The 57,041-nt window shown below is 70.5% G+C and carries 51 protein-coding genes, 1 tRNA gene and 1 riboswitch (1 of these 53 running past the window's edge); of the genes, 38 read left to right on the top strand and 14 right to left on the bottom strand.

What is annotated here, in order from left to right:
* On the top strand, window positions 1-763 hold the 3' portion of the coding sequence (locus tag C503_RS0119315; RefSeq protein ID WP_018683867.1) for a DNA polymerase III subunit delta'. It extends 428 nt beyond the left edge of the window; only the last 763 of its 1,191 coding nucleotides appear in the window; its start codon lies off the left edge, out of view; it ends in the stop codon at window positions 761-763.
* A 106-nt stretch (window positions 764-869) separates the two neighbouring features.
* Here the strand turns inward: C503_RS0119315 and C503_RS0119310 are convergent, their stop codons facing one another.
* Window positions 870-2,453 carry a hypothetical protein gene (locus C503_RS0119310; RefSeq protein ID WP_245572526.1) on the bottom strand — a complete coding sequence of 528 codons (1,584 nt, stop codon included), beginning with the start codon at window positions 2,451-2,453 and terminating at the stop codon, window positions 870-872.
* A 105-nt stretch (window positions 2,454-2,558) separates the two neighbouring features.
* Between C503_RS0119310 and C503_RS0119305 the strand changes: the two genes are divergently transcribed.
* A tRNA-Thr gene (locus C503_RS0119305) sits at window positions 2,559-2,632 on the top strand.
* A gap of 156 nt (window positions 2,633-2,788) precedes the next feature.
* Here C503_RS0119305 and C503_RS46080 read toward each other — a convergent pair.
* Both C503_RS46080 and C503_RS46075 read right to left on the bottom strand, forming a co-directional pair.
* A complete protein-coding gene (locus tag C503_RS46080; protein WP_018683865.1) occupies window positions 2,789-3,445 on the bottom strand; it encodes a phosphonatase-like hydrolase in 657 nt (218 codons plus the stop codon).
* The gene (locus tag C503_RS46075; RefSeq protein WP_156893333.1) at window positions 3,442-4,188 is read right to left on the bottom strand and encodes a GntR family transcriptional regulator; all 747 of its coding nucleotides are present in this window, start codon (window positions 4,186-4,188) and stop codon (window positions 3,442-3,444) included. The genes C503_RS46080 and C503_RS46075 overlap by 4 nt, the downstream gene beginning before the upstream one ends.
* 144 nt (window positions 4,189-4,332) lie before the next feature.
* Here C503_RS46075 and C503_RS0119290 point away from each other — a divergent pair, with 144 nt between their 5' ends.
* The 5 genes from C503_RS0119290 (at window position 4,333) to C503_RS47960 (ending at window position 8,854) form a co-directional block, all read left to right on the top strand.
* A complete protein-coding gene (locus C503_RS0119290) occupies window positions 4,333-5,445 on the top strand; it encodes a TIGR03364 family FAD-dependent oxidoreductase (RefSeq protein WP_018683863.1) in 1,113 nt (370 codons plus the stop codon).
* A gap of 22 nt (window positions 5,446-5,467) precedes the next feature.
* Window positions 5,468-6,367 (top strand): phosphate/phosphite/phosphonate ABC transporter substrate-binding protein, encoded by a 900-nt coding sequence (locus C503_RS0119285; protein WP_018683862.1) that lies wholly within the window; start codon window positions 5,468-5,470, stop codon window positions 6,365-6,367.
* 59 nt (window positions 6,368-6,426) lie between these two features.
* Window positions 6,427-7,191: a phosphonate ABC transporter ATP-binding protein gene (locus tag C503_RS0119280; protein WP_018683861.1), complete on the top strand. Its 765-nt coding sequence runs from the start codon at window positions 6,427-6,429 to the stop codon at window positions 7,189-7,191.
* Window positions 7,188-8,003 (top strand): phosphonate ABC transporter, permease protein PhnE, encoded by an 816-nt coding sequence (gene phnE, locus C503_RS0119275; protein WP_018683860.1) that lies wholly within the window; start codon window positions 7,188-7,190, stop codon window positions 8,001-8,003. The genes C503_RS0119280 and phnE overlap by 4 nt, the downstream gene beginning before the upstream one ends.
* A gap of 101 nt (window positions 8,004-8,104) precedes the next feature.
* Window positions 8,105-8,854 (top strand): thermonuclease family protein, encoded by a 750-nt coding sequence (locus C503_RS47960; RefSeq protein WP_018683859.1) that lies wholly within the window; start codon window positions 8,105-8,107, stop codon window positions 8,852-8,854.
* Here C503_RS47960 and C503_RS0119265 read toward each other — a convergent pair whose 3' ends face one another.
* The 3 genes from C503_RS0119265 to C503_RS40005 are packed head-to-tail and all read right to left on the bottom strand — an operon-like array spanning window position 8,855 to window position 12,143.
* Window positions 8,855-9,484, bottom strand: coding sequence for an MSMEG_1061 family FMN-dependent PPOX-type flavoprotein (locus tag C503_RS0119265; protein WP_018683858.1), 630 nt, complete (start codon window positions 9,482-9,484; stop codon window positions 8,855-8,857). It abuts the gene before it with no gap.
* Between the two features lie 50 nt (window positions 9,485-9,534).
* Window positions 9,535-11,262: a serine/threonine-protein kinase gene (locus C503_RS0119260; protein ID WP_026316470.1), complete on the bottom strand. Its 1,728-nt coding sequence runs from the start codon at window positions 11,260-11,262 to the stop codon at window positions 9,535-9,537.
* Entirely contained in the window at window positions 11,259-12,143 is an 885-nt protein-coding gene (locus C503_RS40005) for a hypothetical protein (RefSeq protein ID WP_018683857.1), read from the bottom strand. The genes C503_RS0119260 and C503_RS40005 overlap by 4 nt, the downstream gene beginning before the upstream one ends.
* 142 nt (window positions 12,144-12,285) lie before the next feature.
* Here C503_RS40005 and C503_RS47955 point away from each other — a divergent pair, with 142 nt between their 5' ends.
* Window positions 12,286-13,242, top strand: a complete 957-nt coding sequence (locus C503_RS47955; RefSeq protein WP_245572525.1) for a hypothetical protein — start codon at window positions 12,286-12,288, stop codon at window positions 13,240-13,242.
* On the opposite strand, the gene C503_RS0119245 is transcribed toward C503_RS47955, so the two are convergent.
* A complete protein-coding gene (locus C503_RS0119245; RefSeq protein ID WP_156893332.1) occupies window positions 13,225-14,211 on the bottom strand; it encodes an LLM class F420-dependent oxidoreductase in 987 nt (328 codons plus the stop codon). The genes C503_RS47955 and C503_RS0119245 overlap by 18 nt on opposite strands.
* A gap of 249 nt (window positions 14,212-14,460) precedes the next feature.
* Between C503_RS0119245 and C503_RS0119240 the strand changes: the two genes are divergently transcribed.
* Window positions 14,461-15,462: a LysR family transcriptional regulator gene (locus tag C503_RS0119240; RefSeq protein ID WP_018683855.1), complete on the top strand. Its 1,002-nt coding sequence runs from the start codon at window positions 14,461-14,463 to the stop codon at window positions 15,460-15,462.
* Window positions 15,463-15,494: 32 nt separating this feature from the next.
* Here C503_RS0119240 and C503_RS0119235 read toward each other — a convergent pair whose 3' ends face one another.
* Complete coding sequence (locus C503_RS0119235; protein WP_018683854.1) at window positions 15,495-15,953, bottom strand: DUF4442 domain-containing protein; 459 nt, start codon at window positions 15,951-15,953, stop codon at window positions 15,495-15,497.
* 49 nt (window positions 15,954-16,002) lie between these two features.
* Window positions 16,003-16,092: riboswitch (ZMP/ZTP riboswitch) on the top strand.
* 33 nt (window positions 16,093-16,125) lie between these two features.
* Between C503_RS0119235 and C503_RS0119230 the strand changes: the two genes are divergently transcribed.
* The 4 genes from C503_RS0119230 (at window position 16,126) to C503_RS43440 (ending at window position 20,617) form a co-directional block, all read left to right on the top strand.
* Window positions 16,126-17,379 (top strand): serine hydroxymethyltransferase, encoded by a 1,254-nt coding sequence (locus C503_RS0119230; protein ID WP_018683853.1) that lies wholly within the window; start codon window positions 16,126-16,128, stop codon window positions 17,377-17,379.
* Window positions 17,380-17,540: 161 nt separating this feature from the next.
* Entirely contained in the window at window positions 17,541-18,071 is a 531-nt protein-coding gene (locus C503_RS39995; RefSeq protein WP_018683852.1) for a MarR family winged helix-turn-helix transcriptional regulator, read from the top strand.
* Entirely contained in the window at window positions 18,071-19,735 is a 1,665-nt protein-coding gene (locus C503_RS0119220; protein ID WP_018683851.1) for an MDR family MFS transporter, read from the top strand. Before C503_RS39995 ends, C503_RS0119220 begins: the two co-directional genes overlap by 1 nt.
* A 213-nt stretch (window positions 19,736-19,948) precedes the next feature.
* Complete coding sequence (locus C503_RS43440) at window positions 19,949-20,617, top strand: SMI1/KNR4 family protein (protein WP_156893331.1); 669 nt, start codon at window positions 19,949-19,951, stop codon at window positions 20,615-20,617.
* 57 nt (window positions 20,618-20,674) lie between these two features.
* Here the strand turns inward: C503_RS43440 and C503_RS0119205 are convergent, their stop codons facing one another.
* Window positions 20,675-21,187, bottom strand: a complete 513-nt coding sequence (locus C503_RS0119205) for an inorganic diphosphatase (RefSeq protein ID WP_018683849.1) — start codon at window positions 21,185-21,187, stop codon at window positions 20,675-20,677.
* Window positions 21,188-22,543: 1,356 nt separating this feature from the next.
* Window positions 22,544-22,672, bottom strand: a complete 129-nt coding sequence (locus tag C503_RS48570) for a hypothetical protein (RefSeq protein WP_018683848.1) — start codon at window positions 22,670-22,672, stop codon at window positions 22,544-22,546.
* A gap of 646 nt (window positions 22,673-23,318) precedes the next feature.
* On the opposite strand from C503_RS48570, the gene dacB reads away from it, so the two are divergent.
* From dacB to C503_RS0119100, 20 genes are all read left to right on the top strand, one after another.
* Complete coding sequence (dacB, locus tag C503_RS46830) at window positions 23,319-24,863, top strand: D-alanyl-D-alanine carboxypeptidase/D-alanyl-D-alanine endopeptidase (protein WP_018683847.1); 1,545 nt, start codon at window positions 23,319-23,321, stop codon at window positions 24,861-24,863.
* Between the two features lie 41 nt (window positions 24,864-24,904).
* Entirely contained in the window at window positions 24,905-25,978 is a 1,074-nt protein-coding gene (locus tag C503_RS0119190; RefSeq protein WP_018683846.1) for a zinc-dependent metalloprotease, read from the top strand.
* A complete protein-coding gene (gene tilS / locus C503_RS0119185) occupies window positions 25,975-26,931 on the top strand; it encodes a tRNA lysidine(34) synthetase TilS (protein ID WP_018683845.1) in 957 nt (318 codons plus the stop codon). The genes C503_RS0119190 and tilS overlap by 4 nt, the downstream gene beginning before the upstream one ends.
* A gap of 10 nt (window positions 26,932-26,941) precedes the next feature.
* The gene (gene hpt, locus C503_RS0119180) at window positions 26,942-27,490 is read left to right on the top strand and encodes a hypoxanthine phosphoribosyltransferase (RefSeq protein ID WP_018683844.1); all 549 of its coding nucleotides are present in this window, start codon (window positions 26,942-26,944) and stop codon (window positions 27,488-27,490) included.
* 110 nt (window positions 27,491-27,600) lie between these two features.
* Window positions 27,601-27,975 (top strand): hypothetical protein, encoded by a 375-nt coding sequence (locus C503_RS0119175; RefSeq protein WP_018683843.1) that lies wholly within the window; start codon window positions 27,601-27,603, stop codon window positions 27,973-27,975.
* Complete coding sequence (locus C503_RS39980) at window positions 27,976-28,569, top strand: DUF3558 family protein (RefSeq protein ID WP_084477213.1); 594 nt, start codon at window positions 27,976-27,978, stop codon at window positions 28,567-28,569.
* Window positions 28,570-28,662: 93 nt separating this feature from the next.
* Window positions 28,663-30,033, top strand: a complete 1,371-nt coding sequence (locus C503_RS48565) for a hypothetical protein (protein WP_018683841.1) — start codon at window positions 28,663-28,665, stop codon at window positions 30,031-30,033.
* Window positions 30,034-30,087: 54 nt separating this feature from the next.
* A complete protein-coding gene (locus tag C503_RS0119160) occupies window positions 30,088-30,831 on the top strand; it encodes an ESX secretion-associated protein EspG (RefSeq protein ID WP_018683840.1) in 744 nt (247 codons plus the stop codon).
* A 200-nt stretch (window positions 30,832-31,031) separates the two neighbouring features.
* Window positions 31,032-33,359, top strand: a complete 2,328-nt coding sequence (gene ftsH, locus C503_RS0119155) for an ATP-dependent zinc metalloprotease FtsH (protein ID WP_018683839.1) — start codon at window positions 31,032-31,034, stop codon at window positions 33,357-33,359.
* Between the two features lie 45 nt (window positions 33,360-33,404).
* Window positions 33,405-34,025, top strand: coding sequence for a GTP cyclohydrolase I FolE (folE, locus tag C503_RS0119150; RefSeq protein ID WP_018683838.1), 621 nt, complete (start codon window positions 33,405-33,407; stop codon window positions 34,023-34,025).
* Window positions 34,022-34,855: a dihydropteroate synthase gene (gene folP / locus C503_RS0119145; protein WP_018683837.1), complete on the top strand. Its 834-nt coding sequence runs from the start codon at window positions 34,022-34,024 to the stop codon at window positions 34,853-34,855. The genes folE and folP overlap by 4 nt, the downstream gene beginning before the upstream one ends.
* Window positions 34,852-35,217, top strand: a complete 366-nt coding sequence (gene folB / locus C503_RS0119140) for a dihydroneopterin aldolase (RefSeq protein ID WP_018683836.1) — start codon at window positions 34,852-34,854, stop codon at window positions 35,215-35,217. The genes folP and folB overlap by 4 nt, the downstream gene beginning before the upstream one ends.
* On the top strand, window positions 35,214-35,699 hold the full coding sequence (gene folK / locus C503_RS0119135; protein WP_018683835.1) for a 2-amino-4-hydroxy-6-hydroxymethyldihydropteridine diphosphokinase: 486 nt from the start codon (window positions 35,214-35,216) through the stop codon (window positions 35,697-35,699). Before folB ends, folK begins: the two co-directional genes overlap by 4 nt.
* Window positions 35,696-36,163 (top strand): DUF3180 domain-containing protein, encoded by a 468-nt coding sequence (locus tag C503_RS0119130; RefSeq protein WP_018683834.1) that lies wholly within the window; start codon window positions 35,696-35,698, stop codon window positions 36,161-36,163. The genes folK and C503_RS0119130 overlap by 4 nt, the downstream gene beginning before the upstream one ends.
* A gap of 55 nt (window positions 36,164-36,218) precedes the next feature.
* Window positions 36,219-37,991 (top strand): DUF6779 domain-containing protein, encoded by a 1,773-nt coding sequence (locus tag C503_RS46060; protein WP_018683833.1) that lies wholly within the window; start codon window positions 36,219-36,221, stop codon window positions 37,989-37,991.
* A 399-nt stretch (window positions 37,992-38,390) separates the two neighbouring features.
* On the top strand, window positions 38,391-39,509 hold the full coding sequence (locus C503_RS0119120) for a PrsW family intramembrane metalloprotease (protein WP_018683832.1): 1,119 nt from the start codon (window positions 38,391-38,393) through the stop codon (window positions 39,507-39,509).
* Between the two features lie 145 nt (window positions 39,510-39,654).
* Complete coding sequence (locus C503_RS0119115) at window positions 39,655-40,575, top strand: Rossmann-like and DUF2520 domain-containing protein (protein WP_018683831.1); 921 nt, start codon at window positions 39,655-39,657, stop codon at window positions 40,573-40,575.
* The gene (gene panC, locus C503_RS0119110) at window positions 40,572-41,459 is read left to right on the top strand and encodes a pantoate--beta-alanine ligase (protein ID WP_018683830.1); all 888 of its coding nucleotides are present in this window, start codon (window positions 40,572-40,574) and stop codon (window positions 41,457-41,459) included. Before C503_RS0119115 ends, panC begins: the two co-directional genes overlap by 4 nt.
* Before the next feature lie 15 nt (window positions 41,460-41,474).
* Window positions 41,475-41,948 carry an aspartate 1-decarboxylase gene (gene panD, locus C503_RS0119105; RefSeq protein ID WP_018683829.1) on the top strand — a complete coding sequence of 158 codons (474 nt, stop codon included), beginning with the start codon at window positions 41,475-41,477 and terminating at the stop codon, window positions 41,946-41,948.
* A gap of 2 nt (window positions 41,949-41,950) precedes the next feature.
* Window positions 41,951-42,727, top strand: a complete 777-nt coding sequence (locus tag C503_RS0119100) for a type III pantothenate kinase (protein ID WP_018683828.1) — start codon at window positions 41,951-41,953, stop codon at window positions 42,725-42,727.
* An 811-nt stretch (window positions 42,728-43,538) separates the two neighbouring features.
* On the opposite strand, the gene C503_RS0119095 is transcribed toward C503_RS0119100, so the two are convergent.
* The gene (locus tag C503_RS0119095; RefSeq protein ID WP_018683827.1) at window positions 43,539-44,276 is read right to left on the bottom strand and encodes a class I SAM-dependent methyltransferase; all 738 of its coding nucleotides are present in this window, start codon (window positions 44,274-44,276) and stop codon (window positions 43,539-43,541) included.
* A 72-nt stretch (window positions 44,277-44,348) separates the two neighbouring features.
* Between C503_RS0119095 and lysS the strand changes: the two genes are divergently transcribed.
* Both lysS and C503_RS0119085 read left to right on the top strand, forming a co-directional pair.
* Complete coding sequence (gene lysS, locus C503_RS0119090) at window positions 44,349-45,857, top strand: lysine--tRNA ligase (protein ID WP_018683826.1); 1,509 nt, start codon at window positions 44,349-44,351, stop codon at window positions 45,855-45,857.
* Between the two features lie 166 nt (window positions 45,858-46,023).
* Window positions 46,024-46,368 (top strand): histone-like nucleoid-structuring protein Lsr2, encoded by a 345-nt coding sequence (locus C503_RS0119085; protein ID WP_018683825.1) that lies wholly within the window; start codon window positions 46,024-46,026, stop codon window positions 46,366-46,368.
* A gap of 320 nt (window positions 46,369-46,688) precedes the next feature.
* Here the strand turns inward: C503_RS0119085 and C503_RS0119080 are convergent, their stop codons facing one another.
* On the bottom strand, window positions 46,689-47,534 hold the full coding sequence (locus C503_RS0119080; RefSeq protein ID WP_018683824.1) for a (2Fe-2S)-binding protein: 846 nt from the start codon (window positions 47,532-47,534) through the stop codon (window positions 46,689-46,691).
* Window positions 47,535-48,027: 493 nt separating this feature from the next.
* Between C503_RS0119080 and C503_RS0119075 the strand changes: the two genes are divergently transcribed.
* Both C503_RS0119075 and C503_RS39975 read left to right on the top strand, forming a co-directional pair.
* Window positions 48,028-50,592, top strand: coding sequence for an ATP-dependent Clp protease ATP-binding subunit (locus C503_RS0119075; RefSeq protein ID WP_018683823.1), 2,565 nt, complete (start codon window positions 48,028-48,030; stop codon window positions 50,590-50,592).
* A 127-nt stretch (window positions 50,593-50,719) separates the two neighbouring features.
* Window positions 50,720-53,983 carry an AfsR/SARP family transcriptional regulator gene (locus C503_RS39975; protein ID WP_156893330.1) on the top strand — a complete coding sequence of 1,088 codons (3,264 nt, stop codon included), beginning with the start codon at window positions 50,720-50,722 and terminating at the stop codon, window positions 53,981-53,983.
* A gap of 22 nt (window positions 53,984-54,005) precedes the next feature.
* On the opposite strand, the gene C503_RS0119065 is transcribed toward C503_RS39975, so the two are convergent.
* Window positions 54,006-54,800 carry an ABC transporter permease gene (locus C503_RS0119065; RefSeq protein ID WP_018683821.1) on the bottom strand — a complete coding sequence of 265 codons (795 nt, stop codon included), beginning with the start codon at window positions 54,798-54,800 and terminating at the stop codon, window positions 54,006-54,008.
* A complete protein-coding gene (locus C503_RS0119060) occupies window positions 54,797-55,756 on the bottom strand; it encodes a daunorubicin resistance protein DrrA family ABC transporter ATP-binding protein (RefSeq protein ID WP_018683820.1) in 960 nt (319 codons plus the stop codon). Before C503_RS0119060 ends, C503_RS0119065 begins: the two co-directional genes overlap by 4 nt.
* Window positions 55,757-55,900: 144 nt before the next feature.
* Between C503_RS0119060 and C503_RS0119055 the strand changes: the two genes are divergently transcribed.
* Window positions 55,901-56,935 carry an endonuclease/exonuclease/phosphatase family protein gene (locus C503_RS0119055; protein WP_018683819.1) on the top strand — a complete coding sequence of 345 codons (1,035 nt, stop codon included), beginning with the start codon at window positions 55,901-55,903 and terminating at the stop codon, window positions 56,933-56,935.
* The last annotated feature ends 106 nt before the right edge of the window (window positions 56,936-57,041 follow it).

The raw sequence follows: 57,041 nt of genomic DNA, 5'->3' as shown, positions 1-57,041 counted from the left end.
CGAGGAACCGCCGGAGCGGACGGTGTTCCTGCTCTGCGCCCCCTCCGACCACCCGGACGACGTGTCGGTCACCATCCGCTCCCGCTGCCGCGTGGTCGCCTTGCGCACCCCCGGCCCGGCCGCGATCGCCGAGGTTCTCCGGCTGCGTGACCGCGTGGATCTCGACACGGCGACGTGGGCGGCGTCGGTGTGCGGCGGCCACGTCGGCCGCGCCCGGCGGCTGGCCACCGATCCCGCCGCCCGCGAGCGCCGGGACAAGGTCCTCCGCATCCCGATCAACCTGCGCAGGCTGTCCGACGTGTTCGCCGCCTCGGACGACCTGGTCACCGCCGCCGAGACGGACGCGAGCGAGCTGAGCGGAACCCGCGACGAGGCCGAGAAGGACGCCCTGCGCACGGCGATGGGCGCGGGCGGCACCGGCAAGGGCACCGCGTCGGCGACCCGGGGCAGCGCGGGCGCGATCAAGGAACTGGAACGCAGGCAGAAGTCCCGCGCGACCCGGACCCAGCGGGACGCGCTCGACCTGGCGCTGGTCGACCTGGCCGGGTTCTACCGGGACGTACTGGTCACCACGGCCGGTTCGACGGCCGCGCTCAACCACCCCGACCACGCGCAGAGCTCCGGCCAGGCCGCCCAGCGGTGGACCCCGGAGTCGACCCTGCGGCGGTTGGAGGCGGTGTTGGGGTGTCGCGAGGCGATCGAGCAGAACGTCAAACCGCGCATCGCCATCGAGGCAATGGTTACGCAGCTCTACATGGGTTAACGCTGTGCCTTCTCTCTCCCGCCGCCCACCCCCTCTTCCCCACCCGGCATCGTCCCCGACCTGGCAGGTCAGCGCTGCTGCAGGCTGACAATGCTTAGCGAACGACCTAGCGTTGCTGTCGGCGGCGGGTAGGCAGCGCGGCCACTATCACTACTCCGAGCAGGAGCATTGCCGTGCCAGACCAGAACAACGGCACGGAGTGGTAGGCGGCGTTGGTGTAAGCGAGGGGAGGCGTACTCCCCTGCTGCTTCGGCGGATTCGGCGTTTGCGTTGCCGTGCCACACACCACGCCCCCGGCGGGTGCGTACGCGCGCGCTACCTGTTCACCCAGTGACACCTGCGCCAACGCGGACGGCAGGTTCGGCAGGCCGAGAGCGTCGGTGGGCAGGACTTGGAGATCCAGCATCCGAGCGGTCGCGCCGAGCTGGAAACCCCTGAACGGCTGGGTGGACTCCTCGGACTTCTGGTTCAACCCGGCCACGGTCAGCCGCAACACGCCCAGGTCCAGCTTCTTGAGCCCCTTCGCCACCGAGTCCTGAAGCCCTTGCCCGCCCGCGAGGAGCCCGCCGACGATCGGCAGCTTGTCCAGACCAGGCACGGCCGCGCCGGTGGGTAGCGGTATCGCGATCGGCACATCCAACGTGGGGTTGGCGGCGTCGAGCCGTCCCAGGCTCTTGCCGCCCTGCACGACCTCGATGACCGGGGCGGTGTACTGGACGGTCGAGGTGGCTTTGTCGCCGGTGGACGTGACCACGAGCGTGGGCTGGCTGACCACGTTGACCGAGATCTCGAAGGGCGTACCTGCCAGGAGCTTGACCGACGCGGCCTGGAAGGTGGAGGTGGACTGGACGGCTTTGTTGGGGGAGCCGGGGATGTCGACCAGCTTGACCACGGAGCGGGCGGAGAGAGTGTTGGGGAGGCTGATCAGTGAGCCGGTGCTGCCCGCGCCGCCGAGGATGCCGCCCAGGGTGTTAAGGCCGCCGGTGAGGGACTTCAGACCGTCGATGACGGCTTGGTCGGCTTGGGGATCGAGGTTCGGTGCGTCGAACACACCGGTCAGATCGGGAGTGCTGGGGAGCGTGGGGATCGCGTTGAGCGCGGAGAAGCTGGCCAGTTCAGTGGAAGCGTCCGCGATGGTGTCGACACACGGCCCCAACGACTCACTCCACTGCGCGTGCACCTGCCCGTTGAGTAAGCCCGCCTTGACCAACGTGTCCAGAGGAGTGGACGGCGGATTCACACCCCCACTTCTCGGCTGCGGATTGTCCGGCGGCGCTGTCTGCGCCAACGCCCCCGGCGTCTGCGGACTCGCCCCTTGCACGGCAACCCCGCCCGGCGAGGCTTGCGCTATCGCCTTCTCGAAGTTCAGGTACGCCTCGGAGTTCGCCTGCGCACTGGCCAACCCGAACCCGACCTCCACCGCGGACTGCTTGGGCAGCTTGTCCTCAGCCCCGGGAATGATCGACCTGGTGGGCGCGGAGTTCGGTAACAGCCGCACCACCGCCAACCCTGTCCCCGCATCCCCCACTGCATGTCCCAACGGCTGCGGCCCACTCGGTGCGGAAGCAGGCGGTGCACTCGGATCAGCTGGTGGCGGCACGGGAGTGGTAGGTACCTGCGCCCCAGCCACCCCACCGCTGAGCACCACCAACGCCCCCACCACACCCACCACCGGGAGCCGACGCCGCATCACCCAACTCCTTCCCGCCGCTCCACCACCATCCCTACTACCCAGTAAACGACGCATCCCCCTGCGAGTCACGCCCCAAGACCCGCTATAGTTGGCGACGGTCACGCCGCCTTAGCTCAGTCGGCCAGAGCGGTTCACTCGTAATGAACAGGTCAAGGGTTCGATTCCCTTAGGCGGCTCGCAGGTCAGAGCCCCGGTGGCTCCCATCAGTTCCTCAAGCGGGGAGCTACATGTGGAGCCACCGGGGCTTTGTCGTATCCGAGGTGGCCTTGAGCAAGCGGGAAGCCCGGTATGGCGCCGAGTTCGGTGCCATACCGGGCTTCTTGGTATCGAGGTCAGCTGAGCAACAGTGGGATGTCGGCGACTGACGGGACGATGTGGGTGTGGCGTTCGCGGCCTAATGTTGCCGCGTCCTGGGAGCCGGACAGGACACCGAGTACGTACCGGGCTCCGGCGTTGGTGCCTGCTCGGAGATCGAGAACCGTGTCCCCGGCCGTCAGGACGGCTGAGGGGGAGTGGACGCCAGTGGCCTCCATCGCTCGGAAGATCATGTACGGGGCGGGGCGGCCCGCGGCGACCTCGTCGGCGGTGATCAGGGCGTCGATGGTTTCGCCGGTCTGCCAGCCGAGGACGGTGAGGATGCCGTCGGCGACGTCGCGGGAGAAGCCGGTGGTCAGGGCTACCTTGATGCCTCTGGAGCGGAGTTCGGCGAGGGCCTCGGGCACGCCGGGGAGGGCTACCGGGGGCTGGGCCGAGTAGGCCGCCGCCAAGCGGGTGCGGAAGTCGTTGAAGACGGTGTCCACCTCGGCGGGGGAGGCGGCCAGCAGTGCGGCGATGGCTTCGCGTTTGTCGGCGCCCATCCAGCGGTGGATGTCGGCGGGCGGGACCGGGGTGCCGGAGGCGGCGGTGACGGCGTCGGCGAGGGCTCGGTAGACGGCGCCGCCTTCCTGGACCGTGGTGCCTGCCATGTCGAGGGCCACTAGGTCGATCACGGGGTCTCCTTGAGCACGTGCGGGCTGACCCGGCCCGCCTGGACGTTGTCGATGGTGAAGGTGACCAGGTCTGGTCGGTAGCGGTCGTCGCCGTATTCGACCCGGGTGCCGGTGGCGTCGATGGCTCGGCGGCGTTCGCGGAGGAGGGGGGCGCCCGCGGTGATGGTCAACAGGTCGGCGTCGATCTCGTTGGCGGCGATGGCGTCGATGGTGTGCCGGGCGGCGCGCAGGTCGACGCCCCGCTCCTGCAGGTGTTCGTAGATCGAGCCTGCGTCGAGGTCGAAGTCGAACAGCAGGCGGCCGACCGGCTCGATGAAGCTGCTGCGTTCCAGCATCGTCGGGATGCCGTCGAGCAGGCGCAGCCGCAGGACCTCGACGACCGGGGTGCCCTCGTCGATGCCGAGCGCGTCGGCGGCGATCGGGCCCGCGCCGCGGCGGGCGATCTCGACGGTCCGCTGGCCGGGTTCGCGGCCCATCTGCCTGGCCCAGCGGGTGAACGACAGGAAGGTCTCGAACGGCTGGGCCACCGCCGCCTGCCGCACGACCGGGGGTTTGCCCTGGCCGCCGCCGATCAGGCCCTCGTTGCGCAGCGCGGCCAGCGCCTGCCGTACCGTGCCCCGCGAGGCCGCGAACTCCTCGCACAGCTGGGCCTCGGACGGCAGGGCGGCGCCGACCGGGAGCTGGCCGCGGCTGATCCGGCCGCGCAGCTCGTCGGCCACCCGCAGGTGCAGCGGTGGGGTCACCACTTGACCATACGAGTTGCCTCCCACCCGCTGTCAAGTTCCCCGCGCAATCCCTTTGAACTGGGTGAACAACGCGGAAACTTGTCTGAACAAGTGCTTCGAGAGGCTTGTGATCACCGGTCATGACGCCGCACCGTCTGCACCATGACATCTCGACACGCGGACCTGGTCGTTGTCGGCGCGGGCATCGTCGGCCTGGCGCACGCGGTGGCGGCCGTCGAACGCGGCCTGGACGTCGTGGTCCTCGACCGGGACGAGCGGGCGGTCGGCGCCTCGGTCCGCAACTTCGGCCACATCTGCCTGACCGCCCAGCATGGCGTCGCGCTGGGCTACGGGCTGGCCGCGCGCGAGCGCTGGCTGATGATGGCGGCCAAGGCCGGGTTTTGGGTGTCCGAGGCGGGCACCGTGGTCGTGGCCAGGTCGGCCGACGAACGTGCCGTGCTCGCCGAGTTCGCCGCCCAGCGCGGTATCGAGCACGTACGCCTGCTCGATCCCGCTGGTGTCCGCGACCGACTGTCGCTGGTGTCCGATGACGTGGTCGGTGGCGCGCTGCTGCCCCTCGATCTGCGGGTGGACCCACGGGAAGCGGTGCCCGCGCTGGCCACCTGGCTCGCCGAGCACGGGGTCGACTTCCGGTGGCGTACCAACGTGACCGGCGTCGACACCGGCGTGGTCCACACCACCCGGGGCCCGGTCACCGCCGACCGGGTCGTGGTCGCCGTCGGACATGACGTCGACCGTCTGCTGCCCGATGTGGCCGACGCCATCGGCCTGCGCCGCTGCGTGCTGCGCATGCTCCAAGTGTCCACACCGGACAATAAGACCATCGACCCGGCTGTCCTATCCGGACTGTCCATGCTCCGTTACGCCGGGCTGCGCGCCTGCCCGTCGGCCGACGCGGTGCACGAGCGGATCGCCCGGGAGAACCCGGAGCTGCTCGCGGTCGCCATGAACCTCATGCTCACCCAGCGCCCCGACGGCGACCTGGTCATCGGGGACACCCACCACTACGCCCGCACCCACCTCCCGTTCGAGGACGAGGAGACCACCGACCTCGTCCTGCGGGAGACCGAGCGCCTGCTCGGCGTCGACCGACTCACCGTGCGCAAGCGTTGGCGCGGCGTCTACGCCGACTCCGAGCAGACGGACTTCCTTGTCGCTCAACCATTTCCCGGCGTCCATGTTGTCTCCGTGACATCCGGGATCGGGATGACCACAGCCTTCGGACTGGCCCCCACAGTCTTGGATTCCTTTTAGTACGCAGCTAGGAGCCTCCCCTATGAAGCGCATCGCCGCCGTTCTCGTCGCCGCGGGCCTCGCCCTCACCGCGTGCGGCAACGACAAGCCCGCCGACACCGCCGCCAGTGCCTCCTGCCCCAACGGCGAGGTCAAGTTCGGCATCGAACCCTACGAGGACCCTGGCAAGCTCACCCCCGCCTACCAGGTGCTCACCGGCGCCCTGCAGCGCGAGCTGAAGTGCCCGGTCAAGCTGCAGATCGTGCAGGACTACTCGGCCGAGGTGCTGGCCATGCAGAACGGCAAGCTGGAGCTGGCCGAGTTCGGCCCGCTCGGTTTCGTGTTCGCCAGCCGCCGCGCCAACGCCGAGCCGCTGGTGTCCTTCGGGGACGCGCAGGGCAAGCTGACCAGCTACAAGGGCGGCATCTGGGTGCCGAAGGACTCGCCGATCCAGTCCATCAAGGACCTACAGGGCAAGACCCTGGCGCTGTCCGAGCCCGGCTCCACCTCTGGTGACGCGCTGCCCAGGGCCGCGCTGGCGAAGGTGAACCTGGACAAGAACTCGGTCAAGCTGGACTACGCGGGCGGTCACCCGGAGGCGCTGCTGGCGCTGACCAACGGCAAGGTCGACGCGGCCGAGATCAACACCCAGCAGCAGGCGTCCGCCGCCGCCGAGGGCAAGTTCGACGCGTCGAAGTTCCGTCAGATCTGGGCGTCCGACCCGGTCCCGAACGACCCGATCACCGTGTTCGGCGGTGCCGACCCGGCGTTCAAGGACGCGGTGCGCAAGGCCCTGCTGAACCTCAAGCCGGAGGAGGTCGCCCAGGTCGGCAAGTTCCTGGACGTCGACCCGGCGGGCCCGATGGTGGCCGTGGACAAGTCCACCTACCAGCCCCTGTTCGACCTCGCGGACACGCTCGGCCTGACCGAGGGCGACGTTTAGTAGCTCGGCCGGGCGGGCCCAGGACCCCGCCCGGCCGGTCCGGTATTCGAGAGGAAACCATGAACACGCTGCTGGACACCGGGCTCGCGGTCCGCGGGCTGCGGAAGTCCTATGGCGGTAGGGAAGTGCTCAAGGGTGTCGACCTCACCGTCGCGCCCGGCGAGCTGGTCGCCCTGCTCGGCGCGAACGGGTCGGGCAAGTCGACGGCGCTGCGCTGCGTCGTCGGGCTGGCCGAGGCGGACGCGGGCGAGATCCGGGTGGCGGGCACGAGCCTGCGCGGGTTGAGCGGCGCCGAACTGACGAGGGCGCGGCGCGCGGCAGCCATGGTGTTCCAGCAGATTCACCTGGTGCGCAGGCGAAGCGCGCTGGACAACGTGTGTGCGGGCGGCATCGCCGGGCTGCCGCTGTCCCGGTCGCTGTCGCCGGTGCTGTTCCCGCGCGAGTTGCGTGAACACGCGATGGCCTGTCTGGACAGGGTCGGGCTGGCCGATCGCGCACACGACCGGGCAGGCAGCCTGTCCGGCGGCCAGCAGCAGCGCGTGGCGGTCGCTCGGGCACTATGCCAGGGCGCGCGGGTGTTGCTCGCCGATGAGCCTGTGTCCGCATTGGACCCGGCGGCGGCGACCCAGGTGATGGCACTACTGGCCGAGCTGGCGCATGAGGACGGTCTGGCTGTCGCCGTCGTGCTGCACCAGCCCGAACTGGCGCGGTTGCACGCGGACCGGTTGATCGGCTTGATCGACGGCGAGATCCGATTGTCCACACCGGCTGCGCTACTGTCCGAAGAGGACATCGCAGCGCTGTATCGGGGTGAGCGCGGATGACCGCCCAGCGAACCCGGCCCGGCCTTTCGGTGCCGAGACGCAACCGCAAACCGTTCTACCTCGGTGTGGTCGTGGTCGTCTGTCTGCTCGGTGCGGCACACGTGCTGGCAGGCCGGGCGACCGACTTCTCGCCCGGCGCGCTGGTCGACGGCTGGCATGGCATGGCCGACTTCCTCGCCGAGGCGTTCCCGCCCAAACTGGACTGGGACAAGGTCGTTCAGCCCGCCCTGGAAGCCTGCCTGGTCACGTTGGCCATCGGCCTGCTCGGCACCACGCTGTCCGTCCCGGGCGCGCTGCTGCTCGCCGTGCTCGGCATGCGCGGCCGCAACCCGGTGGTCTACCAGGTGTCGCGGTCGATCATGTCGTTCCTGCGCGCGGTGCCGGACGTGGTGTTCGCGCTGATTTTCGTGACCGCGGTGGGCCTCGGGCCGTTCGCGGGCGTGCTGGCGTTGATCTGCCACAACATGGGCGTGATGGGCAAGCTGTGGTCCGAGGCCATGGAGGAGATCGACAGCGGCCCGGCGGACGCGCTGCGGGTCGCGGGCGCGCGCGAGGCGCAGGTGATCGCGAACGCGGTGCTGCCCGCGGTGGTGCCGTCGTTGGTCGGATTGTTGCTCTACCGGTTCGACGTGAACGTGCGCGCGTCGCTGGTGCTCGGCCTGGTCGGCGCGGGCGGGATCGGGTTCCTGATCAACCAGTCGATCAAACTGTTCCAGTTCGACGTGCTGGCCACGTACATCCTGCTGGTGCTGGTGCTCATCATCGCGGTCGACCTGCTTAGTGCCCTGGTGCGTCGCCGTCTCAACGACTGAGGGCACGGGTCCGCCGAACGGGTGAGTCCTGAATGTTCAAGTAACGCCACGTGATCAAACCCGATGGACCCTCCACACCGTCCGGTCACGAGGGAGTCACCATGGGCAAGCGCACAGCCTGGGCAGCGACGGCACTCGCGGCAACGGCACTGCTCGCCGGGTGCGGCGATGGCCGGACCGACGCCGGGGTGGCGGGCAGCGCACCGCGCACCACCCCGACGGCGGCGGAGCCGGTCACCACGAGTGCCACCACTACGACATCCCCCGCGCAGGCGACAGCCACGGTGTCCGATGTGGTCGATGCCCGAACCGTCCTGACCTCGGCGGGCAGGCAGGTCGTGGTGGCCGGCCTCGCGGCCCCGGGCGAGTGCTGGTCCGGTGCCGCGTTCGACTTCGCCAGGAAAACCCTGGGCGGCCAACAGATCCAGGTGTCCGACCTCGGCGCGGTGCTGCTGGCCGACGGCCGCGACTTCGCGCAGCTGGCGGTCAGCCAGGGCATGGCCAAGGTCGTCGACGGGACCGCGGTGTTGACCGATGCCCAGAACGCAGCCAAGAACGCGACCCTCGGCCTGTGGGGCGCGCCCTGCGGCGGCCTGGACGTCCTGCCCGCGCCGCCTGCGCCAGCCGCCCCGCCCGCGCCCAAGGCCCCGGCCACCACGGTGAAGGCCGCCCCGCACACCACGCAGGCACCCGCGCCCAAGCCCGCCACGACCGAGCCTGCCCCCGCACCTGCCGCGTACTACAAGAACTGCGACGCGGCACGAGCCGCGGGTGCGGCGCCGCTGTACCGAGGCGAACCGGGCTACCGCTCCGCCCTGGACCGCGATAACGACGGCGTGGCCTGCGAATAGCTACTCCAGGCGGTCGCGCAGGGACTCGATCTGGCTCTGCTGCACCATTTCCAGCGTTACCGTCGGGTCGCCGATGTGCGCGTGCGTGAGCTCCGCCGGATCCGGCTGGGCCTTCGGGTCCGGCCAGGTCGTCGGCTGCCACAGCCCGGAGCGGACGAAAGCCTTGGGGCAGTGGCCGAACACCTCGTCCGGCTCCACCACCAACGCCACCCGCGGCGGCTTGCCCACCGGCGTCAACCGGGCCAACAACTCCGGTCGCGCCGACACGCAGGCCCGCCCGTTGACACGGAGGGTCTGCCCGCGCCCGGGAATGAGGAAGATCAGCCCGACCCGGCCGGTCGCCACGACGTTGCGGTAGGTGTCGATCCGCCGGTTCCCGGTGGCGTCCGGCACCACGACCTCCCCGCCCGCCAACACCGACACGAACCCGGCCTGCCCGCCACGCGGCGTGACATCGCACCGCCCCTCAAGATCGACACTGGCCACGAACACGATCGGTGAACACGCCACGAACCGGCGGGCCATGTCGTCCATCGAGGAGATCTCCTTGGCCCGCGAACTGCTCTTGGGCTCCTCGTAGATCTCGCGCAGACCGGCCTCGGACGTGATGGCATCAGCGAAGAGGTTCACGTCCCGACGTTAGCGACGATCACCTACCCGGCGCTCCCCGTTTTGCCATGTCAGCCCCTGGCTCGACGCACCGCCCAAGCGGTGGCGAGCACGAAGCCCGACGCGGCCAGGGCGCCTGCGAGCGCGGTCACGATGCCGATGACGCGGGAGGGTTCGTGCGCGGTGAGGGCACCGAGGAACAGCCACATGGTCGCCCCGAACAGTGCACCCAAGGGGAGAGCGGAGATCGGGGCGGCCGGGCGGCGGTGGCCACGGCGCAGGGTGCGCATCAGGGACTCGATGTAGGCCAGGGCGAACAGGGCCAGCAGCAGGCTGCCGGAGCCCATCACGGTGGCCATCGGGTGCAGCGGCGACAGCAGGGTGAACTGGTACACCTGGCCTGCCACCTTGATCTCGCCGGTGGCCGCGCCGCCGACCAGCCAGCGCATCAGCGGGTCGGGTTCGATCCTGGTCTCGAAGGTGCCGTCGGGCTTGCGGGCGATCGTCTTGGCGATCGTCGGGCCGAGCGGGATGCCCGCCGCGTTCACCGAGAAGCGCAGCTGGACGTCGTCCGGGGCGCGGCCCGCGATGGTGATCGGGCTGCTCAGGTCCACCACGACCGGTTTCAGCAGCTGCTGGCCGTCGACCGCCAGCGTGCTCCCGGGGTGCCCGAGGTGCTTGGCGGACACCAGCGGCAGCACGATCACCGCGATCAACGCGACGGCCGCGACCAGCGCGGGCCACAGCGGCGACGGACCGGTCCGGCGGATGATCTCGCTCGCCGGGCGCAGCTGCTTGCCGCGGAAGTCCGCCGGGTCCAGCGTGCGGGTGCCGTCCGGGGCGGTCGCACGCACCGGCGGGGTGACGATCGTGGGCGAGTCCGGCTGCCGGGTCAGCTGCTGCGAGATCGCGCCGGTCACCCGGGGGGCCAGGTGGACCGGGACGCCGGAGCGCTCCAGCCAGTCCGGGCCGTACACCGCGGTCGCGGCCGCGCTCAGGTCGATGGCGAACGCCTCGGCGTCGCGGTAGCGGTGCAGCGGGTCGCGGGCCAGGCTGCGCATGACCACGGCGGACAGCGGCATGGGCACCCGGGGCAGCGGCCGCGGGTCGTTGAAGATGCGCTGCCGCATCATGCTCACCGCGCCGCGGCTGCGGTCGTAGGGCAGCTCGCCGCACAGCAGCTCGTACAGCACAGTTCCGGCCGAGTAGATGTCGGCGGCGGGCGCGAGAGCGTTCCCCATCGCCTGCTCGGGCGCGATGTACGCGGGGGTGCCGAGCACCTCGCCCGCGTGCGTGACCAGGGTCGCGCCCTCGCTGACCACCTGGGCGATGCCGAAGTCCGCGACCTTCATCACCCCGGCGGAGGTGAACAGCAGGTTCTTCGGCTTGATGTCCAGGTGCAGCACGCCCGCCACGTGCGCCGCGTGCAGCCCGCCCAGCATCGCCAGGGCGATCGCGCAGGACTGCTCGCCGGTGAGGCCGGGTCCGCGGAACCGGTCGTAGACCGTGCCGCCGTCCAGCTTCTCCATCACCAGCAGGTTGTCCTGCCCGGTCTGCACGTAGTCGTACACCGGCACGATGTGCGGGTGGTCCAGGCTGGCCAGCACCCGCGCCTCGCGGTCGAACCGGGCGTTGACCGCCGGGTCGCCGACCAGGTCCGCGGGCAGCTGCTTGATCGCCACGTGCCTGCCGAGGGAGCGGTGCACGCCCTCGAAGACGACCCCCATGCCACCGGAGCCGATCTTCTGGCCGACGGTGTACTGGGGGAGTGCGGCGACGAGCCCGGTGGGCGCGGTCATCCAGGCCACCTCGGCGTTTCCGGGTCTTCCAGCGTGTTGGCGACGGTCGGCTGGGGCAGGACGTGGGTGTTCATGTCGGTGGGGATCGGCATGGCCGTGGTGGGACCGTCCGGCCGCGGCGCGAACAGCTCGGTCAGGCCGACGGTCGTCCCCTCGGGTGCGGGCTCCGGCTCGGCGGGCGGCGGCGGCGCGACCGGGTGCGGGGTCAGGAAGCCCAGCACCATCGCGATCACCGCAGCCCCCAGCACGACCGGGATCTCCACCGCGGGCACCGGGGCCACCCACCGCAGCACCGAGAGCGTGACCACGGCGACGAAGCCCGTGCCGATACCCGCGGGCAGGAACCGCAGCGCCCGCCGAAAACGGTTGGCGGACAAGCGGTGGCGAGCGAGCGCGATCAACACGCTGGCCCAGATCAACGCCGTCAGCACGAACATCACGAACCCGAACACGCCGTACACCGACCACACCGAGCCGCGCACGTCCGCGACGGTCTCGCTGCCGCCGAGCACGCCCCGGTCCTCGTCGAGCAGCTCCACCGAGGTCGGCAGCAGCCCGATGGCCTGGCCTTCGAGGTCGCGCACGTCCAGCGGAAAGGTGCGCACGACGCGCTGACCGGCCGGGACCTCGAACGGCAGGTTGGTGTCGTAGGCGTAGAAGGTGAGCGCCAGCGCGACCCCGGAGACCCTGATCAACCGCACTTTGCGGGTGGTCCGGCCATGGTTCTCGGCGGTCACCGAGATCTCCGCGGGCCGCGTCGGGTCGAGCTGGACGGTACGGCCGGTGATGTCCTGACCGTCCAGAGTGACCGTCACTCTGAGCGGGTCGTCCGACTCCTGTGCGACAGTGGGAGTGGCGCCGAGCACCAACACGGCGGTCACGAACGCAACCGTCGTGGCGATAAGACGTCCCATGGGACAAACTCCCGGTTCAGGCGGGCCCGATCGGAGCGGAATGCTACAGCGCGCCCGCCCTGGGTCGGGCCGTTCCGGCAGATCGGGAAACGGACAAGGGGAAGCGGTCGTGCGCACTGTTGGACGCTTGGTGGGGCTCGCCGTTGCGGCGGCCACCCTGTTCCTGGTCGTGTTACCGGTCGCCCCGGCGGCTGCCCAGACGCAGACGCTCGTGCTCAGCCTGTCGATCAAACCGACCTCGGGACCAGCGGGTTCGTCGTTCACCATCGGCGTCACGGTCGTCCCGGCAGGCGGGTGCAGTGTCGTGTCGTTCAGCTCGAAGCTGACCACGATCCCGAACGCGACGCTCAGCAGGCTCGGCACGGGTTCGGTCTCCGCCACCGTGCCGACCTCGGCCGCGCCCGCGACCTACCCGATCACCGGGAGCTGCGACAAGAACACCAGCGGCGGCACCCGGTTCACCGTGACCAAGTCGACCCCCACGACGACGACCACGCCACCGGTCGTCACCACGACACCGCCGGTCACCACGACGAATCCACCCACGACCGTCCCACCCGGCACGACCACGACCGGTCCGGGCGCAACCACAACGACCACCAGGCCGGGAATCACCACCACGACCACGCCGGGGACGACAACCACCACCGACACCACCGCACCGACCACAACGGACACTCCGCCGCCCGGCACGACCGACCTGGGCACCCCGGTGGTCGACGAGCCAAGCCAGGACGGCGGCCTTGAGCTGGACCGCAAGTCCATCCAGCCCGGCGACTCACTGTCCGCCAAGGGATCCGGCTGCGAACCGAACCACACCGTCCTGCTCACCTCGGACGGCGAGTCCGTCGGCTCGACCACCGCGGACAACTCCGGCGCGTTCACCACCCCGGTCGAGTTCGACAAGATCGAGCCGGGCAGGCACGTGGTGACCGCGGACTGCGGCGTCACCCTCACCGGCGCGGTGGATCAGCTGGTCACCAGCTCGACCGGCGGCAGTTCGAGCACCCTCGTCGTGCTGGTGTTCTTCGTGCTCGCCGGGGCCGCGCTAATCCGCGTCTCGTAGCACGGGGACCAGCGCGGCGGGCACCGACATCCGGGTGACCACATCGCCGTAGCGGCGCTTGATCTCCGCGGCCGCCACGGCAGGTTCGCCGACCACGGCGAACGTGTTGAGCACCTCGTCGTCGATCAGCTCGTCCATCTCGGCCCACTTGCCGCGCTTGGACAACGCGTTCAGGTCGTCCTGCAGGCCGCCCCAGCCGTGCAGGTCGAGCACGGCCCGGTAGGACGGGGTCGAGCCGTAGAAGGCGATCTGCTTGCGGACCGCGGCGATCGAGGCGACCAGCTTCTCCTCGGTCGCCCCGGTGGCCACGAACGACGGCCCGCTGATGTCGAAACCGGCCAGGGTCCTGCCCGCCTTGGCCCGGCCGCGCTCCAGTGCGGGCAGCGTGACCTCGCGCAGGTAGCGCTCGGTGGAGAAGCCGTGGCACAGCATGCCGTCGGCCACCTCCCCGGCGACCTCGGTCATCCGCTCGCCCACGGCGGCCAGGTAGACCTTGGGGTTGCCGTGCGGGTTGGGGCCGGGATCGAAGAACGGGGTCATCAGCGTGTGCGTGTAGAACTCGCCGGTGAACCGCAGCCGCTCGCCGGTCGCGAACGCCGCCCAGATCGCCCGCACGGCAAGCACGAACTCGCGCATCCGCGCCGCCGGAGCCGACCACGGCATCCCGAACCGCTTGGTGATGTGCGGCTTGACCTGGGAGCCGAGCCCGAGCACGAACCGCCCGCCGGAGAGCAGCTGCAGGTCGTTGGCCTGCACCGCGACCGTCATCGGGCTGCGCGCGAAGGCGACCGCGATCCCGGTCATCAGCTCGATCCGGCTGGTCCGCTCGGCGGCCACGGCCAACCCGATGAACGGGTCGATCTTGGTCTCCGGCACCCACCCCGCGTCATACCCGCGCTGCTCGGCCGCGACCAGCGTCTCGGCCGCCTCGACTACCGTGCCCGCGTAGTTCGCGGCGTCCAGCCTCATGTCCCGGGACCCTACCGAGGACGACGGTGTGCACAAGACGCCGTGCAACCGGCCACGCGCGGCAAGTGCGGAGTTGAAGCCGGTGCCCGGCACGGTGTGGGTGGACAGTGCCGGGCACCGGAAGTTCTGGCCGACCCGGGGGTTGTGCCCCCGGCGGCGGCGCGACACGGGGCCGCGCAAGAACCGGTATCAGAAATATGCCGCCTCCCCCTAGCCTTATCTCATCCGAACGGGGTATCAAGTTCTGTTATGGCCGAACTCGAACTCCGCCACCTGCGGGCCATCTGCGCCATCGCGGAAGAAGGCAGCGTGTCCAAGGCGGCCATCCGGCTGGGCGTCACCCAACCAGCCCTCACCGCCCAACTCCGCTCCATCGAACGCCTGGTCGGCGGCGAGCTCTTCCGCCGCTCCTCCAACGGCAGCGTCCCCACCGAACTCGGCCGCAGCGTCGTCCGCTCGGCACGGGTCGTGCTGGAGGACATGTCCGCGCTGCTCGCCTCGGCCCGCACGCACAACCACAACCCGGCAGAGGCCCCGCTGGTGCTGGCATCGAGCCCGATGCTGTTCACCAGTGCGCTGATCAAGGAGCTGCGAGCGTGGATCCGGTGCACGGAGCTGCGCACGGAGATCGATACGTCCGGGCCCGCACTGCTGGATCTGATCTCGTCGAAGCAGGCGGATCTGGCGGTGTTCGAGCGGTTCGAGGGCATGGAACACCGGATGCTGCGTGATGTGGAAGTCCGAACGATCGTGGAGGAACCACAGTTCGTCGCGTTGAGCTCCGATAGCCCGTTGGCCGAGCAGGAGGAGATCGACCTAGCGGACCTGGCGGATTTGGATTGGGTGGTGCCGCCGCCGGACCAGGACACCATGCGGCTCGGGTTTCGGGAGGCTTGCGAGAAGGTCGGGTTCACGCCGCGAATCACGCACCATGTGACCGAGGGGCGGGCGGCGATGGCCCTTGCGGCGGCGGGGGCGGTCTGTTTGGCGCAGCCTGCTTCGTTGAGCGGCCCGGGGTTTGTGATCCGGCCGTTGCGGGGGGATGCTCTGCGGTTGCCGGTGGTGTTGGTGGTTCGCCTTGATGGGGTGTTGGGCGGGCGCAAGCACGAGATCTTCGCGTGTGTGGCGCATGCCTATCGGTCTATTGTGGACAGGAATCCTACTTATGCGCGGTGGTGGGATGAACATCCTGAAGCGCATGTTGATGTGGACGCGGCACTAGCACTTCCTCGGCCGACTCGGCCAAGCTGACTCGGCAGAGACAAAATAGAAGCTGGTTGCTTCTATTTTGCCTTGTTGGGGCGAAGTGTCCACACCACGGTCATCTCTGCCGTCACCACGTCATTGGCATCCCGGATGACGCACTCCACCGCGAACTCCGGCCGCACCCCGGAATCCAGTTCCGCGATCACCTCATCAACCCCCCGCCCCAACACCGCCTCCGCGGTCAGCTCCCCCAAAGCAACCTTCCGATACCGAATCTCCGACCGCACCACCAAAGGCGTCGCCCGCCCCATCTCCCCGGAGAACGCCGCCAACCCGACCGCTCCGGAAGCCGTCTCCGCCAACCCGAACATCACCGCGGCGTGCGGTCCACCCACGTGATTCCGCTGCCCCTCCACATCCGGCAGCCCGCACACCACCCGCGTAGCCGTCACCTCGTGGAATGTGATGCCAGCCGAGGACACCCACGGCACCGTCTGCCGCATCGCGTCCGCCACCCAGGACAGATCTGTGCTCATGGCGACAGGTTACTCATCAGTAATAAGCACCCGTCAAGGTGTAGGGTGCGAACCGGATCGTGACTGGCGTGTTTGGGTGGAATCGACCACCGGGAAGCGATCGCAGCGGAGCGTGGCACCGAACGCCTGGGTGTCCCCGGGACGTCATCGTGCGCACTGGAAGGACTGCCGCATGCACCAGCCTGCCATCTCGCAGCTCGCTGCCGCCGACGCCGAAGTGGCGGCGTTGGTGGAGGGGGAAGCTCGGAGGCAGTACGAGAAGATCCGGCTCATCGCCTCCGAGAACTACGTTTCCACCGCCGTACTCGAAGCGACCGGCACCGTGCTGACCAACAAGTACTCCGAGGGGTACGCCGGGAAGCGCTACTACGAGGGTCAGCAGTACATCGACCTGGTCGAGAAGCTGGCCATCGAGCGGGCGAAGGCCGTGTTCGGGGTCGAGCACGCCAACGTGCAGCCCTACTCCGGGTCGCCCGCGAACCTGGCCGTCTACATGGCCCTGGTCAACCCGGGCGACAAGGTCATGGGCATGGCCCTGCCCGCCGGTGGCCACCTCACCCACGGGTGGGGTGTGTCCGCGACCGGCAAGTGGTTCGACGCCGTGCAGTACGGCGTGCGCAAGGACACCGGCCGGGTCGACCTGGACGAGGTGCGTGGGCTGGCGCTGGCGGAGCGGCCCAAGCTGATCTTCTGTGGGGGTACCGCGATCCCGCGCACGATCGACTTCGCCGCGTTCGCCGAGATCGCCAAGGAGGTCGACGCGGTTCTGGTGGCGGATATCGCGCACATCGCCGGGCTGGTCGCGGGTGGGGCGCACCCGTCGCCGGTCGGGCACGCGCAGATCATCTCCACCACGACGCACAAGACCCTGCGCGGGCCGCGCGGGGCGATGTTGATGTCCACTGCCGAGCACGCGAAGGCGCTGGACAAGGCCGTGTTCCCCGGGCTTCAGGGTGGTCCGCACAACCACACCACCGCCGCCATCGCGGTCGCGCTGGGCGAGGCCGCGAGGCCGGGGTTCCGCGACTACGCGGCCGGGATCGTGGCGAATGCCAAGGCGCTCGCGGAGGCGTTGGTCGAGCGTGGGTTCGACCTGGTCTCCGGGGGCACGGACAACCACCTGATCCTGATCGACCTGTCCAACAAGGCCGTCGCGGGCAAGCCTGCCGCGCGCGCCCTGGACCGGGCGGGGATCGAGTTGAACTACAACTCCGTGCCGTTCGACAGCCGCAAGCCGTTCGACCCGTCGGGCATCCGGCTCGGGACGGCGGCGATCACCACGCGTGGTCTCGGGGTCGAGCAGATGCCCCGGTTGGCGGAATGGATCGAGCGGGCGATCTCGGCGAGTGACGACGCCGAGCTGGACAAGGTGGCCGCCGAGGTGCGCGAGCTGCTCTCCGCCTACCCCATGCCCGGCTGGGTCTAGACCTTTCTGACCTGCGTAAACGCCCCGGTGTCGGCTGTCCGACACCGGGGCGTCGCGGTGTGAGCGGGGTCTCCGGTTATTGAGTTGCGTTCGGTCACCCGAAAAGCGCATGCTTGTATCGACCAACTACTTGGATGATGCAAGCAACTCAGGGAGGTACCGTGGTAGCGCCCGACGTCGACGCGGCTGCCGAGGGCCTCACGCCGGAGGAGATCGAGCAGGGGCGACGGCTCGCGTCCGTCCTGTTCGCCTTCGGCAAACAGCAGGCGACGGTGGCCGCCAAGATGAGCAAGGCCGGGGTCGACCGGTCCGCTGTCATCCTGCTCAAGAACCTGATGGTGCTGGGTCCCAGCCGCTCCAGCGTGCTGGCCGACGCCGTGCACTCCGACCCGTCCACGGTCAGCCGCCAGGTCGCGGCGCTGGTCAAGGACGGCCTGCTGGAGCGCAGGGCCGATCCCGAGGACGGGCGCGCCAGCCTGCTCGCGGTCACCGAGGCGGGCATCGCCGTACTTCAGGGCCAGCGCGAGCGGATGGCGCTGTCGCTGGCCCGCATGGTGGCCCACTGGGACCCCGCCGACCTCGACACCTTCGTCGCGTTGTTCGAGCGCTTCCTCGCCGACCACGCCACCTACCTACCTACGTTGATCACCGAATGCGTGGCCTACGCGCGTTCCGAAGGGGGAAAGAAGTAATGTCAGCTCCGGTTTCGGATGCCGCTCCCGGGCAGCTGAGCCACCGGCAGATCCTGACCGTGCTCTCCGGGCTCATGCTGGGCATGCTGCTCGCCGCGCTCGACCAGACGATCATGGCCTCGGCCATGAAGACGATCGCCGACCAGCTCCACGGGCAGACCATCCAGGCGTGGGCCACCACCGCCTACCTGATCACCGCCACCATCTCCACCCCGCTCTACGGCAAGCTGTCCGACATCTTCGGGCGCAAGCCGATGTACCTGACCGCGATCACGTTCTTCCTGGTCGGTTCGGTGCTCTCCGGCATCTCCAACTCGATGTACGAGCTGGCCGCCTTCCGCGCCGTGCAGGGCCTTGGCGCCGGTGGTCTGATGTCGCTCGCGCTGGCGATCATCGCCGACATGGTGCCGCCGCGGGAACGCAGCAAGTACCAGGGCTACTTCATGGCCGTCTGGGGTCTGTCCAGCGTGGCAGGCCCGGTCGTGGGCGGCGCCTTCGCAGGCGTCGGCACCTTCGCGGGCATCACCGGCTGGCGCTGGGTGTTCCTGCTCAACGTGCCGATCGGCATCGTCGCGCTGATCGTGGTCGCCCGGTTCCTCAACGTCCCGCACCGCCGCGTCGCGCAGCGGGTGGACTACTGGGGCGCCATCGCGCTCACCGTCGGCCTGGTGCCGCTGCTGATCGTGGCCGAGCAGGGCCGCGAGTGGGGCTGGGACTCCGGCCGCTCGCTGCTGATGTACGCCATCGGCGTGATCGGCCTGGTCGCCTTCGTGTTCGTGGAGAAGGCGATGGGCGACGCGGCGCTGCTGCCGCTGCGGCTGTTCCGCCGCCAGACCTTCTCGCTGACCAACGTGGTCAACTTCGTCATGGGCGTCGGCATGTTCGGCCTGATGATGTCGCTGCCGCTGTACCTGCAGATCGTCAAGGGCGCCTCGCCGACCGAGTCCGGCCTGATGACCCTGCCGATGACCTTCGGCATCCTGGTCGCCGCCACCACCAGCGGCCGGGCGATCGCCAAGAGCGGCCGGTACCGCAAGTTCCCGATCTTCGGCCTGGCCGCCACGGTGGCCGCGCTGTTCCTGTTCGCGCAGATCACCGTGGACACCCCGGTGTGGGCGACCATGCTGATCATGGTGCTGGCGGGCGCCGGTCTCGGCCTCTGCATGCAGACGCTGATCCTGGCGATCCAGAACGACGTGCCGGTGAAGGACATGGGCGTGGCCACCTCCTCGGCCACCTTCTTCCGGTCCATCGGCGGCACCGTCGGTACCGCGGTGTTCCTGTCCATCCTGTTCAGCGTGGTCGGCGGGCGCATCAGCGACGCGTTCGCGGCCGTCAAGAACGACCCGGCCTTCCTGTCCGCGCTGCAGTCCAACCCGCAGTTCGCCCACGGCATGACCGGCGGCACCGGGATCGACCTGAACAACACGTCGTTCCTGAGCACCCTGGACCCGACGCTGGCCCGGCCGATCCTGTCCGGGTTCGCCAGCTCGCTCGACACGGTGTTCCTGGTCGGCGGGTGCGTCACCCTGGTGGCGTTCGGACTGATCTGGTTCCTGAAGGAGAAGCCGCTGTCGAACAAGTCCGGCCTGCAGCGGGCCGCCGACGAGCGGGCCGCGGCCGAGGCCACCGACGCCGAGCCCGCCCCGGTCGCCCTGCACTGAGGTCCGGCACCCGGGTCCGACACCGAGCGGATCCGACCATGCGCCGAACGGAACCGGCACCGCGCCGACCGGCAACCGACCGCGGCCCCGCACCCACCCGGGTGCGGGGCCGCGGTCGTCTCGTCGTTGCCCGGCAACCGATCACCGCCGCGACCTGACGGTCCCTGTCCGCGCTCTGCCATGCTGGGGCCCGGCAGAGGTCGGGGGTGGTGGGTGCGCGTCATAGCGGTGATCTTCACCGTGGGTGGTCTGGTGATCGCCTTGGCCTTCGCACTCGGAGTGGCCCGGGACGCCGCGCCGCAACCAGAGCAGGCCCCGCACGCGGTGCAGACCGCGCCCGACTGCCTGCCGCGCGAGGGCTCGGTGACCCTGGTGGACCCGGACGAGGTCACCGCGATACGCCTCGACGCCGCGCTGGACCGGGTCGACTCCTGGCTGGACGGCCACGCCCCGGCCACCGCGAACGCCTGGAACCGGCCTGCCAGCCGGGCCGAACTGGTCACCCTCCAGCGGGACCTCGGCGTGCCCCTGCCGTCCGAACTCGTGATCGCCCTGACCAGGCACAACGGCGCGCGGGCGGACGGGTTCACGCTGCCGCCCGCCTACCGGCCGCTCTCCGCCCGCGACATCCTGACCACCGCCATCGAGATGTGCGAACGCGGCGCGGGCAGGCGCGACGGCGACGTGCCCTTCGCCAAGGGCGACGCGGGCGTCCTCTACCTGGCCGAGGGCGGCGTCTACCGCTACCCGGGCGGCCAACTGCACGCGGCGAGCCTCACCGACCTGCTGGAACGCACCGCCGACCGGCTCGACGGCGGCGGCAGCGCCGAGTACCGCCCGGACGTGGACGCCATCGGCACCCTCCGGTGGGTCAGCGAGTAACCCCGGGTACGACAAGACGCCCCACACCGGTGCGGTGCGGGGCGTCCAGGGTGTGACTCAGTGCTCGGCGTGCTCCGGGTGCTCCGCCTCGTGCTCCTTGGCCCGCTCGTAGGACCGCTTGATCTCGGCCTCGGCCTCGGTGCGGCCGACCCAGCTCGCGCCCTCGACACTCTTGCCCGGCTCCAGGTCCTTGTAGACCTCGAAGAAGTGCTGGATCTCCAGCCGGTGGAACTCGGCCAGGTGGTGGATGTCGCGCAGGTGCTCGGTGCGCGGGTCGTGCGACGGCACGCACAGCACCTTGTCGTCGCCACCCTTTTCATCGGTCATGCGGAACATGCCGATCGCGCGAGCGCGGATGAGACAGCCGGGGAACGTCGGCTCCTGCACGAGCACCAGGGCGTCCAGCGGGTCGCCGTCCTCACCCAGGGTGTCGTCGATGAAGCCGTAGTCGGCCGGGTACTGCGTCGCGGTGAAGAGGGTGCGGTCCAGCCGGATGCGCCCGGACTTGTGGTCAACCTCGTACTTGTTCCGATTCCCCTTGGGGATCTCGATCGTGACGTCGAACTCCACGCCGTTCCTCGCTCCTCTTCGCCTTCTTCGCTACGCCACTAGTGTGGACCAGGCGCCCCCCTGTCCCGCACCCGATACCGCGTGTGAGGGGTGCGACATTCGGCTGAACCAGGGGGAGGGGAGCGGCGTGCCCGAGCAGCGGCCGGTATCCGGTGAAGATCGGGAAAGATCCCAGCCGCAACCTGGTGACCAGCACAAACGTCTTACGGATGTGCCTGAGGAGACCCCTGCCTGGCCCGCTGACGACGACACCATGTGGCCCGCGGACGACGGTGACGACACCCCCCGCCCGGAACCCGGCGCGCCGACCGCCGCCGATGACCCGGTGTTACGTGACGAGACCCACGTCGAATCCGAGCCCGACACGCCCGAGACCAGCACAACCCCATCGGGTGAACCTGGTGACACCGCGGTGGAATCCGCCGGTTCGGACGATGCCTGCTCCGGGGTTGACGAGGCGGTGCCGGGGGCAACGACGACGCCGTTGGCCGTGCCGTCGACCGGCGAATCGGACACGGGGCGTGACGACGAGGCGGGCCTGTCCGGCAAGGTGACCCGGCCGGTGGTGCCGCCGCGTGCCGAGGGGGAGTCGGCTGGGGAGGTCGACTCGGCGGTGCGGGAGGACCCTGCCGACCAGGCGGAACAGCCGGATGATCTGGTGGCGGAGTCCGTTGAGCGGGCGGAATCCGAGCGACTGGAAGAGTCCGCCACCACGCCGGTGAATCCATCGGCGGCAGTCGCTGGCCCGACGTCGCCCACTGAACCTGAGCCTGCCTGCGAGTCCGAGCAGGCTGCGGAGGCTGTCGCGCCAGGCGAGTCGCCGACCGTTTCCACCGGTTCGGGTGACGGGGGCGGGTCTGCCAGCCGAGTCGAGGGAGGGTCGGCGACTGCGTCGGTGAATCCGTCGGCGGTGACTGGTCGCACGACGGTGCCGCGTGACGAGACTGCCGGGCAGGCAGAGCAGGGGGCGGATGAGCCTGTCGAGTCGGTTGATTCGCCGACTACGTCGGTTGGCTCGCTTGTTGTTGACGGGTCCGGCGGGGTGGAGCAGGCGCGTGACCGGCTGGAGGAGTCCGCTACCGCGTCGGTGAACCCGTCGGTGGTGACCTCGCGTACGACGGTGTCTCGTGCCGAGACCGCTGGTCAGGACCTGATCGGCTCGTCGACCGAGCCGCGTGGTGACGATCGGGGCGAGGGGTCCACCACGGCGCGGGTCGAACCGCCGTCGGAGGCAGGGCCGCCGGTTGATTCGTCGACCGCCGCCACTGCTCCGCGCGGCGATGGTGCGCCCGGTCGGGCGGCTGGCGACTCGCCGACGACCTTCAGTCGTCCGGTCTCGCCGCAGGCCGTGTCCGGTCAGGTGGAGAAGTCGGCGGCGGTCGAACCGTCGACCAGGGTCACCCGTCCGGTGACACCGCCCGTCGACTCGCCGACCAAGGTGACGCGGCGGCCCGACGAGCCGGGCAAGACGAACCAGCTGCCCATTCCGGAGGGTACCGGCGACACCGGTGGCGGTGTCACAGTGCCCGCCCCGAAACCGAAGCTTCCGCCGGAAACCCGTCGTCCCGGCCCACCGCCCGGTCCACGCCCGGGTTCGAACCACGACTCGCCTACCCAGGCGCGTCCGGTCAGCGGTCCGCGGCGGCCACCCGTCGGCCCGCCCGGGGCGCAGGTTCCGCCCGGCAGACGCCCATCAGGCTCGCCCGGCCCAGGACAACCAGGCCGAGGTCCAACCGGCCCGGGACCGGCAGGCCCAGGTCAGACCGGCCACGGGCCATCGGTCCCGGGCAAACCGGGCCCGAGCCAGGCAGGTCCAAGCCAGGCAGGTCAAGGTCAGGCAGGTCCGGGTCAGCAGAGTTCGGCCCAAGCTGGCCTTGGTCAACCAGTTTCAGGTCAGCCGGGCCCAGGTCAGCCGGGCCCAGGTCAGCCGGGCTCGGGTAACGCAGGCCCAGGTCAGGTAGGCCCGGGTCGGCCGGGTTCGACCCAAGCGGGCTTGGGGCAACCTGGACCAGGTCAGACCGGCTTGCGAAAGCCGGGTGCCGGGCAGGCAGGTCCTGGGCAGACCGGTGTGCGTCCGGGCAGCCCCACCCAGACCCATCCGGGCCAGCCCCCGGTGTCTCGGTCGCCGGTAGTGACCGCGGCCGAGCGGACGCAGGTGATCCCGGTCGGGGCCGTCACCCGGGAGCCGACCCCAGTTCGCGCTGAGCCGACGCCACTCCGTTCGGAACCGGCTCGTGCGGAAACCGACTACGAGCCCGACAACGCCGAGGAAACCAAGCCGAAGAAGAAGCGCACGGGCCTGATCATCACCTGTGCCGTGGTCGTCGTGCTCGCGTTGGCGGCCGGTGCCGTGTTCCTCGTGCCAGGTCTGGCCGAGAAGCTGGGCATCAAGAAGGGCGAGGCCGAGGTGGCCATCGCCCCGCCGCCCGCCGCCGTCCAGTTCACCCCCACGCTGCACGGTGCGGGTGCCGACAACCCCGCGCCCACGCCAGCCGGAGTGCAGGCCGCGCTGGCCGGGCCCGCCAGCGACGCCGTGCTGGGCTCGTTGACCGGCAAGGTCATCGACCCCATCTCGGGTGAGGTGTTGTTCGCGCAGAACGCCGACACCACGCTGGTGCCCGCGTCCACCACGAAGCTCCTCACCAGCGCCGCCGCCCTGCTCGCGCTCCCGCACGCCGAGCAGCTGACCACCAAGGTCGTCGCGGGGGACAAGCCGGGCACGGTGATCATCGTGGGCGGCGGCGACCCCACGCTGTCCTCGCTGCCCGCGGGCAAGAACTCCGTCTACCCGGGTGCCGCCCACCTCGACGACCTAGTCGCCCAGGTCAAGGCCAAGGGGCCGGTGCACACCGTGCTGCTCGACCTCAACCGGTACACCGGCGACAGCCTCGCCAAGGGCTGGGAGCAGCCGGACATCGCGGGCGGCTACATCGCCCCGATGGTCCCGGCCATGCTCGACGGCGGCCGCGCGGATCCGACCAAGGACACCTCCGCGCGCGCCGCGAACCCGGGGCGCGCGCTCGCCGAGGAGTTCGCCAAGCGGATCGGTGCCACCGTGCCCGAGAAGAACGCCACCACCATCGCCAAGCCGGACGCGCAGGTGCTCGGCGAGGTGCGGTCCGCGCCGATCGTGGAGCTGGTCGACAACCTGCTGCAGCACTCCGACAACGTGCTCGCCGAGGCCATGGCCCGCGAGGTTGCCAAGGGCACCGGCAACGAGGTGTCGTTCACCGGCGCCACCGGCGCGGTCCTCAAGACGCTCACCGACAACGGGTTCGACGTCAGCACGGTCAAGCTCAACGACGGCAGTGGCCTGTCCACGTTGAACCTGGTCAGCGCCGCCCTGCTGGCCGAGGTGCTGCGGGTGGCCGCCGCCCCGGACGGCCAGGACCCGCGCACCGCCAAGCTGCGGCCGCTGCTCGGCGGCCTGCCGGTGGCGGGTGGCAGCGGCACCCTCGCGAGCCGCTACCAGGGCCCCAACGCGGCGGGCGGCAAGGGCTGGGTACGGGCCAAGACCGGCACCCTGTCCAACGTCAACTCCCTGGCCGGGGTCGTGCTGGACAAGGACGGCCGGGTGCTGGTGTTCGCGCTCATGTCCAACGGCTCCAATCCGGCCGACGCGCGGCCCGCCCTGGACGCGGTCGCGGCCGCGTTGCGCCAATGCGGGTGCCGCTGAGCTGTCGGTGAGATCACCTCCGCTCGGGTAGCGTCGACGGTGTGAACACGACCGGTGCGGACGTGGCGAGATCGACCGAGGGCGCGCCGCCGGTCGACTGGGACCTGGCGGTCTCGACGGCGCGGCGGCTCGTCCGCCCAGGCCCGACGGTGACTCGCGAGGTCGCCGCGCACTCGGTGACCCGGCTGCGGGAGATCACCGCCGAGGCCGAGTCGCACGTGCGCGGGCTCACCGGCCTGGGCGCGGACCTGCCGCTGCTCGGCGGCGACGTGGTCGACCGCGAGCACTGGATCGAGGCCGCCGCGCACAGCATCGCCGCGCTCACCTCCGGCGCGCTGCCCGCCCGGCCCGGCAAGGTCGTCGGAGGCATGCTCGCGGGCACGGCAGGCATGCAGGCCGGGATTGTCCTGGCCTACCTGAGCAGCCGGGTGCTGGGCCAGTACGACCCGTTCGGCGACGGCGAGGCCGGGCGGCTGCTGCTGGTCGCGCCGAACATCGTGGCCGCGCAGCAGGCGCTGGACGTGCCGCCGGAGGACTTCCGGATGTGGGTGTGCCTGCACGAGTGCACACACCGGCTGCAGTTCACCGCCGTGCCGTGGCTGCGTGGGTACTTCCAGGAGCAGGTCGCGGCCTTCCTGACCGGCCTGGACGACCAGGCGGGCGGTGCCGCTGCCCGGCTGCCCGACCTGCTGCGCTCGGCTCGGCACAAGCCGGACCCGAGCTCGTCTGGCGGTCCGATGGGGCTGGTCGAGCTGATCCAGTCACCGGAGCAGCGGGCCGTGTTCGACCGGCTGATCGCGGTGTCGACGCTGCTGGAGGGGCACGCGGACCACGTGATGGACGCGGTGGGCCCGGTGGTCGTGCCCACGGTGGCCACGATCCGCGAACGGTTCACCGTGCGGCGGCGTGGTGGCGGTCTGCTGGACCGGGTGCTGCGCAGCCTGCTGGGGGTCGAGGCGAAGATGAAGCAGTACGCGGTGGGCGCCAAGTTCACCACCCACGTGGTCGACGCGGTGGGTATGGAGCGGTTCAACCTGATCTGGACATCCCCGGAGACACTGCCGTTGCGCGCAGAACTCCACGACCCGCAGGCGTGGATCCGCCGCGTCGCGTGAAACCACACCCGGCGGTGGCTGCGATTCGCGTCGCGGTCCGCCAGTCGCTTGCCCTTGTCGACCCGGGTGACCGCATCGCGGTGGCTGTGTCCGGTGGCGCGGACTCGCTCGCGCTGGCCGCTGCCGCGCGGCACGTGGGCGGGAAGCTGGGGCTGCGGGTCGACGGGTTGATCGTCGATCACGGGTTGCAGGAGGAATCCGCGAAGACGGCGGCGTTGGTGGCGGACAAGCTCATCGAACTCGGGCTGGACGATGTCGTTGTCCTACCCGTGACAGTCACAGGTGCCGGCGGCCTCGAAGCCGCCGCCCGCCGAGCCCGCTACACCGCGTTGCGCGCGGCCTTCCCGTCCTGGGTCCTACTCGGCCACACCCTTGACGACCAGGCCGAAACGGTCCTGCTGGGACTGGGTCGAGGTTCCGGCCCTCGGTCGATCGCAGGCATGCGCCCGGTCGACCACCCGTGGCTGCGCCCACTGCTCGGCATCCCGCGCACCACGACCCGGGAAGCGTGCGCCGCGCTCGACCTCGACCCGTGGCAGGACCCGCACAACACCGACCCTCGCTTCACCCGCGTCCGCCTCCGCCACGAGGCCCTCCCGCTCCTGGAATCCATCCTCCAGGGCGGCGTCGCGGGCGCCCTCGCCCGCACCGCCGCCCAACTCCGCGACGACCTGTCCGCCCTCGACGCCCTCGCCGCCGACGCCCTGACCCAAGCCACGGTCGACACCGACCTCGACGTGGCACACCTCACCCCACAACCCCCCGCGATCCGCCGCCGAGTCCTGCGCATGTGGCTCCTCCAGCGGGGCACCCCCGAGTTGACCGACGCCCACCTCCGCGCCGTGGACGACCTGATCTCCCACTGGCACGGCCAACGCGGCACCGCCCTACCCGGCGGCTTGGTGGCGCGCCGCGCACATGGCAGGCTGACCTGCGAAGCACCGGACACCTGAGAGGGGAACCGTGTACGACGGCGACATCGCCTCCGTGCTGATCACCGAGCAGCAGATCGACGAGAAGATCACGGAGCTGGCCAAGCAGGTCGCGCACGACTACCCCGAGAACGGCGCCGACCTGGTGCTGGTGGGCGTGCTCAAGGGCGCGGTCATGTTCATGACCGACCTGGCCCGCGCCCTCCCCGTCCCGGTCCAGCTGGAGTTCATGGCGGTGAGCTCCTACGGCTCCGCCACTTCTTCCTCCGGGGTCGTCCGAATCCTGAAAGACCTCGACCGCGACATCGCGGGCCGGGACGTCCTGATCGTCGAAGACATCATCGACTCCGGCCTGACTTTGTCCTGGCTGCTGAAAAACCTGGCCTCCCGCGCCCCGCGATCGCTTGAGGTATGCACTTTGTTGCGTAAACCGGAAGCGGTCAAGGTGGATGTCCCGGTAAAGTACGTCGGCTTCGAAATCCCCAACGAGTTCGTCGTCGGCTACGGTCTCGACTTCGCCGAACGCTACCGAGACCTCCCTTACATCGGCACCCTCGACCCGCACGTCTACACGTCCTGACCGTCGCCCGCCCCAGGCAATCTTTGCCAATCCGGTCTGGTCACGGCCTGGGGTGCTCTACCCTTCCCCCGTTGCCACAGTGACAACCATGTCTTCGGGGGGCTTGCACGATGAGGGACGAGAATCTCGTCGGCTCGGCGGTGACCGACTTCGTCTCGGCGGCGGCCGAGGGCTCGGTGTCGATCGACCCGGACGCCGCCCAGGCCGCCCTCGCCGAGATCGGCAACGTGAAGGCCGAGATCACCACCCTGCTGTTCTCGGGCTCGTCGGGAATCCGGGCGCATGTGGAACTCGGCGCCAACCCCGTCGGAGAGGCCATGGCGAAGAAGTCCGTGGATCGGATGAGTGGCTCAGACGACTCGCTGATGGCGGTCATGGCATTGCTCCGTGACCAGACCGAGCAGGCGGAGACCGCGTTGAAACAGGCGATCGCCAACTACAGGCACACCGAGACGGACAACGCGATCAAGTACCAGGGGCATTGAGTGGCAGGCAACCTTGTCAGGCGTGTTGTTCCGGTCGTGCTGGTTCTCGCTCTGGCTGGCTGCGATACCGCTGTTCCTGGAAATCCGGGAGTGGCGAGTACCGGGACTTCGGCAACATCGAAGACTGCGCCGATGTCTACGACGACAGCCCCGGCTACGTCCAGTTCTGTGACCCTAGAGGGTCGCCAGTTCGATCCTGAGCAACTTTGTGCCTTGCTCGATCCGGCTGACGCACAACGCCTGGGTGGCGGGGACAAGGGGCGGGGTACCTTCAGTACGACCACTGCCGCGCCGTTGTGCTCGTTCAGTCGCGATACGGTGCTTATCCTTTCCTTTCTTCAGAACTCCCAGACAAAGGACATCCACGCGGAGCCGGGGGTGACTGTGAACCCCACTAAGGTAGACGGGCTCACTGCCGTACAGGTTCGCACGAACAAGCAGCCGCTACCGATGTGCGAGGTCTACGTGGACATCAACTCTACATCGTTGCTCGTCTTCAGTGCAGGTCTGCAGGATTCCGGTAAGGGTAAGTACGAGGAATGCGATGTGGCGACGAAGCTGGCCAATGTCGTGATTCCGAAGATCAAGGTCTAGGGGGCGGGCGTGGCGGGGAATGACGAACGGCGGTACGGATCGCAGGAGTACGCCGGGGATGTGGCGGATCGGGCGCGGCGGGGGCAGGCGCACATGCCGCAGGAGGATCGGTCCGAGCGGCATGAGATCGAGCAGAGTGTTGCTCAGGACCAGGCCGCTTCCCTGGCGTCCGAGGTTCGGATGGGTGATGACCGGGTCGTCATCGCGCAGAATTGGGCCAATAAGACCAGTACGCAGTTGCATGCCGCCGCCACCGAGGGGAACTCGCCCGGGTCGGCGGATAACCTCGGGCGGGGTTTCAACGAGGGCGGCAATCGGCTGACCGAGGCTGCCAATCGGCTTTATGACGCGGTGTCCAGGTTGGAATCGGCCTGGCAGGGGAAGGCCGCGAGTGCCGCGCACCGGGCCCTCACCCCGCTCGCGGCCTCCACCGGGCAGGCCGGTGTGACCGCCCAGTACATGGGGACCGCGATGTCCCAGCAGGCAGCCGCGGCGGCCGCGGTCCGCACCTTGCCCGAGCCCGTCGAGTTCGATGCGACGACCGAGATGCACAAGGCGCTCGCCAACCCGAATCCCATTGCCGGGATGGCGGATATGGCGCAGAAGGCCAACGAGGCTCGCGCGGTCAAGCACGAGCAGGTCACCTTTCTCAACAACTACACCCAGTCCATGTCCACTGTGGACGCCTCAACGCCTTCCTTCGTGCCGCCGAAACAGGACATCGGTGGCGGCGGAGGTGGCGGGACCGGTGGCGGTGGCGGCGGAGTGCACTACCGCGGTCCAGGCGGTGGAATCGGGCCGGGCGGTGGCAGTGGAACCGGTGGCGAATATGGCTACGCGGGTCCTGGCGCCGGCGGTAGGGGTAATTACGACAGCCCCAACCCGCCCCGGAACGTCCAGCAGCCGAATTGGGGTGGCGGCGGCAATACCGATGGCAAGGGTGGGAGCAACACGCCCATCATTCGCCCGCATCAGCCCGGGGACACCAGTGCCGCCGGTTACACGCCGCCCAGCACCACCCCGCCGATGCACAACTACGAGCCGCCCGGCTACAACAACCCGCAGTTCCCCAACACCACGGGAAACCCGGGCGGTGGTCCCTACAGCGGCACCGGCGGCCCAGGCCCGTTCGGCTCCCAAGGCGGCATCGACGAGGCAGGCGGCCGTGGCGGCGCACGTGGCCCCATGAGCACCGAAGGACGCGGCACCGAGGGACGCGGGCCCGGCGCACGGGTGGGCGCGGGATTCGGCGCGGCCGAGGAAGCCGGTATGCGCGGCGGGCGCCCCAGCGGTGGCGCGGCAGGTGCGGGGCGCGGGACCCCTGGCGGCATGGGTGGTGGCAGTGGTCACGGCGAGGGTGACGAGGACACCGAGCACCAGCGCCCGTCCTACCTGATCGAGCCGGACCCCGAGGAGACCTTCGGGACCGATCAGATCACCGCGCCGCCGGTCATCGGCGAGTAGAGACTGGAACGTCACCAGGCCTCCCGGACGGGAGGCCTGGTCGAGCACGGGTAGGTGAGTTTGTCCACGCAGACGCTGAGCGCGTTGGCGCTCGACTTTCTTTGGGAGACCGTCGGCGCGGGTGAGTTGCCCTACCCGTTGGAGGTTTCCTCGCACGGCGAGACCATGGACGAGCGGTCCCGGCTGCGCAGGCGCGTCCACCACGAGCTGCGGGAGCAGGGGCTGCTCGACCGCTCCGGCAGGCTGGAACCCGAGGTCGAGAGTCTCCTTGGGCTGATCGCCCGCCCCGAGCTGGCGGTCGACTCCGTGTTCCTGCCCGAGATCGGCGGCCGGGCCGTCTGCGTACTGGTCGCCGCCCAGGGCAGTCGCGGGGTGGTGGCTGTGCAGCAGGGGGAGGGCCTCCAGCTCACCCCCATCAGGGCGAACACGCTGGTCGGCGAGGTTGTCGCGCGGCTGCCCGCGGCGCAGCGCGGGGCCGAGAACTCGATCTCGATGCCCGCCGAGGACTTCGAGCGCGGTGCCCGGGGCGGCGACGAGCAGGCCCGGCGGGCGCTGGCGCGGCTGGTCGCGCAGCCGAACGTGCGGGGTGGCCAGGTCGCCGTGACCGTTCGGGATCGGATGGGTGGGCGCACGCGGAGCCGGGTGCTGTCCTGGTTCGACAAGCCGAACGGCCGGTACGTGACCGCCTCGCGGCGGGGGCGGGACGGGCGGGAATGGGTGACCGTGGCGCCCGCCGACGCGCAGACGATGCGGCACCGGATCGGGGAACTGGTCGCCGAGTCGGTCGACCGGGACTAGCCGGGAACCAGTCGGGAACCGGAGTCCGGCCTGCTGCGTTGTGACTGGTGCGCGCTCTCGCCGGTACTTCGGCCGGTGAGGGTGCCGACGCGGACGGTACTCTGGGGAGACCGGAGCTGCCCCGTCCGGCCGGGTAATGGTCGTCATTGCCCTCACATGCACGTCAGGGAGGGTGGAGGCCGCCTCGCGGCCGTAAGTGAATGGACCGCAAGCGCCTGCTTCGCAACCCGCTGCTCTGGATCCTGGCGGTGTTGCTGATCTACTTCGCCTTCAGCCTGCTGTTCGACGACACCCGGGGGTTCACCTCGGTGCCGACGTCGAAAGCCATCGCACAGATCCAAGCGGGCAACGTCAAGACCGCCGAGCTCGGCGACAAGGAACAGCAGCTCAAGCTGGTCCTGAACACGCCGATCGACCAGGATGGGCAGCAGGTCACCCAGATCCTGACCCAGTACCCGGCGGACGCGACGGACAAGATCTACGACGCGCTGATCGCCAAGACCACGACCGAGTTCCAGACCAAGGTCACCCAGGACTCGTTCCTCACCCAGATCCTGATCTTCCTCATCCCGCTCGCGCTGCTGTTGCTGCTGCTGATGTGGATGATGAACAACGTCCAGGGCGGCGGGAACCGGGTGCTCAACTTCGGCAAGTCCAAGGCGAAACAGCTGCCGAAGGACATGCCCAAGACCACCTTCGCGGATGTCGCAGGCGCCGATGAGGCGGTCGAGGAACTGCACGAGATCAAGGACTTCCTGCAGAACCCGGCCCGCTACCAGGCGCTCGGCGCGAAGATCCCGAAGGGCGTGCTGCTCTACGGCCCGCCCGGCACCGGCAAGACGCTGCTCGCGCGGGCGGTCGCGGGCGAGGCCGGGGTGCCGTTCTACTCGATCTCCGGGTCCGACTTCGTGGAGATGTTCGTCGGTGTCGGTGCCTCCCGGGTGCGCGACCTGTTCGAGCAGGCCAAGCAGAACGCCCCGTGCATCATCTTCGTGGACGAGATCGACGCGGTCGGCCGCCAGCGCGGCGCGGGCCTCGGCGGCGGCCACGACGAGCGCGAGCAGACCCTCAACCAGCTGCTGGTCGAGATGGACGGCTTCGACGCGCGCGGCGGCATCATCCTGATCGCGGCCACCAACCGGCCGGACATCCTGGACCCGGCGCTGCTGCGGCCGGGCCGGTTCGACCGGCAGATCCCGGTGTCCGCGCCGGACCTGACCGGCCGCAAGCGGATCCTCCAGGTGCACTCCAAGGGCAAGCCGATGGCCCCGGACGCCGATCTGGACAGCCTGGCCAAGCGCACCGTCGGCATGTCCGGCGCCGACCTGGCCAACGTGCTCAACGAGGCCGCGCTGCTCACCGCCCGCCAGAACGGTTCGCTGATCACCGCGGCCGCCCTGGAGGAGTCGGTGGACAGGGTGATCGGCGGTCCGGCGCGCAAGAGCCGGATCATCTCCGACAAGGAGAAGAAGATCACCGCCTACCACGAGGGCGGGCACGCGCTGGCCGCGTGGGCCATGCCCGACCTGGAGCCGGTGTACAAGCTCACGATCCTGCCGCGCGGGCGCACCGGCGGGCACGCGCTGGTCGTCCCCGAGGACGACAAGCAGCTGATGACCCGCTCGGAGATGATCGCCCGGCTGGTGTTCGCGCTGGGCGGCCGTTCTGCCGAGGAGCTGGTCTTCCACGAGCCGACCACCGGCGCGTCCAGCGATATCGACCAGGCCACCAAGATCGCCAAGGCGATGGTGACCGAGTACGGCATGAGCGCCCGACTGGGTGCCGTCCGCTACGGCCAGGAACAGGGCGACCCGTTCCTTGGCCGGTCCATGGGCCACGGCGCGGACTACTCGCTGGAGGTCGCGCACGAGATCGACGAGGAGGTGCGCAAGCTCATCGAGGCCGCGCACACCGAGGCGTGGGACGTGCTCAACACCTACCGCGACGTGCTCGACGACCTGGTCGAGGAGCTGCTGGAGAAGGAGACACTGACCCGCAAGGACCTGGAGCGGATCTTCTCCAAGGTGGAGAAGCGGCCCAGGATCACCGCGTTCAACGACTTCGGCGAGCGCACCCCGTCGGACAAGCCGCCGATCAAGACCCCGCGCGAGCGGGCGCTTGAGCGCGGTGAGACGTGGCCGGGCGACAACCGCGAGCCGGTGCCCACCCCGGTCGGCGCGATCCCGGGCGCGGGCGACCTGCCGGGTGGCCCGCCGCGCACCAGCCCCGAGCTGCCCCCGGGCAACGGCGCGGGCCCCAACGGCACGCCCCCGCCCTACGGCACGCCGCCGTACGGTTCGCCGCCGCCCTACGGCAGCCAGCCGAGCGGACGGCACGGCGGTCCACCGCACTACGGAGCCCCGCCCGGGTGGACCCCGGCGACCACGCCGCCGAACCACCCGAACAACGGCCCGCACCAGTCGTGGCAGCCGGGTCCGGGCTGGGGCCGCGACGACAGCAGGCCGTCCGGTGACGAAAATCCCAGTGGTCGGGACCCGGAAGCCGGTGGGCGGACCAACGGTTCCTGATGCGATGGTGGCGGCCAGAGCGGCCGCGACGATCCGGAGGTACCGATGACGACCAGCAGTAACGGGGCCGGGACGGACTTCGTCCCGGCCCCGGCTTTCGACCGGGACCGGGCCGAGCGGGCAGTCCGCGAACTGCTCATCGCGTGCGGCGAGGATCCCGATCGGGACGGTCTCCTGGAGACCCCGGCCCGGGTCGCGCGCGCCTACGCCGAGTTGTTCGCCGGGCTCTACACCGAGCCGGACACGGTGCTGGACAAGACCTTCGACGAGAGCCACGAAGAGCTGGTCCTGGTCACCGACATCCCGATGTACTCCACCTGCGAGCACCACCTGGTCCCGTTCCACGGGCACGCGCACGTCGGCTACATCCCCAACGAGCAGGGCCGGGTCACCGGGCTGTCCAAGCTGGCCCGGCTGGTCGACCTGTACGCCAAGCGCCCGCAGGTGCAGGAGCGGCTGACCTCGCAGGTCGCCGACGCGCTGGTGCGCAAGCTGGCACCGCGCGGGGTGATCGTGGTCATCGAGGCCGAGCACCTGTGCATGGCAATGCGCGGGGTCCGCAAGCCCGGCGCGCGCACCACCACGTCGGCGCTGCGCGGCCTGTTCAAGTCCTCCGCGTCCTCTCGGGCCGAGGCGCTGCAACTGATCAGCGGGCGCGGCCGGTGACCCTGCTCCCCAAGCCCGACCGGTGCGCCGTGGTGGGCGTGCTCAACGTCACTCCGGACTCGTTCTCCGACGGCGGCCGTTACCTGGACCGGGCCGACGCGATCGCGCACGGCGTGGCGCTGTGGACCGAGGGCGCCGACCTGATCGACGTCGGCGGCGAGTCGACCCGGCCGGGTGCCCAGCGGGTGGACGCGGACACCGAGATCGCCAGGGTGGTCCCGGTGATCCGCGAGCTGGCCGCCGCGGGCGTGCCGGTCAGCGTGGACACCACCCGCGCCAAGGTGGCCGAGGCGGCGGTGGCCGCGGGCGCCCTGGTGATCAACGACGTGTCCGGCGGCCTGGCCGACCCGGACATGGCCAGGGTGGCCGCCGAGACCGGGGTGCCGTGGATCCTCATGCACTGGCGCGGGCACAGCCGGAACATGGAGACCTTGGCCGAGTACGTGGACGTGGTGGCCGAGGTGCGCGCGGAGCTGCTGGCCAGGGTCGACACGGCGCTGTGCGCGGGGGTCGCCGAGGCGGCCATCGCGCTGGACCCTGGTATCGGGTTCGCCAAGACCGCGGCGCACAACTGGGCCCTGCTGCGCGATCTCGACGCCCTGCTGGACCTGGGCTTCCCGGTGCTGGTCGGGGTGTCGCGCAAACGCTTCCTTGGCAGCCTGCTGGCCGGTCCGGACGGTAAGTCCCGACCGCCCGCGGGCCGTGAGGACGCCACCGCGGCCCTGTCCGCGCTGGTCGCGCGCGCGGGCGCGTGGGGGGTGCGGGTGCACGACGTGCGGCGATCACTCGACGCGGTGGCCGTGGCGGCCGCCATGACAGGAGACCGATGACCGACCGGATCACTCTCACCGGCCTGCGGGTGCGCGGCCACCACGGCGTCTTCGACCACGAGAAGCGCGACGGGCAGGAGTTCGTGGTGGACATCACACTGTGGCTCGACCTGCGCGAGGCGGGCGCCACCGACGACCTGCGGCACACCGTGCACTACGGCGAGCTGGCCGAACGCGCCGCCAAGATCGTCGCCGGGCCGCCCCGGGACCTGATCGAGACGGTGGCCGCGGAGATCGCCGAGGGCGAGATGGGCGACCCGAGGGTGCACGCGGTCGAGGTCACCGTGCACAAGCCGAGCGCGCCCATCCCGCTGACCTTCGCCGATGTCGCGGTCACCGCGCGCCGGTCGCGCCGCCGATGAGCCGGGCGGTGCTGTCCATCGGGTCCAACCTGGGCGACCGGCTGGCCAACCTGCGGATCGCCGTGACCGGCCTCGCCGACGTGCTGGTCGCGGTGTCCCCGGTGTACGAGACGGCGGCGTGGGGGGTGACCGACCAGCCGGACTTCCTCAACGCCGTGCTGGTGGTCGAGCACGACGCCACCGATGCGTGGGGCTGGCTGCGGCGCGGGCAGGAGCTGGAGAACCGGGCCGGTCGGGTGCGTGAACTGCACTGGGGGCCGCGGACGCTGGACGTGGACGTGGTGACCGTGGACGGGGTGCGCAGCGACGACCCGGAACTGCTGCTGCCGCACCCCGGCACGCACGAGCGGGCCACCGTGCTGGTGCCGTGGCTGGACGTCGACCCGGCCGCCGAGGTGCCCGGCCGGGGAACCGCCGCCGACCTGTTGGCGGGCCTGGACACGGCGGGTGTGCGCAGACGTGACGACCTGGAGCTGCGATGAGGTTCACCAAGGCCCGCGACCTGGTCCCGGTCGGCCTCATCGCCGCCGTCGTCGTCTACCTGGCGGTGCGCCTGTTCTACGAGCAGCTGCCAACGTTGCCCCGGCTCGGCGGGGTCACCCTGCTGGTGCTGGCGGTGGTGGAGGCGCTGTTCGGGTTCGGTTTGCGGGCTCGGATCCGCGGCCGCTCGCCGGAACGACCGGTGCAGCCGCTGACCGCCGCCCGCGCGGTGGCGCTGGCCAAGGCCTCGTCCCTGCTGGGCGCGTTGATGCTGGGTGCCTGGCTGGGCGTGCTCGGCTACGTGGCCCCGGAGAGCGTGGACATCCAGGCGGCCCGGCACGACCTGCAGAGCGCGGTGATCGGGGCGGTCTGCGCCGCCGCGCTCATCGGTGCCGCGTTGTGGCTGGAGGCCTGCTGCAAGACCCCCGATGACCCGGATGAGCAGCATCGCGACCCGATCAGGTAAACATCGGACCCTCCGTTTGATCTCGCGGAGATAACGGACCGGTACGGTAGGGGCCATGACGGGTCAGACCGACTCCCCTGCGCGGCAGGGTGCACGCGCGGCGCGCGTCCTGCTGCTCGCGGCTTTAGGTCTGGCCCTCGCCTCGACCGCCGTCCTGGTCCTCAGCGACTCCGTGCGCTGGATGCGGCTCGGCGTGGTCGCCGCGCTGTGGGCCGCGCTGGCGGGGGCCTTCCTCGCCGCCAGATACCGCAGACAGGTGACCGACCGGGCGGACGAGGCGGCCGAGCTGCAACAGGTCTACGAACTCGAACTCGAACGCGAGGTCGCCGCCCGCCGCGAGTTCGAACTGGAGGTCGAGACCGAGACCAGGCGCAAGGTCGAGCAGGAGACCAGGGACGACCTCACCGCCCTGCGCGAGGAGCTCAAATCCCTCCGGCAGAACCTGGAGATGCTGCTCGGGGGCGAAGTCCTGGTGGAACGCTTCGCCCTGCACGCCGAGGCCACCAGGATGCGCGCGGTGGCCGAGGACCGCGCGATCCCGAACCGGCCCGGCACCCCCGTCCGCCGCATCACCGCGGGGCGGACGGGCGACCCCCAGACGGAGTTCATCGAGCGGGTGAACCGACCGGAGGGATGGGCCGACGAGGAAGAGATCGATCCCAACTGGACACCGTCCTGGGAGGGTGGACAGCGGCCGCGCACGCCGGTCCGAGCCGCTGGCAAGGCGCGCGTGGCCACCTCGCGGCCCGCTGCCCGGCCACAGCAGGTGACTTCCCAGGCCCAGCGAAACGGGGCGGCTCCCGCGCGTGGACCGCAGGTCAGCCAGGAGTTCCCGCCGGTCGCGCCGCGCCGTGAGCCGGGCGGTCGCATCAACCAGGTCCCCAACCCGGCCGCGCGTCCCGCTGCGGAGCCTGTTGTCCAACCTGGTCAGCAGGCCGTGCGGCAACAGTCCGCTCAGGCCGCTCAGCAGAAGCGACCGGAGGCGAAACCCGCGCAGCCGGTGGCGCAGCAGCCGATGCAGTCTCAGCAACTGCCCCAGCAGGCACCATCCGCGCAGACTTCATCCGCGCAGACCCCGGCCGCACAGCCCGTTCGCCGACCGGATCCGCAGCACGGCCACAGCCGGGAAATGCCGATACCTGCTGCGCAGCGCCGCAATCTCGCCGACCACTCGGCGGAACACCGCGTTCCGGTCGCGGACCACCGCGCTCAGGGCCCCGAGCACCGGGTGGCAGGCCCTGCGGTCGCCGCTCCCCGCGTGCAGACTCCTGATCACCAGCAGGCGGCCGCTGATCATCGCGCGGCAGGACATCGCGGTCCGGCTGAGCCGCAGAATCCGGCCGCAGACAACCGTTCCACGGTTGTCGAGCGCCGTGATCCGGCTGAGTCTCGGGCAGGCGGACACCGTGGCCCCACTGCCGAACGGCCCGCCCCGGCAGCCGCGACCGGGGATCACCGGATGCCGGAACAAGCTCCCCCGCGCCCGGTGCCTGGTTCGGTGCAGCGTGACGCGGGTCGTGCGCCACAGCCGCCGACGCCGGGGTCCGTACAGCGGGATCCGCAGCCTGAGCCTGGCGGCCGTCGTCGGGCGCCGACCGGCACGTTCCCGCCGGTCGCACCGCCGCAGTCGACTGGTCGTCGGGCCCGGCCGGAGGAGTCGGAGGCCGCGGGCAAGCGCCACCGTCCGGAAGGCGCGCCGACCTGGCAGGAGACGTTGGGGGGTGAGGACACCGGGTCGCACAGCTCGGGCAAGTCGGTTTCGGAGCTGCTGGCCGCCCACGGCACCACCCAGGCCCCACGCCGCCACCGCCGCCGCAGCGAAGACTGACCGAACGAAAACGCGGCACACCCGCCCCAACGCCCCAGGTCAACAAGCCTCCTCCCCGCGCACGCGGGGATGCACCCCCTTCGTCGATCATCCCGAGATCGACACTTCCGCTCCTCCCCGCGTACGCGGGGATGTTCCCGCGCACGTTCCTGGGCAGGACACCATCGGTGACCTCGTTCCCGCGCACGCGGGGTGCTCCCCAAACTGTTTTCGACTTGCTGATTGCCCAGACGTTTCCCCACACAAGTGGGGATGCTTCGCCCCGCGCCCTGGCCGGTCTCCGATGCGGCTGCCCAGGGGTTGATTGTGTGATCGGTCTGGCGGTGTCCGGGGTGCGCCCTAGGATCACTATCCGTGTCCGAATCATCCCCGCTCCGGCACCGGCCGCGCAGGTTGACCGTGCTGCTCCCCGTCCTCGGGTTGGTCGTGATCGCGGCCTGTGGCCTGACCCTGCTCGCCCTGAGCACCGCCCGGGTCGGGCTGGTCGCCGAGCTGGTCGGGGTCGCCTCCGCGCTCCTCCCGGTCGGCCCGGTCGTCGCCGCGTTCCTCTGGGTCGACCGGTGGGAGCCCGAACCGGCCCGGCTGCTCTGGCTGGCGTTCGGCTGGGGCGCCTGTGTGGCGGCGATCACCGCGCTCCTGATCAACAACACCGCCGAGGCCGTCGGGGATCTCCTGCTCGGCAAGGGCAATGGCGACAAGATCAGCGCTATCGTCTCGGCACCGCTGTTCGAGGAGGCGCTCAAGGGCGCGTTCGTCCTCGGGATCCTGTTGTTCCTGCGCAACGAGTTCGACGGCGTGGTCGACGGCATCGTCTACGCCGGACTGGTCGCCGCCGGGTTCGCCTTCACCGAGAACATCTACTACTTCGGCCGCGCGTTCGCCGAGTACGGGTTCGGCAACAGCACCTCCCCGGGCGTCCTGGCCGCGTTCATCCTGCGTGGCGTCCTCTCCCCATTCACCCACCCGCTCTTCACGGCGATGACCGGCATCGGGATCGGCATCGCCGCCCGCGCCAACCTCAAACGCACGCGGATCATCGCGCCGCTCGCCGGTTATTTGGGTGCGGTCGTGCTGCACGCCCTGTGGAACGGTGCCGCCACGCTGGGCACCGCGTCGACCTTCCTGACCGTGTACTTCCTGGTCATGGTGCCGGTTTTCGGTGCTGTCGTGTACTTCCTGCACTGGCACCGCAAACGTGAGCAGCGGGTGGTGGCCGACGCGTTGCCCGCGATGGTCGAGGCGAACTGGATCGTGGTGTCCGAAGTGGACTTGCTGGGTAGTCTGGCAGGCAGGCGGCGGTGGCGGAAGCGGGTGCGGGCCCAGTCCGGCAAGGACGCGGCGCGCGCGGTCGGCGACTACCAGGCGGCGGTGAGCGAGTTGGCGTTCCTCTGGCACTCCATGGCGGGCGGCACGGCCGGGTCCGACGCGCCCGAGCGGGAGGCGCGGTTGATCGAGGTCGTCCGGGAGACCCGCAGGCGGGCGGTCACGGCCGCGCGGCGGTTGCCCGGTGTGGCGTGAACCGCCGGTGAAGCTGGTCACCCGGAGGGCACTCGCGCGTGTGCGGACAGCTACTCTCGCGGCGTCGTCCGGTACCCGCGCCGATGCGGGCCTGGAACGAAACTAGGGAGCTTGACGCCATGGTTCCGATCGTCGGGAACCCCTCGTGAGCCGTCCCGCGCGGCTGTCGGTCGGGGTCGTGTCCGCGGGCCGGGTGGGTGCCGTGCTGGGCGCCGCACTGGCCCGCGCCGGGCACACCGTCACGGCCGTGTCCGCGGTGTCCCGCGAATCGCTGCGCCGCGCCGAGAACCTGCTGCCGGACGCCGCCATCCGTCCGCCGGACGAGGTTGCCGCGGCCGCCGACCTGGTGCTGCTGGCCGTGCCCGACGACGCGCTGCCCGGCATGGTCCGCGGGCTGGCCGCCGCCGGTGCGCTGCGGGCCGGGCAGATCGTGGTGCACACCTGCGGCGCGCACGGCGTCGGCGTCCTCGCGCCTGCCGCCGAGCACGGCGCGCTCGGCCTGGCGCTGCACCCGGTGATGACGTTCACCGGCCGCGCCGAGGACCTCCAGCGGATCGCCGCGTGCAGCTTCGGCATCACCGCCGACGACGGCGACGAGGTCGCCTGGAACGTGGCCGAGGCGCTGGTCGTGGAGATGGGCGCGGAGCCGGTCCGGGTACCCGCCGCGGCCCGCCCGCTCTACCACACCGCCCTCGCGCACGGTGCGAACCACCTGGTCACCCTGGTCGGCGAGTGCGCCGACCTGCTGCACCGGGCCGGGGTCGGCACCCCGGAGCGACTGCTCGGCCCGCTGCTGTCGGCCGCCCTGGACAACGCGCTGCGGCACGGCGACCGCGCGCTCACCGGCCCGGTCGCCCGCGGTGACGCGGGGACCGTCGCCCGGCATGTGGGCGTGCTCGCCGAGCACGCCCCGGACATGCTGCCCGCCTACCGCGCGCTGGCCACGCGCACCGTCCACCGCGCGGTCGACTCCGGTCTGCTGCGCGCCGACCTGGCGCCCGACGTGGTCGCGGCCATCGACCGCGACAGTTCCGCGGGCGACCGGTCCGAAGGAGAGAACTCGTGACACCCCGCTTCACCGCCGGGAACCTGCACCGGCACAGCTCGCCGGAGGAGCTCGGCAAGATCACCCGGGCGCTACGCGCGACCGGCCGCAAGATCGCCTTCGTGCCCACCATGGGCGCCCTGCACGACGGGCACCGGGAGCTGCTCAGCCGCGCTCGGCGGATCCCGAACACGGTGCTGGTGGCCTCGATCTTCGTCAACCCGTTGCAGTTCGCCCCCGGCGAGGACTTCGAGCGCTACCCGCGTCCGATCGAGGACGACCTGGCCGTGTGCGAGGCGGAGCGGGTGGAGCTGGTGTTCACCCCGGAGCGCGAGGCGCTGTATCCGCCGGGCGCCCAGGTGACCGTCCACCCCGGACCGCTGGGCGACGAGCTGGAGGGTGCGTCCCGGCCTGGCCACTTCGCGGGCGTGCTGACCGTGGTGGCCAAGCTGTTCAACATCGTGCGCCCGGATTACGCGCTCTTCGGCGAGAAGGACTACCAGCAGTTGGTCCTCATCAAGCAGATGGTGCGCGACCTGGATATGGAACCGCACGTCATCGGCATCCCCACCGTCCGCGAACGCGACGGCCTGGCCCGCTCTTCCCGCAACGTCTTTCTGGACGCGGACCAGCGCGTCGCCGCCGTCGCCCTGTCCGCCGCGTTGACCGCGGGCGCCCACGCGGGCCTGGACGGTGCCGACGCCGTGCTCGCCGCCGCGCGGAAGGTGCTCGACGGCACCCCCGCGCTCGCGCTCGACTACCTCGCGCTGCGGGGTCCCGACCTCGGCCCCGCCCCCGACCGGGGCGAGGCCAGGCTGCTGGTCGCCGCCAAGCTCGGCGCCACCCGCCTGATCGACAACGTCCCCGTGCTGCTGGGCGCACCCGCCCTCGGCGAGCGCGGTTAGCGAAAGGTCCAGCCGATGTTGCGCACCATGCTCAAGTCGAAGATCCACCGGGCCACCGTCACCCAGGCCGACCTGCACTACGTCGGCTCGGTGACCATCGACGCCGACCTGCTGGACGCCGCCGACCTGCTGCCCGGCGAGCAGGTCGCGATCGTGGACGTGTCCAACGGCGCCCGCCTGGAGACCTACGTGATCGAGGGCCCGCGGGGCAGCGGCGTGATCGGCATCAACGGCGCCGCCGCGCACCTGGTGCACCCCGGCGACCTGGTCATCCTGATCGCCTACGGCCAGATGGACACCACCGAGGCCGCCGCCTACCAGCCGCGCGTCGTGTTCGTGGACGCGGACAACCGCGTCGTCCACCGCGGCACCCACGCCGCGCACGCCCCCGAGGACTCCGGCCTGCTCAGCGGCGCCGTCCTGGAATCCCCCGCGGAGACCGCCGACGCCGCCAAGCTGGACGCCCTCCTCGCCCACGAGGGTCGCTGAGCGTGCTGCTCGCCATCGACATCGGCAACACCAACATCGCCCTGGGCCTATTCGACAACGGCGAACTCCGCCGCGACTGGCGAATGCGCACCGACGCCCGCATGACAGCGGATGAACTGGCGCTGACCATGCGCGGCCTGATCGGCGCGGACGCGGACCGGATCGACGGAATCGCGGCCCTGTCGACAGTTCCGGCCGTCCTGCGGGAACTGCGGGTGATGCTGGGGCGGTACTACCCGCGCGTGCACCGGGTGATCGTGGAGCCTGGCGTGCGGACCGGGGTGCCGTTGTTGGTGGACAACCCGAAGGAAGTGGGGGCGGACCGGATCATCAATACGCTGGCCGCGCACCACCTGTTCAGCACGGCATGTGTGGTGGTCGACTTCGGGACTTCGACCAACATCGACGTGATTTCCGCCAAGGGAGAGTTCCTGGGCGGGGTGTTCATGCCGGGTATCGAGATCTCGGTGGACGCCCTGGCCGCGCGGGCGGCGGCGTTGCGCAAGGTGGAGATGGTGCGGCCGCGGTCGGTGATCGGGAAGAACACGGTCGAGTGCTTGCAGTCGGGGATCATGTTCGGGTTCGCGGGGCAGGTGGATGGGCTCGTCGCGCGGATCTCGCGGGAACTGGCGCGGACCGGGCATGGCGGGCCCGTGGCGGTGATCGCTACCGGGGGACTGGCGCCGATCGTGGTGGAGGAGGCGGAGTCGATCGAGCATCATCGGCCGGATCTGACCCTGCTGGGACTGCGACTGGTGTTCGAGCGCAATAGCCGCTGACGGCAACCGATGCCCGGCCGCAGTCGCCCACTGGACTGCTTTTGCGCGGCGGGTATTCGCGGCCATTGGAGCATCTGCGGGCCGCTGGTGTAACCGCGCTGCGGTCAAAGCAAGGAACATCTCGTGAATGTGGAAGCCCGCGCTTCGCGGCTGGCAGCACTTCTATCCCCGCGCGGGGAGTGCTCAGACGAGCGGATCCCGTCGGCGCTGACGGGAGGACCCTCCCCGCTTGTGCGGGGAACATGCCGTCGACTACGTCACCTTCAATCTGCACCAGGGACCATCCCCGCGCCTGCGGGGAGCACGGGGAGAGAGCTTCAGGCACGCATCGCCACAGCGGGCCATCCCCGCGTGCGCGGGGAGCACGTTCGCCACATCGGCGACGTCCACGCGCGGCACGGACCATCCCCGCGTGCGCGGGGAGCACACACCATCCCGACTCACCAGGCGCCGACGCACAGGACCATCCCCGCGTGCGCGGGGAGCACTGGGCCCCGGACAGCACGGCGAGGGTGAACGCCGGACCATCCCCGCGTGCGCGGGGAGCACCCTTGCTGACCTGCGACGTTATACCGGGTATGACCAGTTTTCGTTCACTTCACTCAGCTGTCGCATGAGTCGGCCAGCCGGTTCGGCGAAGCCGATCATCCCTGTTCGCCCCCACCCGGCCCCCCAACAAAGCCCACCGCTCCCAGGGGGATCCCCCTCGGCCATTCTACCGGGCGGGGGCGTCAGTGGATCTTGGAAAGCGGGTTGTGGATCTTGCCTGTGGATAACTTCTGTCGCCCAGCCGGGTGTAGTTCCGGGCGGGTCAGCCTGCCTTGTAGGCGCGGATTGCCACCGTGATCAGGGGGCGGTCGAACTCGCCCTGGGAAGTCTCCGGGCGGGACCACAGATACGTGCGGATGCGGTCGAACAGGCGGGTGCGCTCGGCCGCGTCGATCACGATCATGCTCGACTGGGTGCCGATGGTGGCCAGCATCGACTCCACCGTCCGGCGCTGCACGTGGTGGAACTTGGCTTCCTCCGGCTCGCTCAGCAGTTCATGCCGCGGCACGTGTTCCTCTTCGCCGCCGCTCGCGCTCGTCGTCAGCATGTTGGACAGTTCCGCGACCCACGGGACGTTCAGGTCGTCGCTGTTCCACAGGGCACCGAAGACGCCGCCGGGGCGCAGGACGCGGACGATCTCGTTCAGCGCTGTCGGGTTGTTGAACCAGTGAAAAGCCTGGCCCGTGAGAACCGCGTCGAACGAGGCGTCCGGGACCGGGATCTCCTCGGCGCGGCCCGCGAGGGCCGGGACGTCCGGTAAGCGGCGGGACAGTTCCGTGCGCATGGCCTCGTCCGGTTCGACCGCGGTGACCTCCAAGCCGAAGGAGAGCAGGGTCTGGGTGAGCTGGCCGGTGCCCGCCGCCAGGTCGAGGACGCGGGCACGGTCGCCCAGGGCCCATTCGACCGCGGCCTCGGCGTATCCGGGGCGGTGCCGGGCATAGGCGACGGCGTTGCTTCCGAATGAACTTGCTCGCCTGGCGTGCATCTCCGGCTGTTGCATGATTCAACGGTATCCATGTCCGCGGCGGATACTGGTTTGGGGCGCCCTACCGGGTCTCCGTACCCTTTGCGCATGAGCGACGAGCAGCCGACAGACCTCACGACCGGCGACGACCTGCCCGAGCAGATGCGTATCCGGCGGGAGAAGCGCGCGCGGCTGCTCGCCGAGGGCGGTGACCCCTATCCGGTGGAACTGCCGCGCACGCACAGCCTCGCCGAGATCCGGGAGACCTATTCGGACCTTCCGGTGGACACCGCCACCGGCGTCAAGGTCGCGGTCACCGGGCGGGTCATGTTCCTGCGCAACACCGGCAAGCTCTGCTTCGCCACGCTGCGCGACGGCGACGGGACCGAGTTGCAGGCGATGCTGAGCCTGAACAACGTCGGCGCCGACCCGTTGGCGGCCTGGAAGTCCGATGTCGACCTCGGCGACCACGTTTTCGTCTCCGGTGAGGTCATCACCTCCCGCCGCGGCGAGCTGTCCATCCTGGCCGACGAGTGGCGAATGGCGGCGAAGTCGCTGCGGCCGCTGCCGGTGGCGCACAAGGCGTTGAGCGAGGAGACCCGGATCCGGCAGCGCTACGTCGACCTGATCGTGCGCGGGCAGGCGCGCGATGTGGTGCGCAACCGCGCGGGTGTGGTCCGGTCGCTGCGGGACAGTTTCCACCGGCGCGGTTTCATCGAGGTCGAGACGCCGATCCTGCAGACGATGCACGGCGGGGCGACCGCGCGGCCGTTCGTCACGCATTCCAACGCCATGGACGTCGACCTGTACCTGCGGATCGCGCCGGAGCTGTTCCTCAAGCGGTGCGTGGTCGGCGGGCTGGAGAAGGTCTTCGAGATCAACCGCAACTTCCGCAACGAGGGCAGCGATTCCTCGCATTCGCCCGAGTTCGCGATGCTGGAGTACTACGAGGCCTACGCCACCTACGACACCGTCGCGGTGACGACCAGGCAGCTGGTGCAGGAGGCCGCCGAGGCGGTGTTCGGCACCCAGGTGGTCACCCTGGCCGACGGCAGCGAGTACGACGTGTCCGGTGACTGGACCGCGCTGACCATGTACGGGTCGCTGTCCGACGCGCTCGGTGAGGAGGTCACCCCGGAGACCTCGGTGGAGGTGCTGCGCAAGCACGCGGCCGCGCGCGAGCTGGAGGTCGACCCCAAGCACGGGCACGGCAAGCTGGTCGAGGAGCTGTGGGAGCACCTGGTCGGCGACCACCTGCACGCGCCCACTTTCGTCCGGGATTTCCCGGTGGAGACCTCGCCGCTGACCCGGCAGCACCGGTCGGTGCCCGGGGTGGCGGAAAAGTGGGATCTGTACATCCGCGGTTTCGAGCTGGCCACCGGCTACTCCGAACTGGTCGACCCGGTGGTGGAACGGGAACGCCTGGAGGATCAGGCCAGGCACGGCGCGGCGGGTGATGACGAGGCCATGCGCCTGGATGAGGACTTTCTGCGCGCGCTTGAGTACGGAATGCCGCCGACCGGTGGGGTGGGAATGGGCATCGACCGCCTGTTGATGGCGCTCACCGGCCTCGGCATCCGGGAGACGATCCTGTTCCCCCTCGTCCGGCCCGAATGACCCGTTCGGGTATCCGGTACTAACGCAATCCGCGGGATTTGCGCTAGCCTGCCCCCGGGCAGTATTTCTCCAGTGCGCACTGGTGAGCGATGAGCACCTCTCGCACGGTGCTGAGGAACTCGGTAGGCGAGCAGGCAGGGCACATTCACGCCGGAGGAGGGCGCAGATGGCGCAGAAGGTCACGGTTTCGTTGGTCGACGATCTCGATGGTTCGGTGGCCGAGGAGACCGTCGAGTTCGGGCTGGACGGCGCGTCCTACGCGATAGATCTGTCCAATGACAATGCGGAGAAGCTGCGCGACATCCTGGGCGACTTCGTCGAGCACGCGCGGCGTTCCGGCGGGCGCAAGCGCCCGCTGGGCAAGACCCTGGGCAGGCCGCCGCGCACCGCGACCGCCGACCGCGAGCAGAACCAGGCGATTCGCGAGTGGGCGCGCAAGCAGGGCATGAAGGTGTCCGACCGCGGCCGAATCCCGTCCGAGGTTCTGGACGCTTACAACGAGCAGGCCTGACCGACCGCATAAGAGGCTGCCGACGGGGTCGGCAGCCTCTTGCGCTTTCCGTGATCATTTGTTATCCGCGCCGACCGGTGCCTGCCTGGCGAATTCGCCGGGCGTTCACGTTTTCCCAGTCGACTGGGCGCGACCGGTGTGGCGTACGGCACTTCGTATTCACCTGGTGAATCCCCGATCGCGCTGGGTGGTGCCCCCGGTCTATCCCTTGGCGGAATCGCCGCGACCGGGATGCGAAGTGTGTCGGCTTCGCTTTGACCGAGGGTCGAGAACCGCACGAGAACGGCGATGTCCGTTCTCCGCGTTCCACCTCGACCCGGCTACCGGCCTTTGCGGCTGAGCCGGGGGCAGGTCTCGCAGAGGCCCTGGCCCGCGGCGAGCAGGTAGTGGAAGCAGCAGCTCTCCCGGCGCCGGGTCCAGCGCAGTGGTTCCGTCCCGCCGCCGACCGGCCGCAGCGTGGAGGCGGAGGTGAGCGGGGCCTCGCCCGCGCCGAGCACCAGCGCGGCGTCCAGCACGCCCTCGCCCTCGGCGCCGCCGTAGCGCCCGGCCAGCCACAGCGCGCTGTCCAGCACATCGGTGGCCGCGGCCCAGAGCATCCGCCTGCCCAGCCGCACGCCGGGGGCGTAGGCGTCCACGAACCTCGCGGCGTGCGCGGTGTACCGGCCGCGCAGCACGGCGGCCAGTGCCCGCTCGTCGGGGACCACGGTGGCCTCCGGCAGTCCGGCGGCCGGGTCGTCGGGCAGGCAGACGAAGTGCGGGGACAGCACGGCCAGGGCCGCCGGGTGCGGGCGCGGCGCGGCGAGCCGGAAGGCCAGGTCGGCCGGGCGCAGCGACGGGACCCGGCGCTCGTGGTGGAACAGCAGCGCGGCGAGGTAGCCGGGGACCCAGAGGTAGTAGCTCATCACGTAGCCCGCGCTGGTCCGATCGGGCGAATCGCCATAGGTGTCGGCCAGCCAGCTGCCGAGATCGTCCCGCCAGCGCTCGAACGCGCCCGGCCGGGCGAGGAACTCCGCACACCCGGACCAACCCTCGGCCTGGTCCGACAGGCCGAACCGCACCTCGGCGCGAGTCTGCCTGCGGTTGACCCGGGCGAGTGAATCCGCGAGGTATCCGCGGCGCGGGCGGGCGGTGAGGCCGGAGTACTGCCCCTCGATGTAGCCGGTCATCGCCACCCGCCCGCCCGGTGTGCGCATTGGCGCCCGCCGCGCGGCGGCGCCATAGTGGCGGCCGGGCGACCGTGGCCCCGATGTCCGATCGGACTTGGTCGTACCGGCGAACGGAGGCGCGTGTTCCCCCGCACGGCGCCTCCTTCCCCGAACTCGGCATCAAGTGAGGCTTGCCTTACCTTACCCAACTCGGTCACGAGGTGTCCGGCGGTCCGGTGAACCGACGCCATACCCGAGTGGGTGGCTGTGTTCGCGCTCAGCGGACAGGCGGTGTCTTGTGGAATCCATCCGGGAAGTCGCACGTTGGGAGAGACGAAGGAGCCAACTGGAGAAACGGGACGACCGCGGGTGGTCGGAAGCGGTCGAAAAGGTCAACATCGGGCCGCGAGTGGCACTGAGCGCACGCGTCGGGCCTACTACAGTGGTCTCACGGTGCTGAATCCACGGGAAGGTCGTGGAGAAGGGCCGCCGGCGCAGCAGTCAGGGAGTGCGAATGTTCGAGAGGTTCACCGACCGCGCGAGGCGGGTGGTCGTCCTGGCCCAGGAAGAGGCCAGGATGCTCAACCACAACTACATCGGCACCGAGCACATCCTCCTGGGCTTGATCCACGAGGGTGAGGGTGTCGCGGCGAAGGCGCTGGAGTCGCTCGGGATCGCCCTTGAGGGCGTGCGGCAGCAGGTCGAAGAGATCATCGGCCAGGGTCAGCACGCGCCGAGCGGGCACATCCCGTTCACCCCCAGGGCGAAGAAGGTCCTGGAGCTGTCGCTGCGTGAGGCGCTACAACTCGGGCACAACTACATCGGCACCGAACACATCCTGCTCGGCCTGATCCGCGAGGGCGAGGGCGTGGCCGCCCAGGTGCTGGTCAAGCTCGGCGCGGACCTGAACCGGGTGCGCCAGCAGGTGCTGCAGCTGCTGTCCGGTTACTCGAACCCGGGCAAGGAGTCCACCGAGGGCGGTGGCCGAGGCGAGGGCACCCCGTCGTCGTCGCTGGTGCTCGACCAGTTCGGCCGCAACCTCACCGCCTCGGCGCGCGAGGGCAAGCTGGACCCGGTCATCGGCCGCACCAAGGAGATCGAGCGGGTCATGCAGGTGCTGTCCCGCCGCACCAAGAACAACCCGGTGCTCATCGGCGAGCCCGGCGTCGGCAAGACGGCCGTCGTCGAGGGCCTGGCGCAGATGGTGGTCAAGGGCGAGGTGCCGGAGACCCTCAAGGACAAGCAGCTCTACACTCTGGACCTGGGTTCGCTGGTCGCCGGTTCCCGCTACCGCGGTGACTTCGAGGAGCGCCTGAAGAAGGTGCTCAAGGAGATCAAGACCCGCGGCGACATCATCCTGTTCATCGACGAGATCCACACCCTGGTCGGCGCGGGCGCCGCCGAGGGCGCGATCGACGCCGCCAGCATCCTCAAGCCGATGCTGGCCCGCGGCGAGCTGCAGACCATCGGCGCCACCACCCTCGACGAGTACCGCAAGTACGTCGAGAAGGACCCGGCCCTGGAGCGCCGGTTCCAGCCGATCCAGGTGGGCGAGCCGTCGCTGGAGCACACCATCGAGATCCTCAAGGGCCTGCGCGACCGGTACGAGGCGCACCACCGCGTCACGATCACCGACGCCGCCCTGGTCGCCGCCGCCACCCTGGCCGACCGCTACATCAACGACCGGTACCTGCCGGACAAGGCGATCGACCTGATCGACGAGGCAGGCGCGCGGATGCGCATCCGCCGGATGACCGCCCCGCCGGACCTGCGCGAGTTCGACGAGAAGATCGCCGACGTGCGCCGGGAGAAGGAGTCCGCGATCGACGCGCAGGACTTCGAGCGGGCCGCCAAGCTGCGCGACAACGAGAAGCAGCTGCTCTCGCAGAAGGCCGAGCGGGAGAAGCAGTGGAAGGACGGCGACCTCGACGTCGTCGCCGAGGTGGACGACGAGCAGATCGCCGAGGTGCTGGCGAACTGGACCGGCATCCCGGTCTTCAAGCTCACCGAGGAGGAGACCTCCCGTCTGCTGCGCATGGAGGAGGAGCTGCACAAGCGGATCATCGGCCAGGAGGACGCGGTCAAGGCCGTGTCCCAGGCGATCCGCCGCACCCGCGCGGGCCTGAAGGACCCGAAGCGCCCGTCCGGCTCGTTCATCTTCGCCGGTCCGTCCGGTGTCGGTAAGACCGAGCTGTCCAAGGCGCTGGCGAACTTCCTGTTCGGCGAGGACGACGCGCTCATCCAGATCGACATGGGCGAGTTCCACGACCGCTACACCGCCTCCCGCCTGTTCGGCGCGCCCCCCGGGTACGTCGGCTACGAGGAGGGCGGCCAGCTCACCGAGAAGGTGCGCCGCAAGCCGTTCAGCGTGGTGCTCTTCGACGAGATCGAGAAGGCGCACCAGGAGGTCTACAACACCCTCCTGCAGGTGCTGGAGGACGGCCGCCTGACCGATGGCCAGGGCCGCACGGTGGACTTCAAGAACACCGTGATCATCTTCACCTCCAACCTGGGCACCCAGGACATCTCGAAGGCCGTCGGCCTGGGCTTCACCAGCGGCAACGACGTCAGCTCGAACTACGAGCGGATGAAGAACAAGGTCAACGACGAGCTGAAGAAGCACTTCCGGCCGGAGTTCCTCAACCGCATCGACGACATCATCGTGTTCCACCAGCTCAACCAGGAGCAGATCATCACGATGGTGGACCTGATGATCTCCCGGGTGGAGACCCAGCTGCGCAACAAGGACATGGCGCTGGAGCTCACCGACCGGGCGAAGAAGCTGCTGGCCAAGCGCGGCTTCGACCCGGTGCTGGGTGCCCGGCCACTGCGCCGCACCATCCAGCGCGAGATCGAGGACCAGCTGTCGGAGAAGATCCTGTTCGGCGAGATCGAGCCGGGTCAGATCATCATCACCGACGTCGAGGGCTGGGACGGCGTGGAGGAGAACGCGGACAAGGCGCACTTCGTCTTCCGCGGCGAGCCCAAGCCGACTCGGGTGCCGGACTCGTTGCCGGTCGAGCTGTCCGCCTCCTCCGGTGGCGACGCCGGTGACCAGCGGGACAACTCGGGCGAGTGAGCTGAGCGCCGGAACCACGCTTCAACCGTGACCAGGGCGGTCTCCCAGCGGGGAGGCCGCCCTGGCCCGTTCCCGGGTGCCGGTTGTGCGTCCGGTGTCCGGTTCCGCCGCCACTGGGTTTTCGGGGGTGCGATATCCCGCTGGCCCGTTCTGGAAAGCTGTCCGTGTGCAGGTGGCGATGCTCGGTCCGCTGCGCCTCGCCCGGAGCGGTGGGGCGGCTGTCGAGCTGGGCGGGACCAGGCTGCGGATGCTGCTGGCCCGGTTGGCCGTTGACGCCGGACGAGTGGTGCCCGCCAGCGTGCTCATCGACGGCCTGTGGGGTGACGAGCCGCCCGCGGACGCCACCAACGCGCTCCAGTCGCTGGTCTCCCGGCTGCGGCGGGGCCTGCGCGCGGACGCCGACGGCCTGATCGAGTCGCACCCCTCCGGCTACCGGCTGGCGATCTCCACCGACGACGTGGACGCGCACCGCTTCGAGACGCTGGCCGCGCGCGGCCGGGCCGAGCTGCGCGACGGCCGGTTCACCGCCGCCGCCGCGACCCTGCGCGCCGCGCTGGACCTCTGGTACGGACCCGCGCTGGCGGGCCTGGAGGAGGCGCCGTTCGCCGAGAGCGTGATCACCCGGTTCACCGAGCTGCGCGCGGCCGCCGCGGAAGACCGGCTGGACGCCGACGTCCGCGCGGGCAGGCACGCCGAGGTGATCCCCGAGCTGCACACCCTGGTCGCCGAGCAGCCGCTGCGCGAGCGGCCTGCCGCGTTGCTGGTGCGGGCGCTGTTCCTGGCCGGGCGGCAGGCCGACGCGCTCGCCGCCTACGAGCGGGTGCGCCAGGTGCTGGCCGACGAGCTGGGCGTGGAGCCGTCCGCGGAGCTGCGCGAGCTGCACTTGGCCGTGCTGCGCGGCGAGATCGCCCCGGCGGCGCCGCGGCCGGTCGCCACCGCCGCGCTGACCACCTTCGTCGGGCGTCGGGCCGAGCTGGCCGAGGTGTCCCGGCTGCTGGACAGCACCCGGCTGGTCACCCTGTTCGGACCGGGCGGCGCGGGCAAAACCCGGCTGTCCCGGGAGGTCATCGCGGCCTGGGACGGGCCCGTCTGGTTCGTGGAGCTGGCGGGCGTGCGCTCCGCCGACGATGTGGCGACCGCCGCGCTCAGCGGGCTGGGTATTCGCGAGGCGCGGCTGGTGGACGCGCACTCGCACACCGCCGGGCCGCGCTTGGGCACCGCGCTGGACCGGCTGGTGGAGGCGCTTGGCGCGCAGGAATGCGTGGTGGTGCTGGACAACTGCGAGCACCTGATCACCGCGGCGGCCACCCTCGCCGACGCGCTGCTGACCCGCTGCCCCCGGCTGCGGGTGCTGGCCACCAGCCGCGAGCCGCTGGCGATCACCGGCGAGTCGGTGTTCCCGCTTGGCCCGCTGGGGCTGCCCGCGCCGCACGCGGGCGCGCTGGAGGTGGCGGCCGCCGACGCGGTGCGCCTGTTCGTGGACCGCGCCGAGTCGGCGGCCCCCGGGTTCCGGCTGGACGAGGCCAACGCGCCGGTGGTCGCGGAGATCTGCGGCAGGCTGGACGGCATGCCGCTGGCCCTTGAGCTGGCCGCCGCCCGGCTGCGGTCGATGACCTCCGGCCAGATCGCCGAGCGGCTGGACGACCGGTTCCGGCTGCTCACCGGCGGGAACCGGACCGCGCTGCCCAGGCACCGCACGCTGCGCGCGGTGGTCGAGTGGAGCTGGGACCTGCTGGAGAAGCCGGAGCGGCTGCTGGCCCGGCGGCTGTCGGTGTTCCCGGCGGCGGCGCTGGAGGAGTCCGTGGTCGCCGTCGTGGCCGACGACGAGCTGCTGCCCACGGTGGACGTGGTCTACGTGCTGGCCGCGCTGGTCGAGAAGTCGATCGTGGTCGCCGCCGAGGGCCGGGATGGACAGGTCCGCTACCGGATGCTGGAGACCATCCGCGCCTACGCCGCCGAGCGGCTCGCCGAGTCCGGTGAGGCGGACGAGGTGGCGGGCACCTACTGCGCGTACTTCCTGGACTACCTCGCCAGGGCCGAGCCGCACCTGCGCGGCCCCGGGCAGGTCGAGTGGCTGGCCCGGATCACCACCGACCACGACAACCTGATCGCCGCCATGCGGCACGCGATCCGGCTGGGCAACGCCGATGTCGCGCACCGGCTGGCGGTCGACGCCGGCTGGTACTGGGTGATCGGTGGCCACCACCGCGAGGCGTTCGCCATGGTCTCGGAAGTGGTGGCCATCCCCGGCCCGGCCACCGGCCACGCGCGGGCCACGCTGCGCGCGATCGCGGCGTTCGGCCAGCTGGAGGGCATGCCGGACCGGGAGCACGTGCGCGCGCTGCGGGCCGACCTGAAGGCCACCGGCGCCATCGACCACTACCCGATCATGGCGATGCTGGAGCCGATGCTGGCCGCGTTCACCGGCGACATGGACGAGGCGATGGAGAGCCTGCGGGTCAGCGTCGAGCACCCGGACCCGTGGGCCCGCGCGCTGTCCCTGCTGGCCCGCGCCTTCCTCGCGGAGAACCTGGGCAGCCTGGCCGAGGCGGAGGCCGACGCCGAGCGCGCGCTGGTGGTCTTCCGCGGTCTCGGCGACCGCTGGGGACAGGCGATGGCGGTCGGCCAGGTCGCCGAGCGGCGGTCGCTGCGCGGCGACACCGAGGCCGCGATCGCCGCGTTCACCGACGCGGTCCGGCTGGTCACCGAGCTGGGCGCGCCGGACGAGCTGCCCGGCCTGCTGGGCAGGCTCGCGATGCAGCGCACCAGGGCCGGTGATCTCGACGGGGCCGATCGGGACATCCGGGAGGGGCTGGTGCTGGCCCGGCGGCGGGGCAACCAGGAGAGCGAGGCGATGCTGCTGTCCTGGGCCAGCCTGGTGGCCCGGCTGCGCGGCGACCTGCGCACCGCCTGGGAGCACTACGAGTACGGGTGGGCGCTGCTGGAGAAGCTGGTCAACCAGGCCCCGCACTGGGTGACCCTGTTCGCCTGCCTGCGCTCCCAGCTCCAGCTCGCCGAGGGCGACGTGGACGGGGCACTGCTGTCGGTCGGCGAGGCGCTGGCGCGGATGAGCGACGTGCCGGACATGCCGCTGGTCGGCTCGATCGCCGAGTGCACCGCGCTGGTGCTGTTCGACCGGGGCGACCCGGTCGCCGCGGCCCGGATGCTGGGCATCGGCACCGTCGTGCGCGGCGATCCCGACCTGGGCAACCCGGAACTGGCCGTGCTGCGGTCGCGTGTGGACGAGGCGCTCGGCGTGGACGGCCGCACCGCCGCCTACGAGTCCGGTCTGGCCCTCGGGCGAAGCGGCGCGCTGGCCGAGCTGCACAGCGTGCTCGGTCAGCCGAACCCCTATGAAAACGGGGAAGCCCCGTCCACCCCGGCGGGGTGAACGGGGCCAACACCCCCAGCGGTCAGGCGACGCGCTTGCGGTAGGCGCGCAGCGCCAGCGGGAAGAACACCGCCGCGATGGCCACCGCCCACAGGAACGCCCACCCGGTGTGCGCGGCCCAGTCGCCGCCAAGCAGCAGGCCGCGGGCGGCCTCGGTCAGGTGCGTCACCGGGTTGATGTCCACCCAGGCCTGCAGCCAGCCGGGCATCGTGCCCGACCCGACGAACACGGTGCTGCCGAAGGTCAGCGGGAGCATGAAGGCCACCAGCGTGCCCGGCACCGCCTGCGGGCTCTTCACCAGCATCCCGACGAACACCGACACCCAGCACAGGCACAGTCCGAACGCGAGCATCAGCAGGAACGCGATGACGAACTCGCCCGGTCCGGTCTGCACCCGGAAGCCCAGGATCACCGCGAACACGATCAGCACGACCAGCGTCACGATGAACCGCACGATATCGCCGAGCACCGCGCCGAGCAGCGGTGCCGACCGGGCGATCGGCATGCTGCGGAACCGGTCGAACACACCGGTCTTGAGGTCCGCGGCCAGCGCCATGCCGGTGCCCATGGAGGCGAAGCAGATGTTCTGCACCATCAGGCCGGGCAGCAGCGTCTGTAGGTAGGTGTGGGTGTTGCCGCTGATCGCGCCGCCGAACAGGTAGACGAACAACAGCAGGAAGATGATCGGCTGCAGGGTCACGTCCAGCAGCGACTCCGGGTTCTTGCGGACCTTGGTCACCGCCCGGCCCGCGAGCGCGATGCCGTGCCGCAGCGCGGCGGAGGGTCCGATGTGGAGTGCGGGTGCGGCGGTGGTCATGCCAGGCTCCCCTCGGTCACCGGGGCGGTCCGCCCCGTCAGGGTCAGGAACACCTCGTCCAGGCTGGGCAGGCGCAGCCCCAGCTCGTCCGCGGTGATGCCCGCGTCGTCCAGCCTGCGGACCACCGTGGACAGCAGCAGCGGATCGTCTACGGGTGTGGTCAGCACGCCGTTGTCGGTGTCGACCAGCGGCTCGGTGCCGGTCAGGTCGCGCAGGATCCCGGCCACGACGAGGGTGTCCGCGATCTGGGTGGGCCGCACCTGCAGGCTCAGCCCGCCGGTGCGCCGCTTCAGCTCGTGCGGGGTGCCCGCGGCGATCACCTTGCCGTGGTCGATGACCGTGATCAGGTCGGCCAGCTGGTCGGCCTCCTCCAGGTACTGCGTGGTCAGCAGCACCGTGACGCCGTCCTCCACCAGGCCGCGCACGGTCGCCCACACCTCGTTGCGGCTGTGCGGGTCCAGGCCGGTGGTCGGCTCGTCCAGGTAGAGCACCTGCGGGCGGCCGACCAGGCTGGCGGCCAGGTCCGCGCGCCTGCGCATGCCACCGGAGTAGGTCTTGATGCCGCGGCCCGCGGCGTCGGTCAGCTCGAACCGGGCCAGCAGCTCGGCGGCGCGGGCCTTCGCCTCCGCCCGGGACAGGCCGAGCAGCTTGCCGATCAGCACCAGGTTCTCGGTGCCGGACAGGTCCTCGTCCACCGAGGCGTACTGGCCGGTCAGCCCGATCACCCCGCGCACCGCGGTGGCCTGCTCGACCACGTCGAACCCGGCCACCCTGGCCCGGCCCGCGTCGGCGCGCAGCAGGGTCGCCAGCACCCGGACCGCGGTCGTCTTGCCCGCGCCGTTGGGCCCGAGCACCCCCAGGATCTTGCCCGCTGGCACGGCGAGGTCGACGCCGTCCAGGGCGACCGTGTCGCCGAAGCGCTTGACCAGCCCCTCGGCCTCGATTGCGTAGGTCATCTCGTGCCCCCTCCTTCTCGTTGAGGACCACGGTCGACCTCGCCGCTGTCAGCGCGAGCACAGGACACTGTCAGCGCTCGGGTGGCGGTTGACAGCCGTGTGCGCGGATGTCAGGCATGCTGGTGGCATGGGGTTGGACCAGGGATGACCGAGTCGGCGCTGGCCTACGACGACTACGGCGACCGAGGCGACTACGGAGGGGATCAGGAGGCAGCACCGCCGCGCAGGCGCAGGCGGCGCGGGGTGACGGTCTTCCTGGCACTGCTGGTCGTGCTCCTGTTCGCGGTGTGCGTGCTGCGGCTGGGCAGCGTCGACGGCAACTTCATCACCGTCGGCGTGCTCGCCCTGACGCCCTACATCGCGGGCTACGGGCTGGTGGTGGCCCTGCTGGCGCTCGTGCTGCGGCGGAAGGTGTTGTTCGTGCTGGCGTTGGTGGGAGCGCTGTCACTGGGGGTGCTGCTGGTGCCGCGGCTGCTGCCGGACGGGGACCCGATCCCGGGCGGGCAGCGGGTGCGGCTGCTGTCGGCGAACCTGATGATCGGGCGGGCGGACCCGGCGGCGCTGGTGAGCCTGGTTCGGGATGCCCGGGTGGACGTGTTGACGTTGCAGGAGCTGACGCCCGAGTCGATGAACGCGCTGGACGCCGCGGGGATCGACCGGCTCCTGCCGTATCGGGTGGTGCGGGCGCTGCCCGGGTCAGCGGGGAGCGCGATCCTGGCCCGGGTGCCGTTGCGGCAGATCGTGTTGGTGGATGATCCGGTGCTGGAGAATCCCGCTGCCGTGGTGGACCTGTCCGGTTCGGTGGATATCGAGGTCGTTTCCGTGCACACGGTGCCGCCGGTGATGTCCGATGGGGATCGGAAACGGTGGCAGAACGAGATCCTCTCGCTGCCCGGCCCGGATTCCACCGGGCGGCCGCGGGTGCTGGCCGGGGACTTCAATGCCACCCTGGATCACGGGGCGTTGAACGGGTTGTTGGATCGGGGATATCGGGATGGGGCCGAGCTGGTGGGTGAGGGGCTGCGGCCCACCTGGGTTTCGCCCCGGGGGTATCTACCGCCGGTGACGATCGACCACGTGCTGGTGGACAAGCGGATCGGGGTCACCACGGTGTCGGTGTACTCGTTGCCGGGCAGCGACCACAACGCCGTCTTCAGCGAGTTGGCACTGCCCAGGTAGCTAATGGTGCGACCCAGAACGTCGACCATGTCTCGACCCGCCCACGACGTGCCTGACGGCACCGCCGGAAACGACCAAGTACATCCAGTACGAGGCCGTTCCGGCG

It is taken from the genome of Actinokineospora enzanensis DSM 44649, assembly GCF_000374445.1.
In the GTDB taxonomy this organism is placed as follows: Bacteria; Actinomycetota; Actinomycetes; order Mycobacteriales; family Pseudonocardiaceae; genus Actinokineospora; species Actinokineospora enzanensis.
Note: the sequence above shows the minus strand (reverse complement) of the source record. Positions and strands in the feature narration are given on the sequence as shown.

Bases quoted from the DNA above. Each gene is read 5' to 3' on its own strand.
- C503_RS0119310 (WP_245572526.1), bottom strand. From the start codon at position 2,453: ATGCGGCGTCGGCTCCCGGTGGTGGGTGTGGTGGGGGCGTTGGTGGTG.
- C503_RS0119290 (WP_018683863.1), top strand. From the start codon at position 4,333: ATGACATCTCGACACGCGGACCTGGTCGTTGTCGGCGCGGGCATCGTC.
- C503_RS0119285 (WP_018683862.1), top strand. From the start codon at position 5,468: ATGAAGCGCATCGCCGCCGTTCTCGTCGCCGCGGGCCTCGCCCTCACC.
- C503_RS0119280 (WP_018683861.1), top strand. From the start codon at position 6,427: ATGAACACGCTGCTGGACACCGGGCTCGCGGTCCGCGGGCTGCGGAAG.
- phnE (WP_018683860.1), top strand. From the start codon at position 7,188: ATGACCGCCCAGCGAACCCGGCCCGGCCTTTCGGTGCCGAGACGCAAC.
- C503_RS47960 (WP_018683859.1), top strand. From the start codon at position 8,105: ATGGGCAAGCGCACAGCCTGGGCAGCGACGGCACTCGCGGCAACGGCA.
- C503_RS0119260 (WP_026316470.1), bottom strand. From the start codon at position 11,262: ATGACCGCGCCCACCGGGCTCGTCGCCGCACTCCCCCAGTACACCGTC.
- C503_RS0119245 (WP_156893332.1), bottom strand. From the start codon at position 14,211: ATGAGGCTGGACGCCGCGAACTACGCGGGCACGGTAGTCGAGGCGGCC.
- C503_RS0119240 (WP_018683855.1), top strand. From the start codon at position 14,461: ATGGCCGAACTCGAACTCCGCCACCTGCGGGCCATCTGCGCCATCGCG.
- C503_RS0119235 (WP_018683854.1), bottom strand. From the start codon at position 15,953: ATGAGCACAGATCTGTCCTGGGTGGCGGACGCGATGCGGCAGACGGTG.
- C503_RS0119230 (WP_018683853.1), top strand. From the start codon at position 16,126: ATGCACCAGCCTGCCATCTCGCAGCTCGCTGCCGCCGACGCCGAAGTG.
- C503_RS0119220 (WP_018683851.1), top strand. From the start codon at position 18,071: ATGTCAGCTCCGGTTTCGGATGCCGCTCCCGGGCAGCTGAGCCACCGG.
- C503_RS48570 (WP_018683848.1), bottom strand. From the start codon at position 22,672: ATGGGCAGCTGGTTCGTCTTGCCCGGCTCGTCGGGCCGCCGCGTCACC.
- C503_RS0119175 (WP_018683843.1), top strand. From the start codon at position 27,601: ATGAGGGACGAGAATCTCGTCGGCTCGGCGGTGACCGACTTCGTCTCG.
- C503_RS48565 (WP_018683841.1), top strand. From the start codon at position 28,663: ATGCCGCAGGAGGATCGGTCCGAGCGGCATGAGATCGAGCAGAGTGTT.
- ftsH (WP_018683839.1), top strand. From the start codon at position 31,032: ATGGACCGCAAGCGCCTGCTTCGCAACCCGCTGCTCTGGATCCTGGCG.
- folE (WP_018683838.1), top strand. From the start codon at position 33,405: ATGACGACCAGCAGTAACGGGGCCGGGACGGACTTCGTCCCGGCCCCG.
- folB (WP_018683836.1), top strand. From the start codon at position 34,852: ATGACCGACCGGATCACTCTCACCGGCCTGCGGGTGCGCGGCCACCAC.
- folK (WP_018683835.1), top strand. From the start codon at position 35,214: ATGAGCCGGGCGGTGCTGTCCATCGGGTCCAACCTGGGCGACCGGCTG.
- C503_RS0119130 (WP_018683834.1), top strand. From the start codon at position 35,696: ATGAGGTTCACCAAGGCCCGCGACCTGGTCCCGGTCGGCCTCATCGCC.
- C503_RS46060 (WP_018683833.1), top strand. From the start codon at position 36,219: ATGACGGGTCAGACCGACTCCCCTGCGCGGCAGGGTGCACGCGCGGCG.
- panD (WP_018683829.1), top strand. From the start codon at position 41,475: ATGTTGCGCACCATGCTCAAGTCGAAGATCCACCGGGCCACCGTCACC.
- C503_RS0119095 (WP_018683827.1), bottom strand. From the start codon at position 44,276: ATGCAACAGCCGGAGATGCACGCCAGGCGAGCAAGTTCATTCGGAAGC.
- lysS (WP_018683826.1), top strand. From the start codon at position 44,349: ATGAGCGACGAGCAGCCGACAGACCTCACGACCGGCGACGACCTGCCC.
- C503_RS0119085 (WP_018683825.1), top strand. From the start codon at position 46,024: ATGGCGCAGAAGGTCACGGTTTCGTTGGTCGACGATCTCGATGGTTCG.
- C503_RS0119080 (WP_018683824.1), bottom strand. From the start codon at position 47,534: ATGACCGGCTACATCGAGGGGCAGTACTCCGGCCTCACCGCCCGCCCG.
- C503_RS0119075 (WP_018683823.1), top strand. From the start codon at position 48,028: ATGTTCGAGAGGTTCACCGACCGCGCGAGGCGGGTGGTCGTCCTGGCC.
- C503_RS0119065 (WP_018683821.1), bottom strand. From the start codon at position 54,800: ATGACCACCGCCGCACCCGCACTCCACATCGGACCCTCCGCCGCGCTG.
- C503_RS0119060 (WP_018683820.1), bottom strand. From the start codon at position 55,756: ATGACCTACGCAATCGAGGCCGAGGGGCTGGTCAAGCGCTTCGGCGAC.
- C503_RS0119055 (WP_018683819.1), top strand. From the start codon at position 55,901: ATGACCGAGTCGGCGCTGGCCTACGACGACTACGGCGACCGAGGCGAC.